Raw genomic sequence first — 44,494 nt, forward strand, 5'->3', positions numbered from 1 at the left:
GTTTGATGACCATTTTTGCGGTAAGGCGTCCAAAAAGCGGTTCTTTTTCGTTTTCGAAGATTTTCATCATCATGGAATAGATGGAGCCGCACGCTATGAAATTGATTTTCGCCTGTTGCTTGTGTCGGTCCCAAATGTCCTGTATCTCGCTGAAAATCGAAGGATTAATGTTCTGAAATTCCTGAAATTCGTCGATGATGAGCGTGAAATGCTCTTTTTCTGAAAACAGCATAAGCTGCTCAAACAAGTCGCGGAAACGTGTGATGGAACCGAAAATGTGAAATCTTAACTTTTGTTCCGCTTCCTGCTGGAAACGCTCACAGAGCAAGGCTTCGCTTTGCCGTGAGACAAAAAGGTAAAGGCATTTTTTCCCTTCCATCGATTTTAGCAGCAGATAAGTCTTGCCAACGCGCCGTCTGCCAACGACAACCGTAAAACAAGCATTTTCAACGGATTGTACCTCAATCTGCTTGAGCGATTCCAATTCTGTTTGTCTGTCGTAGAATTTCATTCCGAATTATTTTAATGGCCATTATTTTAATGGCGGTTAAATTAATTGCAAAAATAGGCATTTTTTATTTCTTGCAAGAACTTTTCAATTATTTTTGCTTTTTCAAAATAATCATCCATGTCGGGTCTTGAAAGTTTAGGTTTGTTAGGCTTGTTTTTGGGCACTTTTCTGGCTGCCACGGTCGTGCCTTTCAGTTCCGATGCCTTGTATGTCGCCATTTTACTGGCCACGAGACAACCTGTCAGTTGCTTGATTATTGGCACTTTGGGAAACTGGTTGGGCGGCATCACCACTTATTGGATTGGGCGCATTGGCCGTTGGGAATGGGTGGAGAAATGGTTCAAGGTGAAGCGCGAGACTTTGGAAAAACACAAGGCCAAAGTCGACAAGTATGGAGTGTGGCTGGCGCTCATCAGCTGGGTGCCTATCGTTGGCGATGTCTTTGTCATCGCTTTGGGTTTCTACAAGGCGCGTCCTGGCTGGACGATGCTGCTCATGCTGATTGGAAAGTTCCTGAGGTTTTGGATTTGGAGTTTGATAATTGGAGCGATTTGAACTGTTGATGGCTTGTTTTTCATCCATCAATCCGTTGGAATGAAAAAATCCCTATTTTTGTGCCATTACAACATTCGATATGAACAGCAGAAGAATCAATAAGGTCCTTGTGGCCAACCGTGGCGAGATTGCGGTGCGTATCATCAAGACATTGCGCAAGTTGCATATCGTTTCGGTGGCCGTTTTCGCCGATAACGATGCCCAGGCTTTGCATCGTCGCATGGCCGATGAAGCCTGTCCCTTGGGCAGTGGCACATTAAAGGACACCTATCTCAACATACAGAAAATCATCGATGCGGCACTCGATGCAGGCGCCGAAGCCATTCATCCCGGCTATGGTTTCCTTTCCGAAAGTCCTGAATTGGCTGAGGCTTGTGCTGCCAACAATTTGATTTTCATTGGCCCCGATGCCGAAACCATGCGGCTGATGGGCAATAAGATTGCGGCAAGGCAATTCGCCATCGAAAACGATATTCCCGTCACTTTCGGCATTACGGGAAGCATTGACGAAATTTTGGCGCAGGCCGATGCCATGCCTTATCCCGTTTTGATTAAGGCGGCGGCTGGCGGCGGCGGCAAGGGAATGCACATCGTCGGCAGCAAGGCAACGCTGAAAGATGAATTGGAACGCGCTTCTCGCGAGGCGGAGAAATATTTCGGAGACGGCACCGTTTTCGTCGAGCAATACATTGAAAATCCGCGACATATCGAAGTGCAGGTCTTGGCTGACCATTTCGGTAATGTCATTCATTTGCACGAGCGCGAATGTACCATCCAGCGCCGTTATCAGAAAATCATCGAGGAATCGCCTTCGCCGACTTTGACGGAGGAAAAGCGCCAACAGATGTTTGAGACGGCAGTCCGACTTTGCAGGAAAGTGGGTTACAAAAATGCGGGGACCATTGAGTTTTTAGTTGATAAGGCCCTGAATTTCTATTTCTTGGAGATGAACACCCGCATTCAGGTGGAGCATCCTGTCACCGAACAACGTACGGGCATCGACATTGTTGAGGAGCAAATCCGTATTGCACGCGGCAAGGAAATGGGTTACACGCAGGAAAACATCACGGCACAAGGCCACGCCATCGAGTTGCGCATTTATGCCGAAAATCCTGAAAACGGATTTTTGCCGACGCCCGGCAAACTGACAGCCTATCACGAACCGCAAATCAGAGGGGCGCGCATCGACAGTAGCATCGATGGAACTTGCACGATTTCAGAAGCCTACGACCCGATGATTGCCAAACTGACCTGTCATGCCAAAGACCGTCAAGGAGCCATCGACACGGCCAAACGTGCCTTGAACGAGTTCATTTTGCAAGGTCTGACCACCAACAAGGCTTATCTTTGGGAAATCATCAAGAATCAGGATTTTGTTGAAAATAAGTTAGATACATCGTTTTGCGAAAGCCATAAGGACGAATTGCTGACGGCCTTGACCGAAAGTCGCAGAGCGATAAATACGAATGATATTGTCGCTTCGTTTTTGCTGTACGATTGCTGCAAGAAGCAGTTCAACAGCGAAACTGAAAACGTTTGGGAACAAATCGGTTACTGGCGTTTTCACATGCAACTCACTGTTGATGTGGAAGGTGAGAAAATTCCGGTCAGCATCAAGAAGGTGCAGGCAGGTTATCTGGAAGGCAGCATCGAAACACAGCCTTTCAAGGTCGAATTTATCCATTTTGAGGATAATCAGTTGAAAATCATGCTGAATGGCCGCACCGAGACGGTTTACTGTTCGGTGAACGATGAAAACAAGACCATTGTCAATTTCCACGGCCTGAATTTCACCTGTTTCCGTTACGACCAGTTGAACGACAATCTCGATTATTCGGGAAAGGACAAAGCCAACGATAAGAATGCCCTAATGTCGCCAATGCCAGGCAAAGTGGTGAAAATCAATGTCAAGGAAGGCGATGAAGTAGCGGAAGGTACCATCATGATTGTGGTGGAAGCCATGAAAATGGAGAACAACATCACTGCCACGGCCAAAGCCAAAGTGAAGCGGATTTTGGTGACCGAAGGCGAAATGGTGGACAATAAAATGCAGTTGATTGAGTTAGAATAAACGGTAAACACTGAATAACTATGAATTTCGATTTGACAGAACAACAATGGGCATTTCGCCAGAAAGTGCGCGATTTTGCCGAAGGCGAAGTGAAACCTGTTGCAAGATATAATGATGAACATCAGCATTTTGATGTCGATTTGACCCTGAAAATGGGTGCCGAAGGCTTGTTGGGCATGACCGTCCCGAAGGAATATGGCGGTCAAGGTCTGGACAACCTCACCTACATCATTGCCGTTGAGGAACTGGCGCGTGTCGATGGCTCGACAGCTGCCACCATTGCTGCCGACAACTCTTTGGGCATAGGCCCCATCAAGGATTACGGCACAGAGGAGCAGAAACGCAAATACCTGCCTCAACTTTGCAAGGACAAACTTTGGGGCTTCGGCCTGACCGAAGAAGATGCCGGCTCCGATTCGCGCGGCACCAAGACCACGGCCATCCGCCAAGGCGATGAATGGCTGCTGAACGGCACCAAGATTTTCATCACCAACAGCGCAACGCCTATCACATTGGGAACCAGCGTGCAAGCCGTTTCGGGAGAAAAAAACGGCAAGCCGGAATTTACGGCCTTGTTGGTCGAAAACGGCGTGGAAGGTTTTACGCAAACGCCTATGGACGACAAAATGATGTGGCGTGCTTCCAACACGGGAAAACTGGTTTTCAACAACGTGCGTTTGCCTAAGGAAGCCATTCTCGGCGAACCCGGCGAAGGTTCTCACATGATGTTGGCTACTTTGGATTCGGGTCGTCTCTCGATTGCCGCCATGGGTTTGGGTTGCGCGCAAGGGGCTTACGAAATGGCTTTGGCTTATTCGCAGAAGCGCGTGCAGTTTGGCAAGCCCGTCTGCAAATTCCAGGCTGTCGGTTTCAAACTTGCCGATATGGCCATGAAGATTGAAGCCGCCCGCGGACTGCTTTACAAGGCTTGTTGGCTGAAAGACCAGCACCGTCCGTTTGGCAAGGAAGCGGCTATGGCGAAATTGTATTGTTCGGAAGTGGCTGCCGAGGTCTGCGACAATGCCGTTCAGGTGATGGGCGGCCACGGCCTGCTGAAGGAATTCGACATGGAACGCTTCTATCGCGACCAGCGTATCCTGCAAATCGGTGAAGGAACATCGGAAATCCTCAGACTGGTGATTTCGAGGGCGATAGGGTGCTGATGTAATGCCATGATACAGGCGTTGTTTCTCATATTCTATCTGCTTTTTCCGGCTTTGGTCATTTATGGTTGCAAGCGGAGTAAGGCTCTGAACAAAGTGGGCGAGATTCTGCTCCTTTATGGCGTTGGCATTCTCGTTGCCAATCTTTTCATTTTTCCTTTAGGCCTAAATGAAGCCATTGCAAGTCTGCAAGACACGCTGACTAGCGTGACGATTTTGTTGGCCATCCCGATGATTTTGTTTGGCTGCGATTTCCGTCATTGGCCTTTGAAAAGTGCAGTGGCGGCATTAATAATAGGTGTAATGGCAGTTTTGGCCACTGATATTGGCGGCTATTTCATTTTCAATCAGGGGAATGGAGACATGAAAGATGTGGCAAGTCTCTTGGTTGGCGTCTACACGGGCGGCACACCGAATCTGGCTTCCATCAAAATGGCGCTTGGCATCGATGAAACGACATATTTTTTGGTCAACACATTCGATATGTTGATTAGTTTCGTTTACTTGGTTTTTCTTATGAGCGTGGGAATCAAGCTGTTCCGTAAATTGCTTTCAAAGAAAAAGGTGCAGAATGAGTCGGCGGAAAATGTTGAATTGAATAGCATCAGCGATGCAACACATACATACGAAGGCATTTTCACCCGTCAGCATTTTGGCAAAACGATGGCGGCTTTTGGCCTGTCGCTTTTGATTGTTGGGGCCAGCATGGGCATCAGTTTTCTGATTGCGCACAAGATTGACAACATGCTCATTTTGATTCTTTCCCTGACCACTTTTTCCATTTTGACATCGTTCATTCCGGGTGTCCGAAAGTTGGAAAAAAGTTATGATGCAGGCATGTATTTAGTGTTGGTTTTCAGCTTGGTAGTGGCTTCCATGGTCGATGTTACCGCCATCGATTACCGCGCAAGTCTTAGCATTATCGCTTACATTGCCTTCGTCATTTTCGGTTCGCTTTTCCTTTCGGTTTTGCTGGCCAAAATCTTCAAAATCGATTCCGACACGATGGTGATTTCATCCGTTGCCTTAATCAATTCGCCGCTTTTCGTCCCGATGATTGCCGAGTCGATGAAAAACAGAAAAGTCATCATTACCGGCATCACGGTGGGTGTCGTCGGTTATGCGATAGGAAATTACTTGGGAATTTTAGTCCACGGCATTTTACCGTAAAGCGATGATTTTATTGCCGTTAAGAATAGGAACGGTTTTCACGCAATTGGTTTCGAGGCAGAATTTCAAATCGTCGTAAAAACCTAAGGCAAAGAGTCTTTTAACGTGGAAACATGCCGTCAATGCGGCAAAAAGATTGCTGGCACTGCTTTGGTACGACCTTTCCAGAAGAATGCCTAAATCGTCACACTCGCATTTCGTTTTCGCCTTGAGCAGATGTATCAACATGCCGGCGCACAAACCGTCATCCAACGAAAAACGGCCTTCGGTTCCAGAGCAAACAATGGAAATATCTTTTTGGTTTTCAATCAAATAATCGGCAACGGCATCCAAATTTCGGAAACAGGCCAAAACGACTTTTTCTGCCTGACGGACATTGTTGATGGCGTTTGTTCCGTTGGTCGTGGTCAGGATGATGTCCTTGCCTTCAACGGTTTTCCTTTTGTATTTCAAAGGGGAATTGTCCAAATCGAAACCTTCGATTTTCACGGAATGTCTTTCGCCGCCTTTCAGTGCCGAGCCTTCCGGCAAAGCCGAAAAAACCTGTTCCGCCTCTTCAACTGTCTTGACAGGAATCACCGATTTTGCTCCATTATCCAAGGCGGTAGTGATGACGGAAGTGGCACGCAAAACATCAATCACAACGGCAATTTGACCGCTGAAATTGAAATCATTGCATTGCTGCGCTGTGCTGATAACGGAGATGTTCATAATAGGGATCACGGGATTTCGAGGTCACGGGGCTACGAGATTTCGAGGCCTTAAAACCTCGCGTTCTCGCAGCCTCGTCGCCTCGCTACCTTTTTATATTCCGAGCGAAATGCCGAGACCTTCGGCTGTCTTGACCAAATCGCTGTCGATTTTCACTAAATTTGGTTGGGCGATGGCTTCTTTCAATGGCACGGCAATCAAGTCCGGATGACGGTAAGCCACCATTTGGCCAAACTGTCCGTTCAAAACCATTTCGAAAGCCTTTACGCCAAATTCGGCGGAAAGCACGCGGTCGTAGGCAATCGGAATGCCGCCACGCTGCAAGTGACCCAAGGTGGTTTCGCGCATGTCGTGCGTGAAGCCGGCGGCTTTCATCTCTTCGATGAAACGACGACCGATGCCACCGAGTTTCTTGTTTTCGTAGCCGACTTCGCTGCTGATTTCATAGACTTGTTGTCCGTCTTTCGGGCGTGCACCTTCCGAAGCCACCACGACGGCAAAGCCACGGTCACGGTCGAAACGGCTTTCTAATCTTTCCTTCACAATGTTGATGTCGTATGGAAATTCAGGAAGCAGACACACTTCGGCACCGCCTGCAATGGCTGAATGTAAGGCGATCCAACCGGCATCGCGCCCCATGACTTCGAGCACGAAAACGCGGTTGTGCGATGCTGCCGTAGTGACCAGTTTATCAACGGCTTCGGTAGCAATTTCGACTGCGGTCTGGAAACCGAAAGTACATTCCGTTGAGGAAAGGTCGTTGTCGATGGTCTTTGGCACGCCGATGATGTTCAAACCCTTTTCGTAGAGTTTCTGTGAAATGCGTTGCGAACCGTCGCCGCCAATGCTGATGACCGCATCGATGCCCATGTATTGCAGTTTGCGAAGCATTTCATCGGAGCGGTCAACTGTCGACCAAGTGCCGTCGGCATTCTTGACAGGCCAGCTGAACGGGCCGCCCTTGTTGGTGGTTTCAATTATGGTGCCGCCACGGAAATGTATTCCGCGCACGGCTTCAGGCGTCAGGCGCACCACTTCGGTTGGCTCCCAAAGGATGCCGTTGTAGGCCTGTATGCTGCCGAGCACTTCCCAGTCTTTTTCCTGAGAGGCTCTTTTCACGATGGCGCGAATGACGGCATTCAAGCCCGGGCAATCGCCACCACCGGTGAGAACGAGTAAGCGTTTCATTGTTTATTATCTTTTTGTGGTAATTAATTATAAAATCTGAACCCAATCATCGGAGAAATGAATTTGTTTCAATGTCTCTTCAATGTCAAGTTTTGGAGGTTGCTTAATTCTGAATTTCACAGCATTTGTGGGAACGTGTGTATGAATGGTAAACTGAGAACCATGAGGCTGCCATGTGAACTTGGGCTCATTTGTTTCAATCTCCACACCTATCAGATTTCCGTTCTTGTTTTCTTCCCAACGGTAAGAACTTGCTACAAATCGATGGTTTTCTTCTTCGAAAAGAGTATATGTAAGCAAATCTTCGCTGCGAACCAAGATGGATGTTCGTAATGGATTATAATAGTCCTGAGCAATGTTAACACGTTCATTCCAAATATTCAATACGGCTCGCCCTGTTGCTTCAATATCTTCATGGGGATTATTTATCCCATACGAATAATCGGGAGAACAACGTCCACTAATCAATCGAATTGAAGCATTGGAACGATGGGGATTTTTTGCTTTGACGGTTTTCATCGACCAAGCCATTTTGTTAAATGTTACATCTGCAATTCCTACTGGTGATTGTAAATGTGTTCCACCTATAGCTTCTGCGAAAACATTTCCCCATTCATCTCCTGGTAAGTCTTTGTAACCTACACATAATAAATAAACGAGTTTTTTACCAATTTTTTTGATAATTTCTTCCGGAATCTCATTGATAGGATAAGGTTCGTGGGTAATCAGGCGTTTAGAATCTCGTAATTTTGGATGTTCCATACTTCAGTTCATATTTAGTATATAATCAATTTTTTGAGCTATTTCTCTTATCATAGGTACAGCAACACTATTCCCCGTCTGACGACGAATTTCTCCATGTGAAACTGCTATTTTATAATTATCAGGGAACCCTTGTAAACGCAATAATTCACGGGAAGAAGGCCTACGCTTTCCATTTACTAGTAAATAGTTATAACTAGCTCCAGTGCGTAGGGCACAAGCGTAATCAAGAATTGAAACATTTCCTGCTTTGTTTTCATGCCAAATTGAAGGATAAAAGACACGTTTGTTTTCCGTTTGTTTTTTGCGTTTGGCAAGAATCATCTCTGAAGCAAATAGCGAAGGGTCAACTTCGTCATCTTTTTCTAATACTTTTTCGAGAGAATGTGGTTTTTTTGTGAAATCAAAACTAAATTTGTCAATTTGACTTTGACTTTGAAACCCGACAATGATAACACGCTCGCGTTTTTGCGGTAATCCAAAATCAAGAGCATTTAGTACTTGCCATTTTACGTGATAACCTAATTCATCAAGAATGCGAAGAATTGTCTTGAAGGTACGTCCGTGGTCGTGTGTGGTCAATTGTTTCACATTTTCCAATAAAATGGCTTGTGGACGATGCCGTTCTAAAATAGTGGCAACTTCGAAAAACATTGTTCCACGAATATCATCAAAACCTTTCATTTTCCCCATAATTGAAAAAGCTTGACATGGAAATCCTGCCAATAAAAGATCAAAATGTTGAGGAATATGTTTCTTAGTTGACTCTTTTGTAATATCGCCAAATGGCATTTCACCAAAGTTGGCGAAATATGTTTGTTGAGCAAATTTATCCCATTCTGAAGAAAACACACATTTGTATCCTAATTCGTTGAATGGAAGTCGAATTCCTCCGATGCCTGCAAACAAATCAATTAATGTGTGTTTACTTCGTTGTGGATTTGGAAAAGGAACATTAAAAAAATCTTCGAATAAATTGTATTGTCCTGGATTCTCGGCAACCATTGAAGCAAAATCTTCAGACAAATCATATTCAAAATCAGAATGTTGACTTTTTTTTCTTTCCAAAAATTCAAGAATTGCAGCTATGATTTCTTCTCTCTGATTTTTTGTAGCTGTATCATTTCCTTCAAGGCTTCCGTTATGCAAATATTGGCTCAATACGGCCATCTGGTTCTCGTATGAAGTTTCTCCATAAAACTTTAAACCAGTTTTTTCATCGATTTCTTCTGGAAAATCAGATAACCGTATTGCCTCTATTTGTTTTTGCTTTGCCATAATTTAATAATTCATTTTGCACTTATAGCAATCTGCAACTCATCCAACTGTTCCTGCGAGATGGCTGACGGCGAACCGCTCATCACATCGCGGCCAGAGTTGTTCTTCGGGAAGGCGATAAAGTCGCGGATGCTGTCGGCGCCACCGAAGAGCGAGCAGAGACGGTCGAAACCGAAGGCCAGACCAGCATGAGGCGGTGCGCCAAACTCGAAGGCACCCATCAGGAAACCGAACTGCTCCTGAGCCTTTTCATCGGTGAAGCCGAGGGTGTGGAACATCTTGTTCTGCAAGGTGCGGTTGTGGATACGGATGGAACCGCCGCCGACTTCAACACCATTCATCACGATGTCGTAGGCATTGGCGCGGATGTCACCCCATTTCGTTGGGTCGTCAAGCAATGCTTCGTCTTCCGGTTTTGGCGCCGTAAATGGGTGGTGCATGGCATAGTAGCGTTGCGTTTCTTCGTCCCATTCGAGCAGCGGGAAGTCGATGACCCACAATGGAGCATATTCGTTAGGATTGCGCAGGCCGAGCTGGTTGCCCATTTCGAGGCGCAAGGCGCAAAGCTGTACGCGGGTCTTCATGGCTTCGCCACAGAGAATCAGCATCAGGTCGCCAGGTTTTGCACCGAATTTTTCGGCGATGAGTTTCAAATCGTCAGGCGTGAAGAATTTATCGACGGACGACTTGAATGTGCCATCGGCATTATATTTAATGTAAACCAAACCACCGGCACCGACTTGTGGGCGCTTGACAAACTCAGTCAGGCCGTCGAGTTGCTTGCGGGTATATTCGGCGCAGCCTTCGGCATTGATGCCGACAACGAGGTCGGCATTGTCGAACAGACTGAAATTCTTTCCTTTAGCCACATCGTTGAGTTCAACGAACTTCATGCCGAAACGGATATCCGGCTTGTCGCTGCCGTAATATTTCATGGCATCGTGCCAAGTCATGCGTGGAAAATCGCCAAATTCGAGGCCTTTCACTTCCTTGAAGAGATGTTTGGCAAGACCTTCGAACATGCTCAGCACATCTTCCTGTTCGACGAACGACATTTCGCAGTCGATTTGCGTAAATTCAGGCTGACGGTCGGCGCGGAGGTCTTCATCGCGGAAACAACGCACGATTTGGAAATAACGGTCCATGCCAGCCACCATCAGCAGTTGCTTGTATTGTTGCGGGCTTTGCGGCAGGGCGTAAAATTCGCCAGGATTCATGCGTGACGGCACCACGAAGTCGCGGGCACCTTCAGGTGTCGACTTGATGAGCATCGGGGTTTCGATTTCCAAGAAATTGCGGTCGCTCAGATAGTTGCGGACCAACATGGCCATGCGGTGGCGCAATTCCAAATTCTTGCGGACCGGATTGCGGCGGATGTCCAGATAACGGTATTTCATGCGGAGATCATCGCCACCGTCGCTGACATCTTCGATGGTGAAAGGAGGTGTCTTGCTGGTATTCAGCAGATTGAAGCCATTGACGCGGATTTCGATTTCGCCCGTAGGCATGTTCGGATTCTTCGATTCGCGCTCGATGACCACCCCTTTTACCTGAAGGACATATTCACGGCCAAAGCTGCGGGCCTGTTCCATCAATTCAGGGCTGCTGACGCCATCCTGCAAGAAAAGTTGCGTGATTCCATAACGGTCGCGGAGGTCGATCCAAACCAAGGAGCCCTTGTCGCGGACACGCTGCACCCAGCCGCATAACGTGACTTCCTTGCCAGCATCGGCAAGACGAAGTTCACCACAAGTATGAGTTCTGTACATAGTGTATCGTTTTTAAAAAATTCTAAACTGCAAAAATAAACAAAATGAGTTTAGTGAGAATTAAAAAATAACCTGTAACGATAATAGCTGTTTTTTTGCTTCGCCAAACACAAATTATCACAAATGAATCAGGAATTATTATAAGCTATAATTAGATGTATATCAATTAATTCACATTAATTTTTTGAATAATTAGTGGCAATTTGTGTTTAAAAGGGAAAGAGTATTGGTGTTTTGGCTTGCCTTAACTTATTATTTTATCATTACTTACCTTGATTAACAAGCCAAAAAAAGCCTATTTTTGCAGAAATCTAAATCCTTCAACTATGAAAAAAGCATTTTCCTTTTTAGCATTTGCCTTGATGGTTTTGGCAATGAACGCCCAGCAACCTCGTATGTCTCTTCAGGAAAGATTGATGCAACATCATCCTTTACTACCTTCCGTAAAGAACGGGACTGACTATTCGCTCAGGTTTGATAGTTTATGCTACGAATTAGACGGGATCAGGCGTGTCGAAAAATATTCATACGATGAGCATGCCAATGTCTCAAGTAAAGTCACGGAAATAAACGAATATGGTTCTCTTGTTGATGGCTATAAGCAAGAGTTTGAATATGATGAGTGTAACCGTTGCATAAAAGAAACGGAGTATCTGTATGATGATTATGATGGTGAATGGGAAAAAGAAGAGAGTGTGGAAAGATCATACGATGTAAACGGAAACCTTTTAATGGAAACTTATATGGATTGGCCCTTTTATGGTGAAAAGCAATTGTGGACTTATGATTTTGAAAACCGAATCTCGGTAAGGGAATTGTGGAAATACGACTCATACGATGACATTTGGTATCCTGATATCAGAAATGAATACACATACGATACGAATGGGAATCTTATTTTGCTATTGACCAAAGATGCGAGAGCAGATGGACAAACATGGGTTGATGCTGGTAAGCTTGAATATGTCTACGATACAAACAGTAATATGTTACAGGAAACCACAAGTATTTGGTATTCAGATCTTAACGAATGGCGGATTTATAGAAGATATGCCTATGGTTATGATGCCAACAATAATTTGATTCAGAAAATTAATTTCGGATCATCTGGGATGACAGGGAAGACCGAATACACTTATAATGAATCCAATATGCCAATCCTGATTGTGAGCTTTAGCACAACCGACCAAGGAAATACATGGATGAATGTGCATAAGGAAGAATATGAATACGACCAGAATGACAGTGTCCTCCTAATGGCCACTTTCTCAGGCGAAGGGAACACATGGAGGAAGGATTATAAATACGAATACGAGAGGAACGGACATGGCTTTGTAACAAGTAAGACCTATTCGTATGCTGATGGCTATCCGGAATTCCATAATTGCACTCGCCGTTTGTATGATTATGACGAGCGTGACCGGCTTGTTTGTGAAACTTTAATGGAATGGGATGAAATCACCGATATTCTTTGCAATGTTTCAAAAACGGTTTGCACATTCGACCAAAACGGAAATGTCACGGAAATTTCCGTTTTCTATGATTGTGATGGAGAATGGGAGCTAGAAGAAAGCGTGACAAACACCTACGATTTGAGTGTCAGTGCAGAAAACATTTTAGGCCTTTATTCAATTTATGATGAGATTTTCATTCAGTCATTATATTATGATTTGTTTGATGATCCGTCTTACGCTGCGGAATGTATGGTTCATAATAAGTGGCTTACCATTTCGTATTTTTATGAAGGAGAGGAAATGTTTATGAATGTGTATTATTCCGACTATTATGATGTCGACGAAAATGAATCAGCATCCTTGAAAGTGTTTTCTTCGGAAGGCATGCTTACCGTTGAAAACGATACCGTTGCCGTCATTCAGGTTTTCGATATGCTTGGCCGCCTCGTGGCGCAGCAAAATCAGGTGGCGCAATGCAAATTCAATTTAAAACCAGGCGTTTATGTTGTAAAAGCGGGTAATGCTTCGGTGAAAGCTGTGGTGAAATAAATAATGAAATCATATACAAATCTCTAAATCAATTTATCATGAAAAAGTTTGCTTTTACTTTGGCCTTGGCTTTAACCTGCCTGCTTTCGGCAGCACAGCAGCCGCACAAAACACTGAAAGAAAGAATGAAACACGGATTGTCAATCGAGCAGATTGAAAAATCCATGCAAAACCGATTGAATTACACGCAAAGGTTCGATAGCCTTGTGGACATTTATGACAATGGAAAAACGGTCATCAGATATGCCTACGATGACCACGCACGTTTGGTTGAGAGAATCAAAGAAACCCATAAAACCATTGAAATCTATGTTGTGAACAGCAATGTTAGAAGTACTTATGTTTATGATGAGAATGACAATTGTCTGCTAAATGTTAAATATGGCTTTGAAGATGACGGATGGAGAGAATACGATAGAACGGAATACTCTTATGATGCCAACGGAAATTGTTTGTCGAAAATCACTTATGATTATGGTATACCATACCAGAAGTTATTATGGACATATGATGAAAACAATTGTTGTCTGACCGAGGAGTTTTGGGAATACATGTCAGATAATTGGAAAACATCATATCGGCATGAGTACGCTTATGATGCTCACGGAAACAAGATATTATATATCCGTCAGGGATCAAATACATTTGATTCATGGAAAAACATTTCCAAAGAGGAATATTCCTACGATGCTAATGATAACATGACTTTGCTAATAAGGTTTCATTGGTATTCCGGCTGGGATGAGGAAAAAAGAATAGCCTATACTTATGATGCAAATAATAATCTGATTACCATGGAAACGGTGGAAGAGTATCCTACAAAGACAGAATACACATACGATGAAGCAAATCGCCTCATTCTTAGTATATCTATGTATGATAATTATGGTTCCTGGGAAAAAATATCCAAAACGGAATACAAATACGACCAAAACGACAGTCTCCTTTTGGAAGCACAATATGGTCCTAGTAATGAGTTGGATTGGGGGAAATACAAAAAGGTTGAATATGTGAGAAACGAAGCTGGCTATGCCACCAGTGAAACCTATGCACGCGGTTCTGTTTCGGGTTTTGACTGGATTTACGGAGACAGGTACAGGTACGAATACGATGATTGTAACCAGATGATTTCATCCGCCTATTTGAAATGGAGCAACACTGCAGGCGATTTCGCCTATATTGAAAAGGAAGCCTATGAATTAGATGAAAATGGAAATGCCAAGGGCTTTTACTTTTATAAATTCCAAAATGATGAATGGGTCTTGAAGAAAAGATATGAAAATACTTTCGACTTGACTACGGATGCTTCCATTATATTGGGCTTACCTTTGATTTATAATGATTTATATGTCAATTTGCCTATATTGAGAAACCCTGTGCAAAACAAGTGGCTTTCTAGCCGATATTTTGATGTTCCATACGAAGGAGAACACAATATTACCTTGTATTATTCCGATTTTTATGATGTCGACGAAAATGAATCAGCATCCTTGAAAGTGTTTTCTTCGGAAGGCACGCTTACCGTTGAAAACGATGGCTTAACCGACATTCAGGTTTTCGACATGCATGGCCGCCTTGTGGCGCAGCAGAACCAAGTGGCGCAATGCAAATTTAATTTGAAGCCAGGCGTTTATGTTGTAAAAGCAGGTAATGCTTCGGTGAAAGCTGTGGTGAAATAATTTACAAAACTATATGCAAGTACTGAAATCAAACATACAAACCAACTCTGCTGAGTTCAAGGAAAGGGAGGCTAATTTTCTGAAACTGATGGCCGATTACCGTCAGGCGATGGGCGAGGCCATGAAAGGCGGCGGTGAGGCTGCCGTGGCCAAACACAAGAAGCGCAACAAGCTTTTGGCGCGCGAACGCATCGATTTGCTCATCGACCCGAACACGCCGTTTCTGGAGCTTTCGCCGATGGCGGCCTACGGAACCTACAACAACGATTTTCCGTCGGCGGGCATCATCACCGGCATTGGTATCATTCAAGGCCGCGAGGCGGTGATTGTTGCCAACGATGCCACGGTGAAAGGCGGAACCTATATGCAATATACGGTGAAGAAACATCTTCGTGCTCAGGAGATTGCTATGGAAAACCATCTGCCTTGCGTGTATATGGTCGATAGCGGCGGTGCCTTCCTGCCCGAGCAGGACACCGTCTTCCCCGATCGCGACCATTTTGGCAGGTTTTTCTACAATCAGGCGCGCATGTCGGCTATGGGCATTCCGCAGATTGCCATCGTGATGGGCATGTGTACGGCGGGCGGCGCCTACGTTCCGGCCATGAGCGATGAGACCATCATCGTCCGCAACCAAGGCACAATTTACCTTGGCGGTCCTCCGCTGGTAAAAGCCGCAACGGGCGAAGTGGTGACGGCTGAGGAATTGGGCGGCGCCGACATGCACACTTCCATTTCGGGTGTCGCCGACCATTTGGCCGAAAACGATGAACATGCCTTGCAGATTTGCCGCAACATTTTCAAGACTTTGGAGAAATCGCATCGCCAAAAACTAGACATGTTGCCCGTCGAGGCACCTTTATATGACCCAGAAGAACTGTACGGCTTGGCACCCGTCGATTTCCACAAGCTCGTCGACCCGCGCGAAATCATTGCACGCATCGTCGATGGCAGCCGTTTCCAGGAGTTCAAGGCGCGTTATGCCACAACCATTGTGTGTGGTTTTGCCCACATCATGGGATTCCCTGTCGGCATCATTGCTAATTTTGGCGTATTATTCTCGGAATCAGCGTTAAAGGCGACGCATTTCATTGAGCTTTGCTGCCAGCGCAACATTCCTTTGGTGTTTTTGCAGAACATCACGGGATTTATGGTCGGCAAGCAGTATGAGCAAGGTGGCATTGCCAAGGACGGTGCCAAGATGGTTCATGCCGTTTCAAATGCCAATGTGCCGAAGTTCACGGTCATTTTCGGTGGCTCATTTGGTGCCGGCAACTACGGTATGGCTGGCCGTGCTTACAGTCCAAGATTGCTTTTCATGTGGCCTAACGCCAAGATTTCGGTGATGGGTGGCGAACAGGCAGCCAATGTGTTGGCTACCGTGAAGGAAGACCAATACAAATACAAAGGATTGGATGTCCCGACTGACGAAATCGCCAAATTGAAACGCGATATTCTGGCCAAATATGATTACGAAGGCTCGGCCTATTACAGCACGGCACGCCTTTGGGATGATGGCATCATCGACCCGGTTGACACGCGCAATGTGTTGGCTTTAGGCATTGCCGCATCGCTCAACAAGCCTTTCCCGATGCAGCAGTTTGGCGTGTTTAGGATGTAAAACATTCCTTTTTCTGCTGTTTGCAAACAGCAAATGTTACAAAAAGGACGACCAAAACGCTCTGGAGCGTCTCTATCCTAATCCGCTGTGATTGTAGAGATGTTGCGTGCAACGACTTTCAACGTGTACAATTCCATGAAACGAAAATAGGACCTATAGGTCAAATTGCTTGGTGCGACGGTGCGTCAAGCTTAATATGGATTAGCTTCGCGGAGGAATCAAAACCCTCAAAAACGCAAAGTCACCATGAACAAAAGCAAGTGTAAGGTATGCGGCTCAGCCCATACAATCAAGTACGGCATCCGCAACGGTATGCAGCTTGACCCGAACATCCAAATCTTATTGCCAGAATCCACCACGCAATTTGACCCATTGAGACTTTGTATGCTCAAAATACCACGCAATTTGACCCATACGCCAAAAATTTGTGCCAAACAAAAGCCAATTCTAAATCGAAACAAATTCTTTGTACATTTGCAGCAATTATAAAACTTAATCACAATGAAATTAGAACTTTCACATCTCGAATCGTTCCGTGGAAAGGACGCGATTCTGTCGGCTGAAACGAAGGTTGCAGCCACCTACAATACAATTTACAACAAGACTGGCGAAGGCAACGATTTTCTCGGTTGGGTCAATCTACCTTCTGAATTGGACGAAACGCTCGTTAGTGATATTGAGCAGACAGCCAAAGACTTACGCGCAAAATCCGACATTTTTGTCGTCATCGGCATCGGTGGTTCCTATCTTGGCGCCCGCGCCGTGATTGAGGCTTTGTCGAATCATTTTGCTCCTTTGACTGACCAAAAGCCGCTGATTGTTTACGCAGGCCACAACATGAGCGAGGATTATCTCAGCGAACTGATGGAGGTTCTCGACAAAAAGGATTATTCCTTGGCTGTGATTTCGAAATCGGGCACGACGACAGAACCTGCCATCGCTTTCCGCATCCTGAAACAACACATTATTAATAAATATGGCGAGAAGGAAGCCGCTTCGCGCATCATCGCCATCACCGACAAGGCAAAAGGTGCTTTGAAACAGCTGGCCAATGTGAAAGGCTACAAGACTTATGTCGTCCCTGATGATGTCGGTGGCCGTTTCTCGGTTCTCACGCCTGTCGGTTTGCTGCCAATCGCAGTGGCTGGCATCGACATCCGCCAATTGATAAAAGGTGCAGCCGAAATGGAAAAGATGTGCAAGGCCAATCCAACCTTGAACGGCGATCCTGTTTCGGAGTATGCCGTGGTGCGTCAGGCCTTGTACGATATGGGCAAGACCAACGAAATCATGGTCAACTATGAGCCGCGTTTAGTGTATTTTTCCGAATGGTGGAAACAGTTGTTTGGCGAGAGCCATGGAAAGAACCATAAAGGTATTTTCCCTGCATCAGTCACATTCTCAACGGATTTGCATTCGATGGGACAATACATCCAAGATGGCTTGCGCAACATTTTTGAAACGGTCATTTCGGTTGAAAACTCCAACCGCGAATTGCGCATCCCGAATGAAACCGAGGATTTGGATCAGTTGAATTACATTGCCGGCAAACGCATTTCCGAAGTCAATCACAAGGCTGAATTGGGAACGATTTTGGCTCATGTTGACGGCGGTGTGCCGAACATCCGCATCATCATTCCTGAGATTTCTGCAAAAGTGCTTGGCGAATTGATTTATTTCTTCGAGATGTCGTGCGCCTTGAGCGGCTACACCTTGGGCGTGAATCCATTCAATCAGCCTGGCGTTGAGGCTTATAAGAAAAACATGTTCGCTTTGTTGGGTAAGAAAGGCTACGAATCGCAGACCGAGGCTTTAAAGAAGCGTTTGGAACTGTAAATGATATGAAAAAGATAGAAATCATGGCGCCGGTGGGCTCGTATGAAGCCCTTTCGACAGCAATACAGGCTGGGGCCGGAAGCGTTTATTTCGGCATCGGCAAACTGAATATGCGTTCGCGCTCGGCGAAGAACTTCAATTTGGATGACTTGAAGCAGATTGCCGAAATTTGCAATGCCAACGGCGTGAAAAGTTACGTGACCATCAACACGGTGATTTTTGACGAGGAAATCGAGGAAATGCACCAGTTGGTTGACGCGGTGAAAGCCAATGGCATTTCGGCCATCATCGCTTCCGACCAAAGCGTCATTCAATATGCGCGGCAGTTGGGCATCGAGGTTCACATGTCAACACAGTGCAACATCACCAACATTGAGGCTGTGAAATACTATTCGCAGTTTGCCGATGTCATGGTGACGGCACGCGAACTGAATGTGAATCAAGTGAAACACATCACTGAACAGATTGAGCAACAGCAGATTCGCGGGCCGAAAGGCGATTTGGTGCGCATCGAGGTTTTTTGTCATGGTGCTTTGTGCATGGCCATTTCGGGCAAATGCTATTTGAGTCTGGACAATTATAATTCGTCGGCTAACCGTGGTGCTTGCCTGCAGCTTTGCCGCCGTGGCTACGAAGTCCGCGACCGCGAAGAAGGCATTGAATTGGCCATCGAAAACGAATATATCATGTCGCCCAAAGACCTTTGCACACTGCCTTTCTTGGACAAGGTTTTGGATGCAGGTGTCGAAGTGCTGAAAATTGAAGGTCGTGGCCGTTCGCCGGAATATACCAAGGTGACGGTGGCGGTTTATCACGAAGCCATCAAGGCTATTGAGGAAGGCACGTTTATGCAGGAAAAAGTCGATGCTTGGATGGAGCGTTTGCGCAGTGTCTATAACCGTGATTTCTGGGATGGCTATTATTTGGGCCGCAAGACTGGAGAATGGACGCAAGTTTATGGTTCACAGGCTACTAAGACGAAACTTTATGTTGGTCAAATCACCAATTATTTCAGCAAGTTGGGCGTTGCCGAAATCCGTATGGAAACTCACGACCTGAATGTCGGTGATGAAATCATGATTATCGGCCCAACGACAGGCGTTTATGAAGATACGATTGAAGAAATTCGTGTCGATCTGAAACCGGTTCAGCAAACCGTGAAAGGTGAGGCTTGCTCATTGCCTGTCAAATCGTTGGTGAGGCGCGGGGATAAGGTTTATAAGGTGGTTTCCACCATGTAGGGCTGTCGCACCGAGGCAGCCGCTTCGAAAATTCGTCGTGCGGAGGCCATAGTATGACAGTCCTACAAACCATTCATTGCTTTACCCAAATAAGCTTGCTGACATCGTAGCCTCGGCGTGTGGCTTCTGCAAGAATGGCTTGCTTTACGTTCTCGTCCAGTTTCGGTGTGCGAGAAAGGATCCAAAGGTACTTTGCGCTTTTGCTGCCTACGAGGGCATACTGATAATCAGGGTCAAGCATCATGACGCGGTAATCAGAATAGAAAGGCCCGAAGAAGGAAACGCGCAGGCGGCCAGGATCTTTGGTTGTCTTGGCTTTCCCTGATGAAGACTTGAATTGGCCGTTTTTCTGACCTGTATTTAAAACATTGATTCGGTTGTCGCAACACAGCACGTAGGTAGCTTTGCAATAGTCAAGGTCACGTTCAAAACGGTGGTCAAAACGGGCAATCTCGTACCATTCGCCAGCATAGCGGTTCAAGTCGATGGTTTTCACGGTGGAGTTGTCGATTTTTTGGGCGTTGCAACCAAAGGCAACGAGGCATAAAGCCATCAGCATCAAAGCTCTGTTTAAGATTTGTGTTTTCATTGTTGATTGGATTTGAATTTCCATAGTAATACGGAGAAATCGCCGAAAAGTTACAAATCAAGAAGATTTTTTTGCAAAAAGCCGTATTTTTGCATAATTCTTTCTACATAAAACCGAAAAAGAGCAATCATGCAAAACTTCAATCTACATACCCATAGCATTTATTCCGACGGCAAATCGCAGCCTCGCGAAATCGTTGAAGAGGCTATCCGTCAGGGATTTAGTGCCATCGGTTTTTCTGAACATAGTCCTTTGCCTTTCGACAATACCTTTTCGGTGAAGGATTATGACATGCCGAAATATGTGGCCGAAATCGCACAATTGAAGGATGAATTTAAGGACAAAATTGAGGTTTATTGTGCTTTGGAGGCCGATTATGTTCCCAACACTTCGGAGACTTTTTCGGTGACACAGGAAAAATATCATCTTGATTATCTGATTGGTGGCGTTCATCTTGTCGGCCAATCGGCCAATCCTGACGAATTATGGTTCATTGATGGTCCGAAATGGGAAATCTATGATGAAGGCTTGCAGAAATTCTTTGATGGCGACATTCGTCGTGGCGTGCGCCGTTTCTTTGAGCAGACGAATGAAATGATTGAAAACGAGCATTTTGACGTTATTGCTCATTTCGACAAAATCAAGATGCACAACCGCGACCGATATTTCCACGAAGATGAGGTTTGGTATCGAAAACTGGCAATGGAAACTTTGGACTTGATTCGCGAAAAGGGCCTTGTGATGGAAATCAACACGCGCGGCATCTACAAGAAGCGTTACAACGGATTTTATCCTTCGCCTTGGCTGATGAAAGAGGCTTGCGCAATGGGTGTTCCGGCCATCATTTCGGCCGATGCGCATCATTTCAGCGAGATTTCCTTGGAATTTGAAGCTGCTGAGGAAGCCTTGAAACAGGCTGGCTATCGTAGCGTTGTTCGATATAAGGATGGAAGATGGATGGAAAAGGAAATTTTGTGAAACAAATGATTCAAAACCACTTGTTTTAATGAAATTAGTTATTTTTGCAGAAAATAATTGGTCATGGCTGTTTTGACAATGTTTTATGGAATTATTATTTCCATGTATTATTATGACAATCGCCAGCATCATTTTCCTCATATCCATGTCAAGTGTCAGGATAAGGAAGCGGTGATTAGAATTCCTGATGGTGAAATAATAGAGGGAGATCTTCCTGTTGGGAAGAACAAACTTTTGCAAGCATGGATGGAGATTCATAAAGAAGAGCTTATGGCTGACTGGGAATTAGCATCTAATGGTACCAATATTTTCCAAATTGACCCTTTAAAATAACAAGTGATGAATCCTCGTGTAAAATCAGTGAAACCAGAAAACAATTACACTTTGCTATTGGAGTTTTCTAATGGTGAAGTAAAGCGTTTTGATGTTTCGCCCTATATAGGAAAAGGTGTTTTTGCGCCTCTTTCCGATGAATCGTTTTTTTGGCGGGTAAGGGTGTTTTTAGGAAGCATACAATGGCCTAATGGGGCTGACCTTTGTCCTGATACATTGTATTTGGATTCTTTAAGTATTTAGTTGCTTGAAAAACTATGGATGTTGCATAAGGAAAATTACAGTATAATTGAAGAAGAAACAAAGTAATAAATTGTAAATCATCATTATATAATTAAATATAGCGAAAGAAAAACAGATAAAAGACACATAATCATTTAGAATAGCTTTTCAAAAACGAATTCTTGAACACCTATTTCCACAAAGTCTCTATTGAGACACCTTATCAAGAAGCCGTTATGAAACGCCAATGTATTTTGGCGTGGAATGACTTGTTGATAAGGTGGGAGTGGAAACCCGGTGTTCGGCAAGTTGAACAAATTCCACGCTTTTTCATGCACATCGGGCAACATATCAAGGAGGTAATGCGGCAACAGGGCGTAACTGCAACGCAGTTGGCCAAAGACATTTGTTGTGCCCGTCCGCATATCCATAGGATTTTCCGTAAAGATAACATCGATGTCGCCTTGCTTGAAAGGATTTCCAGAGCGTTGAATTATGATTTTTTTCGCGACCTTTCGGATGAATTCAATAGGAAAGTGTAACCAATGTGGTTACTGTAACTGAATTGGTTACTTGAAAAAGAGCCTTGAAACGAAAGAAGAAAGTATTTTTGAAGCCAGATCAATTAACAACTAACACTGCGGGCGACAGAATAAAGACTGCCAAAATAGAATGAGAAGAAAACACTTTTGTACGTTGCTTCTATTGTTTATAGTAATCGGACTTACATCATGTTCAAACGATAAAAACAATCCTGAAAAACTTATCATTGGGAAATGGAATTTATAGAAATAGAAGTTAATAATACGGGATTCCTAGAAAATGGAATGCTGCAACATTTTGGAATTGCAAGTAGTGCAGATTGTATTTTCAAAGAAGATGGTAGTTGTACAGTTTGCTTTAGGAACTCCTTATGTGCTGACGGAAAGGCTGACGGAAAGTATACTGTTGAGGATGATGTATTGAGAATAAAAGATGTTGAAGTATCGGTTCCTCTTCATTTGCTTTTTGAGAATGATGCAGATCTACAGGATCTCTGTAATGCCTATGATTTCCATCTTGGCATTGATAAAATCACAAAATCTTCATTGAAAGTTACAGGAACACTTATGATACAAAACCCTTACTATCATAATTATTCAGAAACTTTCTCACTTAAATGTACTATGGAGAGAAAATAGATTAAGATTATTGAAATATGACAAGATACGTAATAAGAGAGGAAGATGATAGCAGTGATGTAATGGTCGGGACATTCATTATCACTATGATTGTCACCGTTATATCCTTTATTGCCGTTGTAGTATTTGCTTTCATAGCAGTAGGTGTTGTTTGGGGAACATTTACAAGTATCAAGAATTATATAAGTGGGGTTGTAGCGGAAGGATCACATTTGGGAAAAACCATTTCTGAAGCATGGAATGGAAATGTTGATTCTATGCAATATTTTTTTGATACGGCACGGGATTATAACCATATTTTGTCCACACTGGTTAAGCCGTTTCTAGTTATGGCTGGAGTTGGTGTCATCCTTGTGGGAACGGTATTGTTGCCAGTTTGGATAATCATACATACTGTATTTCTGCTCTTATTACTTCCTTTTAAAGGGATTAGGAAAAAAGAGGAGAGTCTTCTAAATTGACGGTAGTCTCAATAAAAGTAAACCAGAGCCGCAAAAGGTTCTGGTTTTTCATTTGCCTTTTCATGAAAAATATGCATTTTCACCCTAAAAAAGTGCCGAAAAATATGCAAAAAATCTGCATATTTTTCATAACTTCAAGTAATTCATCACATTATTCTCAATGCGTTTGGCGAGGTCTTCCGAATCGGCGGACGAAGCATTACGCCAAGCGGGTTATCGCAGTGTAGTAAAATTTGTGAATAATCGATGGATTAAAGTAGGGATTCTGTAAAGTTTCGGAAGAGAAGATTGGCTTTCGGAATCTTTTCATTTGGTGATTGAATATGCGTCTTGTTGAATAAAAAGAAATGCCTATCTTTGCATCGTATTTAAATAATTGATTATGCCTGAATTGTTTAGACAATATGGATTTATCTTCATGTTTTTTTCTCACGAACATGAACCCATCCATGTGCATGTTAGAGGCCATAATGGCGATGCTAAGTTTGTTTGGGATGATGAGGGTTTTGTCTTAGAAAGTTCCAACAACATAAAAGCCAATGATTTGAAACGCATTGAGCGTGCCATTCATGAGAATGCAGACATTATTATCAACCGTTGGTATGAAATTTTCGATTCAAAAGATGTTGAAAATCAATAAAATATGGTTTGATGGAGAATGGCTGTACGGTCTTGGCGATGACGGAAACACTTATCGCCAGTCGCTGCTTTGGTACAAGGCATTGGCCAATGCCACTGATGCGGAACGTCAGAAATATGAAATCAGCACGATAGGAATCCATTGGCGAAAGTTGGATGTTGATGTCAGTTTTGAAAGCTTCGCCTATGATGAAGCGGAGCCTTCGGAAATGCAACGCTTTTTTTTGACGCATCAGGAGATTGATGTTGGTAAGTTTGCAGAAGGAGTTGGCATCAATGTGTACTTGCTGAAGAACTATATCAATGGTTTCAAAAAACCTTCTCAGGAACACGAACAGCAGATTTTGCAACAAATTCACCAAATAGGTCAGAAAGGTTTTGTTGCTTCGTTCTAAGAAATTGCTGTAAAAAATATGCTTCAACTATGCGGAATCTGTGTTTTTTAGCACTTTCCGCATAGTTGAAGCATATTCTTGATTGTAGGGTCGCGACGGATCGCGTCTCTGCATTATTTCGTCAGGAAATTCATCACATTGTTTTCAATGCGCTTTGCTAAATCTTCCGAGTCGGCGGCCTTTTCGAATTTGTGGCCGGTCACTTTTTCGTAGAGTTCGATGTAACGGTCGGAAACGCTATCGACGTATTCAGGTGTCATTTCTGGCACTTGCTGACCTTCCTTGCCTTGGAAACCGTTGGCCATCAGCCATTCGCGGACAAATTCCTTTGAAAGCTGAATCTGAGGTTCGCCTTTTGCAAAGCGTTCTTCGTATTGGTCGGCGATGAAATAGCGTGATGAGTCGGGCGTGTGGATTTCGTCCATCAGGTAGATTTGGTCGCCAATCTTGCCGAACTCATATTTTGTATCAACGAGGATAAGTCCTTGTTTTGCAGCGATTTCGGTTCCGCGTTGGAAGAGTTTGCGTGTGATGGCTTCAATTTGTGCGTAGTCGCTTTCGCTAATCAGTCCTTGGGCGATGATTTCTTCGCGTGAAATGTCTTCGTCGTGACCTTCATCAGCCTTTGTGGTAGGCGTGATGATAGGTTCGGCGAAACGCTGGTATTCGCGCATTCCGTCAGGAATCTGCACGCCGCAGATGGTGTGCTGACCGCTCTTGTAGGTGCGCCATGAACTGCCCGTGAGGTAGCCGCGGATAATCATTTCGATTGGGAAAGGTTTGCAGAGCTTGCCCACGGTGACCATCGGGTCGGGTGTGGCGAGTTTCCAGTTCGGCACAATGTCGGTGGTGGCATCGAGGAACATAGAGGCTATCTGATTGAGTACCTGCCCCTTGAAAGGAATGCCTTTGGGCAGAATGACATCGAAAGCGGAGATACGGTCGGTGGCAACCATAACCATATATTCGTCGTTAATGAAATAACAGTCGCGGACTTTGCCGTGATAAACCTTGGTCTGGCCAGGGAAATTGAAATCTGTTCTTGTTAATGCTTTCATGATGATATTGTGAGATTTAAAGATTCAAGATATAATGATTTAAAGATTTAAAATTCAAATATTTAAAGATTTATGATTTACTTTCTTCTTCGCTTGTTGCGGCGTGGTGTCGTTTGTAGGCGTTCACAATGTCGGTGACGAGTTTGTGACGCACCACATCCTTTTCGTCGAGCATGATGAAATCAATGCCTTCCACATCTTTCAGCACTTCCATGGCTTGCGGCAAGCCAGATGGCGTTTTTGGCGGCAGGTCGATTTGCGTGATGTCGCCGGTGACAATGAATTTGGCAGAGCGTCCCATGCGTGTGAGGAACATTTTCAGCTGGCTGCGCGTAGCATTCTGCGCTTCGTCGAGGATGACGAAAGCATGGTCCAAAGTGCGGCCGCGCATGAAAGCCAAAGGCGCAATTTCGATGGTGTGGTCTTCGAGATAGCCTTCCAGTTTTGCCGATGGAATCATGTCGCGCAAGGCATCGTAAAGCGGTTGCAGATAGGGGTCGAGCTTGTCTTTTAAATCGCCGGGAAGGAAACCAAGATGTTCGTCAGCTTCAACGGCTGGGCGCGTCAAGATGATGCGTTTCACTTGACGGGCTTTTAAGGCGCGCACGGCCAAGGCAACGGCGGTGTAAGTCTTTCCCGTTCCGGCGGGACCGATGGCAAATATCAGGTCTTTCTTCTCCGACGACTGCACCATGCGTTTTTGGTTGGCGGTGATGGCTTTGATAGGCGTTCCGCCGCGTCCAAAGACCAAGACATCGCTATCGAAAAGCTGGCGTTGGATTTCCGTATTGCTGTTTGCAAGCATCACTTTTTCAACGTCTTGCTCGCCAATCTTTCCGTTTCTTTCGAGTTGCAGCACCAACATTCCGTAGCGGCTGATGAAATAATCAATCTCGTCTTCTTCGCCCATCACCTTCATGAAATCGCCTCGTGCAATGATTTTCAGCTTCGGGAAAAGCTCCTTCACCTTATTCAAATACTTGTCGTTAGGGCCGTAAAGCTCTTTTGGATCCACATTTTCTATCTGTAAAATCTGTTCTGCCATAATATACAAATTAGCAGTTTGTTTTCGAGTAGCCAAATTTGCGCTACAAAAATAGTAAATTTGATTTGATAAGTAATCATTCCGAAGAAATCTATGAAAAACTGGTTGTTGGTTATCGGTTTACGGTTTTCAGTTTTTCAGTTAGTTACAGTATTTCACCATTCATTCATCACCAAATAACTCGTCATCCGTCCCCATTCTTTGGTATGAACCGAATGAATATGGCTTATGCACCGTTTTTCATCCCTATTTTCGTCACTTTCGTCCCAAAAACTGGTTTTTTGTCCCTGCTTCAAACCGTCAATCACTTTGTTTGTTATGAGTGAAATCCAAGTCCTAATTTTGCGGCAAAATCAACCAAAAGGAAAATGAAGAATATGATTTGCACATTCGGCGATTCCATTATGAAAGGTGTGGTTTCGTCTCAAAAAGATGTTTCGGGAAGACCACTTTATCAGGTTTCCGAACAGAATTTCGTCAACCGTTGCAGACAGCGGTTTGGCATCAACATCAGGAATTATGCCTGTTATGGCAGCACTACCACCCAAGGCATGAAGTACATCAACCGACACGAAAAGGAAGTGAAGGAAGCTGATTACATTCTGTTTGAATATGGCGGCAACGATTGCGATTACGACTGGAAATCAATTGCAGCCTCTCCAAGCGATTTGCATTTGCCAAAAAATCCGTTGGATGTTTTCGTGTGCCAATATCAGGATTTGATAAAGAAAATCAGGAACTTAAACGGAAATCCCGTCATCATGTCGCTGCCTTTGATTGACCCTGACAGGTTTTTCGACCATCTTTCGTTGGGTCTGAATCGCGACAACATTCTCAGTTGGTTGGGTGGCCGCACGATGCATCTTTACCAATGGCACGAAATGTACAACGTCGAGCTTTTCAAGATGGCACGTCGTTTGCGTGTGCCTATCATTGACGTCACTTCGCCGTTTCTTGAATTGCGCAATTACAGCGATTTCCTTTGCGACGACGGCATCCATCCGAATGAAAAAGGTCATGCCCTGATTGCCGAAACCATTGAGAATAATTTTGGCGCAATTTTTGATTAGGTTGATATTTGTATTATTTTTGCAAACACAAAATTTCAAAGAAATGAAGAAAACACTTTTCACATTTTTGGCTCTTTTTTTAGCAGCCTTTACTTTTGCCCAGACAAAGGGCGACAATGCCGTGGCTAACAGCATTTTGGGAGATTATGAATCTGTGCAGGGCAAGGATCATTTCAAGGCTCATGTCACTCAAAACAGCAACGGAACTTTCAAAGCCCAGATTTTCTGGATTGAAAACGACAAAGACGAGAACGGCAACAAACTTCTCGATGCCAACAATCCTGACAAGAGTCTGCGCAATGTTCCGGTCGATCAGATTGTGCTTTTTGACGGATTGCAGTACGATGCCGATGACAAGGAGTGGAATGGCACCAAGATTTACGATCCGCAGCGTGGCATCCGCGCCAAGCTGACCTGCCAATTTCAGCCCGATGGCAAATTGATGCTCAAAGGCTCGGTGATTGGCATCAGCGAAAAAGTCTATTGGACCAAGATCAAATGATTTCATTTTTCCGATTAAGACTTCCGTGTTGTCGGCTGATGGCACGGAAGTTTTTTATGTGATAACGAAAACAAAACAAACTTGATTGCAAATGAAAAATTTTACGATAAGAAACGAACAACCGTCAGATTATAAGGAAGTTGAAAATCTGGTCAGGGAATCTTTTTGGAATGTATATCGTCCTGGGTGTCTGGAGCATTATGTGCTGCATTGCCTCCGCAACGATGCGGCTTTCGTCCCGGAACTTGATTTCGTGATGCTCATTGATGGCAAAATCATGGGACAAATCATCTTCATGCGCACCGAAATTAAGTGCGATGATGGAAAACTGCTACCCATTGTCACTGCCGGACCGCTTGCCATTGCGCCCGAATACAAACGCCAAGGCTATGGCAAGGCTTTTTTGGATTATGCCCTCGCAAAAGCTACCGAAATGGGTTTCGGTGCCATTTGCTTTGAAGGCAACATCGGCTTTTACAAACATTGCGGTTTCACTTATGCTTCCGATTTTGGCATCCGTTATCACGGTTTGCCTGAAGGAGAGGATGCATCGTTTTTTCTCTGCAAGGAACTGAAACAAGGCTATTTAAATGGTATTCAGGGCGAATATGCCACGCCACAAGGCTATTTCGTCGATGAAAACGAATGTAAGGAATTTGACAGGCAATTTCCACCAAAGGAAAAACTGCGTTTGCCGGGACAGATATTTTGAGATTTTTTGCCGTATTGTGACTTAAAAATGCACCTTAAAAATGTATTTTATATTTTATTTTTGCACTTCTATGGTGCAATTTTGTATTTTTGCAACTCAAATAAGCCTGCATTATGGATATAAACCTAGTGAATTACATGCAGAATCAATTGGCAAGTACGCCAGTAAATTTCAAACGGTATATGTTTGAAAACATTGATTGGGAAAGCAGAATGTTCGGCTTGGTTGGCCCGCGTGGCGTTGGAAAAACCGTTCTTTTTCTGCAATACATCAAAGAGAATTGGAGTAAAAAGAAAATGTTTTACGTTTCGGCTGACAATTCCTATTTTTCCAATCACACATTGGTTGATCTTGCTGACGAATTCAGCAAAGAGGCAGGAGAGCACCTATTCATTGATGAAGTCCATAAATATGAAAACTGGTCACGCGAACTGAAACAGATTTATGACACCCATCCTGACATGAAAATCTCTTTTACAGGTTCTTCTGTGCTTGAAATCAACAAAGGCGAGGCTGACTTGAGTAGAAGAGCACCCATTTACAAGATACAAGGATTATCTTTCCGCGAATATCTGGTCATGTTTCATGGCTTGAATGTTCCTGTTTTAGAATTGAAGGATATTATTGAAAACAAACCGTTTGCGATAGAGGGCGTAAGTCATCCCTTGCCGCTTTTCAAAGACTATTTGCAAAAAGGCTATTATCCGTTTGCATCCGACAAGCAGTTTGATGTCATCATGAACCAAACCATCAATCTGACCATGGAGGTGGATATACCACAATATGCCAACATGAATGTGTCTACGGCGCGAAAACTCAAGAAACTATTGGGAATCATTGCCATGAGTGTACCATTCAAGCCCATTATGGATAAAATATCCAAGATGATTGGAGTAAGCCGCAACGATATTGGCGATTATTTCCTATATATGGAAAACGCAGGTATGATTTCGCAAGTCAGAGACGCCACAGGCGGCATTATGGCATTAGGCAAAGTGGAAAAAGTCTATTTGGACAACACCAACATTGCTAATGTCTTAGGTGAACAGGCAACCGATATTGGTAACATCCGCGAAACGTTTTTCTTCAACCAGATGCGAGTGAAAAACAAAGTTTTTGCTTCCAAAACATCAGATTTTGAGATAGATGGCATCACCTTTGAAATCGGTGGAAAAGGGAAGGGAAAGAAACAGATTTTATCTACTCCAAATTCCTATGTGGTGAAAGATGACATTGAGTTTGGCTCAGGGGACATCATTCCTTTGTGGTTGTTTGGGCTGAATTATTAGAAATTTCGCCAAAGGAAAAAACGTGCTCGCCGAGGCAGATATTTTGAGACTTCTTGGCTCTATTTATTCAAAAATATACATTAATTCTGGTGTTTCGGCTTGCCGACGATAAAAACTCTCAACTCCTAACTCCCAACTCCTAACTTTTTCCTACCTTTGCGCCAAATTCAATCTAAACGATATGTTAAGCGAACAGGAACAAATCAGAAGAAATTCTTTAGCCGAATTATATAAGTTAGGCATCAATCCTTATCCGCAGGCTGCTTATCCTGTGACGGTGAGCACTACGGAAATCCTTGAAAAGTTTGACGACAACAATCTTGAGCAGTTTCTGGAAATCAGCATTGCCGGCCGCATTATGAGCCGCCGCATCATGGGTGCTGCTTCGTTCTGCGAACTGCAAGATGCAAAAGGCCGTATCCAGCTGTATATCAAGCGCGATGAAATCTGCCCAGACGAGGACAAGACCATGTACAACACGGTTTTCAAACGTCTTTTGGACATCGGCGACTTCATCGGCGTGAAAGGTTTTGCATTCCGCACACAGATGGGCGAAATCTCCGTTCACGTCAAGGAACTGACTGTTTTGAGCAAATCGCTGCGCCCGCTGCCGATTGTCAAGGAAAAGGATGGCGTTGTTTACGATGCCTTCTCTGATCCTGAATTGCGCTACCGTATGCGTTATGTCGACCTTGTGGTCAACGACAAGGTGAAGGACATTTTCATCACCCGCACCCGCATCATCGACAGCATCCGCCGTTTCTTCAACGAAAGCGGTTATCTCGAAGTAGAAACACCTGTGCTGCAAGCCATTCCGGGCGGCGCAACAGCCCGTCCATTCATTACGCATCACAATGCCTTGGACATTCCGATGTATCTGCGTATTGCCGATGAATTGTATCTGAAACGCCTGATTGTCGGCGGTTTCGATGGCGTGTATGAATTTTCGCGCAACTTCCGCAACGAAGGCATGGACCGCACACACAATCCTGAATTTACCGGCCTTGAAATCTATGTGGCCTACAAGGATTATATTTGGATGATGGATTACACTGAAGCCATGATAGAACGCGCCGTCACCGAAGTGCTTGGCACCGATACCGTGAAAGTCGGCGACAATGAAATCTGCTTCAAGCGTCCGTTCAAGCGCATCACCATGATTGATTCCATCAAAGAAAAGACCGGCATCGATATTACAGGCATGGACGAAGCCCAACTGCGCGATGTGTGCAAACAACTTGATGTTGAAGTTGACGCATCAATGGGCAAAGGCAAGCTGATTGACGAAATCTTTGGCGCCAAGTGCGAAGGCACCTACATACAGCCTACTTTCATCACCGATTATCCTGTCGAAATGTCGCCACTTTGCAAGCGCCACCGCAACAATCCTGAACTGACCGAGCGTTTTGAGCTGATGGTCAACGGAAAGGAACTGGCCAACGCTTACACCGAACTGAACGACCCAATCGACCAACGTGCCCGTTTCGAAGAACAAATGAAACTCTCAGAACGCGGCGACGACGAGGCCATGTTCATCGATCAGGACTTCCTCCGCGCTTTGGAATATGGTATGCCGCCAACCTCAGGCATGGGCATCGGCATCGACCGTTTCGTCATGCTGCTCACGGGCCAAACCACCATTCAAGAAGTGCTTTTGTTCCCGATGATGCGCCCTGAAAAAGTGAAGAAAGTCGCCAACAAGGAAGACTTTATGGCTATCGGCGTTCCCGAAGCATGGGCCGAAGTTTTGGTCAGCAATGGCTACACTTCCGTTGAGGCAATCAAGGAAGAAAAGGCTTCCGCTCTGCGTGAAAAGCTGAATGGCCTCCGTAAGAAAAACAAACTCGACATTCCGGCCTTGCAGTTGGAAGATGTTGAGGCTTGGCAGAAATAAATCCAAATAAAATATTAAATTCTCCCGCTGATCTCGCTGATTTCCGCTGACTTATTTACGGAAATCCACGCTATCAGCGGGCGTCTTTTTGTAAGCTCCTCCGCGCTATTTGCGGGAGACTTTTTGTCGGCCTCTCTGCGTAAGTCTGCGTTATCTGCGGGAGGCATTTTCAGAACTCCATCACTAATTTCAAATTAATGTATCGTGGAGTGAGATAATTAGGAACGCCGTATGACTTGTTGTCGGTGTTTTTTACCCAAGTATATGAAATTGTGTTATTTATGTTCAGCAAATTGAAGACTTCGAAGCTCACAAACATATTCTTGACATAGTTGAGCGGATTGCCTTTTCTGAAGCTGCTGCCTTCATAAATGAGTTGTTTGCTGAAGCCGATGTCGACACGACGGTAAGGATTGAATTTTCCGGCAGGATAATAGAAATCAGAATTGTTTGCATTGACGGGCAAGCCCGTTCCGAAGGTCAAAGTCATATTGACGTGCCAAGTCGGAGCCATTGGAATATAATCCTGGAAGAAAAGAGAAAAACTCAGCAACTGATTGGAAGGGCGGTCGTGCCATCCCAAAGCAATGGTGTCGGCGACGGCAGCATCGGAATGGTTGTAGAATGGCAGCTTTTTCCCTTCACTGTCAACAAGATAATAATCGCCCTGTATGTCTTCTTGCGTCTTCATCAGCGAAAGGCTTGCCCAGCTGTCGATGCCTTTCACAAATTCGCCATTCACCTTTAGGTCGATGCCAGTCGCGTATGCTTTTGCCGATTGGTCGGCGTAATAGCGGATTTTCACGTTGTCGATGTCGTAAGGAATCACATGGGTGAAATACTTGAAATAGGCTTCCGAAGTCAGGATGAAAGGACGGTTCCAGGCGCGGAACTTGAAATCGTTGCCCAAAACAATCTGATAGGAACGTTGCGCTTTTGAATCGGCAAACAAGGTTCCGTCGCGCTTACGGATTTCGCGATAGAATGGCGTTTGATGATAAACGCCTCCCGAAAGCCTGTAAACCAACTCCTTGCCTTCCAAACTCGGACGATAGGCGATGCCCGCACGTGGACTGACATAAACTTTCTTATTATAACCCCAGTAATTGGCACGCAGACCGCCTGTAATGACAAATTCACCGTCGTCATGGTAAGGTATCGTCCATGAGTTTTGGATGAATCCATCCAAATTATTGATGGAAAGCAGATTGTGTGATTTATAAGTTGTGTTTACATCCAAATCCGGCAGCAGATTCAGATTCTGAGGATTACCAATTGAATCATGTGGATGCGGCAAGCTGTAACCAGCCGAGTCAATCATCTGCCATTCATCCACGATATCGTCAACTTCCTGATGCTGGAAACGCAAGCCCCATTTCATCAAGCTGTTGCCAAAAGCGTATGTTCCCTTGTGGTCGAAATTATAGACTTGGGCATAGAAAGCGTTACGGGCGTGTTTGATATGTTTGCCGACATCGTTATAAACCATGACTTCGCCAGAAGTCTCTGAACCCAAACTGAGGTCGCGTTCACCGAGAAAATACCAACCTGTAATGTCGTATGTTTCGGTTTCGTAAGTCGAATAGGCAGAAGCTATCAGCTTGAGATTCAAATTATTATTAGGTTTGTAGGTCAAGGTCATGGCACCGAGGCCCGTTGTGTAGTCATCGGTTTCCTTGCCGTCGAAATTGATTTTCAGGCGCATCGCCTGATTGATGGTTCCAAAATCTGTTTCACCGGATTCGGGCCTTAATGCATATTGGTTCTTTGAGTAATAGCCCAAAAACGACAATTCCCATTTTGCATTGAAATTGTAGTTCAGTAAGGCTTGAGCATCGGCGAAGTTCGGATGATAGGACCCTTTTGTGTCCATCAGGCTCAAGGCAAGCGCCGTGTTTTTGTAGCGTGCTCCGACGAGATAACTGAATTTTTCGTTTTTCGTGGCACCTTCAACATGGGCTTCAGCGCCTAACATACTCAAAGTCAATGAGCCAGCTGTTTCTCTTGGCCTTTTGTAAGTGACATCCAAAACCGATGACATTTTGTCGCCATACTCCACCGAAAATCCGCCGGCGGAAAACTCGATGTTTGAGACCAGACTTGAATTGACAAAGCTCAGCCCTTCCTGCTGCCCCGAACCAACCAGAAAAGGCCTGTAAATCTCAATGCCGTTGACGTAAATCAAGTTTTCATCGAAATTGCCGCCGCGCACCGTATATTGCGAACTCATTTCGTTGTTCGAAGTCACACCCGGCAAGGTTTTTATTAGATTTTCAATGCCGCCGCCCATTGATGGGAGGAGGGTTACTTGTTTTGCATCCAAGCGCGTTAGGCTTGAAGCATCGACAGCGCGGTCACTGATGACGGCATCGGGCAGGTTCTGGGCCGTTGAGGTTAAAATTATGTCAAGTTTGCGTTTTTCGTCTGATTTCAGGTTGATAAATTCCTTTTTCTGTTCGTATCCGATGTAGGAAAAAACAATTTCCCAAGTGCTGTCGCAAGGTAAAGTTAGTTCATAATAGCCTCTCGCATTGGTTGTTACGCCGAATGTTGAGCCAGGCACAGCCACATTTGCCAAATCAATAGGGTTTTTCTGTTCGTCGGTCACTTTGCCGTAAATCATCCCCGTCTGCTTTTGCTGGGCAAAGGCGAAACAAGTTGAAAGCAGCAGTGCTATTAATAATAGGTGTTTACGCATATTGAGATAACTTTGATTTGGCCGGAATATTGTTTCAAACAAAAAAAGCCGCTGCGCAACGCACAGCAGCTATATTTTTTCAGTTCACATTCGGGTTTACCAACGGTTTAAGTTACCCTTTTCGGAGGCGTCCATGATAGCGGCATAAATGCCCTTCTTGTTGATGGTGCGCAGACCAGCTGCGGAAACCTTCAGGACAACCCATTCATCCCATTCCGGAACGTAGAACTTCTTGATTTTCAGATTAGGTTCGAATGTTCTCTTGGTTCTCTTGTTTGAGTGAGAAACGTTGTTACCAGTAATCGTCTTTTTACCTGTAATTTGACAAATTTTTGACATGACTCTATTCCTTTTATAATTAACAATTGCCTTTTTCCAAAAGGGACTGCAAAAGTACGCTTTTTTTCGATACCACAATCCCCTATCTTCAAAAATCACGCAAAAGTAGGAAAATTTTTGAAACGTATTGACTTTGGACAAGAAATTAATGTTGATAGGTCTGTTGAAAAATCGCAAATGACCGTAAATGAGCCGATAAACCATGTTCAGAAAACATTTGTCGGATTATTTGTGACAATTTGCGTTTCGTCTTTTTCCAGCAAGCCGAATTAAATCCTATCTTTGCAGTCCAAAACGACACAATTTAAAATGAAAATTGAAGATTTAAAGGTTGGAAAACTGGTTTATACCATTCAGGCTGACAATGCCGACGGCGAGATTTTGGAAAGTGCCACCGAAGAGAAACCGCGTGTGATGATGTTTGGCGTGGGCCGTATCATGAAGAGTTTTTCCGATGGCTTGCGAGGTTTGGAAGCTGGTGATTCATTTGCCTTTACCATTTCGCCTGATCAGGCTTTCGGCTGGCACGACGACGAAAAAGTGATGGATGCTCCACTTGGCATTTTTATGGAAGACGGAATAATCCGAGAAGATTTGCTCGTGGTCGGCAATGTCATTAAATTGCAAGATAAGGATGGCCATCCTTTCGATGGAAAGATTATGGAAATTTTTGAAGACCATGTCGTTATGGATTTCAATCATCCTTTGGCGGGTCACAGTCTGTTTGTGAAAGGCAAGGTTTTGGAAGTCAGGGAACCCACGATTCAGGAAATGGATGAGGAAGTGGAATATCGGAAAAATCATGGGCATCATTGCCATCATCACGAACACGGCCATTCCTTTGATGGCGGAAACTGCGACTCATGTCATTAAAACATGAAACAAAGTCTTAGAAAACTATATAAAAAGTTCAGGAAACTAATCCTTTATGCTGTTTTTGGAATAGTCAGTACGGGATTGGAGTTTGGCATTTTTAGCATTTTGCTCCAATCAATGTCCTATCAGTGGGCCAATGTCATTGGATTTCATGTTGGCATTATCAGCAGTTTTTTCCTGAATAGAAAATACAATTTCAAAGTCAAGGACAATCCTGTTTCGCGTTTCCTGGTTTTTTATGGCATTCAGCTTATAGGTCTGTTAATCAGTTCATTGGTTCTGATGTTCTTTATTGAGAATTTGGGATGGGACAAGCTTGTTGCCAAGGCTTTGTCAATTCTTATTGTCGCCCTTCTTCTTTTTGAGCTTAATAACCTGATTACATTCAGGAGGAAAAGATAAATTAAGTAACAGTGTGTCAATTCATTCGCTTGCGCATTCAAAATTCCTGTACAATCTGTAAAATATGTAGTTCATTGATAATCAGTACAATCTACGTAATCTGCGGTTTAAAAAACATAGTTTATTCCTTGAAAGACTTCTGTCCGTCAGATTAATTGTTACCTTTGTCGCGCCTTTTGTGAAACAGTTTCCATCAGGCTTTCCGCATGCTAAGTTTTAGACTGAAATTGCAGTTTGGCTTGCGGAATCAAGGATGATTTCAAATTTTGCAAACCAATTCAACACCATGAAATTCACTAAAACAGCAGTATTCATTTCATTTTTTCTTCTTCAAGGTTGCAATGCCTACAGACACAACACGGCAAATGAAATCGGGAAAATAACGGTTACAAGTCCCGATGCCGTCAAGTATCTTCCCGGTTTTCCGGCTTTCGATGACAAGGATGCCTTTTTCAACGATTCAATCATGTATGAACGTGGCTATGCCATGAGAGACAGCGAGCGAGGCAGACAGGCCATCGACGATGCCAGTATTCAGCTCGATTTTTATCACAAAAGGTTTGGTGAGGTTATGGGGGTTAACATAAGCGAAGAAAACACTCCTGCCATAGCTAATTACCTGAAAGCCACCCATTCATTCGCAGGAAAGAGCATAGTGAAAGCCAAAGGCAGTTTTAGCCGTGAGCGTCCGTTCAGCTATTTCGGCGAGTCTTCGAGTATTCCTAAAGATGAAGAAAAATACGGAGCATACACCTCTTATCCTTCGGGACACAGTATCGGGGCTTGGATAATTGCACTATCTTTGACGGCCATCGACGACGAGCACGAATGTGAAATCATCCGCGTGGGCTACGAACTCGGACAGAGCAGAGTCATAACGGGTTTCCATTATCAGAGCGATGTGGAGGCAGGCCGTTTGGCTGCCAGCGTCGTTTTTGCAAAAATAGTTTCGGACGAGGAATACATCAAACTTATGGATCTTGCACGCAAGGAACTGCAAGAATTAAGGAGCAAGTGATTTTCCGATTGAAAAAAATCCTACCTTTGCAGCACTTTTCAGAAATTGTCTAACTCATTAAAAATAAAAAGAAATGGCTTTTAACCTCAGAAACAGAAACTTCCTGAAGCTTTTGGACTTCACACCGGAAGAAATAAAGTTTTTCCTCAAATTGGCTGCCGACCTGAAAGCTGCCAAATATGCTGGAACCGAACAACCACACCTCACTGGCAAGAACATTGCCTTGATTTTCGAAAAGACCTCAACCCGTACACGTTGCGCTTTCGAAGTTGCCGCTAAGGATCAGGGTGCTCACGTCACTTATCTTGGACCTACCGGTTCACAGATTGGCGTTAAGGAATCCATGAAAGACACAGCCCGCGTTTTGGGCCGTATGTTCGATGGCATCGAATACCGTGGTTTTGCTCAGGACATCGTTGAAGAACTGGCTCAGTATGCTGGTGTTCCGGTTTGGAACGGCTTGACCAACGAATTCCACCCGACACAGATTTTGGCTGACTTCCTCACCATGCAGGAACACAGCGATAAACCGCTCAACCAAGTCACTTTCGCTTACTGCGGTGATGCCCGTTTCAACATGGGTAACTCACTGATGGTTGGTGGCGCCAAGATGGGTATGGATGTCCGTATCGTGGCTCCAAAGGAATTGCAGCCAAATCAGGAACTGATTAATACCTGCAAGGAAATCGCTAAGGAAACAGGTGCAAAGGTCACCGTTACCGATAACGTTGCCGAAGGTGTCAAGGGTTGCGACTTCTTGTATACCGACGTTTGGGTATCGATGGGCGAACCTGCTGAAGTATGGAAGCAGCGCATCGACCTGCTCATGCCTTACCAGGTCAACAAGCAGATGATGGAAATGACAGGCAACCCGAACTGCAAGTTCATGCACTGCCTGCCGGCTTACCACAACCTCGAAACTCAGGTTGGCCGCGATGTCAACGCTAAGTTCGGTCTCGACGGCATCGAAGTCACAGAAGAAGTGTTCGAATCAAAGAACAGCATCGTTTTCGACGAAGCCGAAAACCGTATGCATACCATCAAGGCTGTCATGGTGGCTACCTTGGGCGACTAATAAATAGGAATTTTTGAATTTGGTTGCAGGGATTGCCTGACGGCAAGAAATCAAATCAATAATCTGTCAAAAATCATATTTTCTTGATAGTCCTTTGTGAAAGAAAACAAAGATTTTTGAAAGATTTTAAATGAGGATTTTAATAAGATTTCTTCGGCGAAGCCGAATCCTGAAAAATCAATAAATTCAATATGACATCTTAATTTGGAATTGCCCTGCCTGTGCGGGGCAATTCCTTTAAAAACAGGCATCATGTTATCACTTTTCACAGGTTCGGGCGTCGGCCCTACGGTCTTCTATCTGGCAGTCTCCATCGTGTTGGGTCTGCTGCTGGGCAAACTGAAAGTCGCTCACGTTTCGCTGGGCATCACCTGGGTGCTTTTCATAGGCATCATTCTGAGTGCCTTGGGCATTTCGCTCAATGGCGAAATGTTGCACATCATCAAGGAGTTCGGTTTGATACTCTTTGTCGTTGCCGTTGGCTTTCAGGTCGGACCAAACTTCTTTGCTTCTTTCAAAAAAGGCGGCTTGAAACTCAATCTTTGTGCCATTGCCATTGTCGCTTTGGGCGTTTTGACCACGGTGTTGATTAGCCGTTTCAGCGGCGAGCCTCTGGAAGTGATGGCTGGCGTTTACACGGGCGCCATTACCAACACGCCGGGCATGTCGGCGGCGCAGCAGACGGTCGGCGAACTGGGCATTTGCAGTCCCGAGACGATAGCCAACGGCTATGCCGTGGCTTATCCTTTAGGTGTTGTCGGCCTCATAGTCAGTTGCCTGATTATCCGTGCCGTGTGCAAGGTGAAACTGGATAACGAACCTATGTCGGATGCCAATCAGGAAGATGTGCGGGCACCGAAAAGCGAGACTACGAAAGCCGCTGCACAACGCCATAAGATTTTGCTGATACCTATTTTCCTGACCATTGGTTTGGGCATCGTATTAGGCTCGATTCCTGTCCCGATTGGCATGTCGGCACCGGTCAAGTTGGGTTTGGCAGGCGGCCCATTGGTGATGGCCATTCTGGTCAGTTGGATTGGCGTGAAAAAAGGTTGGCTCGACACCGATTTCACTGGCAGCCACGGTATCTGGATGTTGCGTGAAGTGGGTATTGCCCTGTTCCTGGCGGCTGTCGGTTTGGGTGCCGGCGGCAGTTTCATCGACACCATCAAGGCGGGCGGCTATATGTGGATTCTGTATGGCGTCATCATTACCATGGTGCCAACTTTGCTGGTCGGCATCTTCGCACGCCTGGTGCTGAAAGTCAATTATTACACTTTGATGGGCGTGATTGGCGGCGCCACCACCGACCCGCCGACTTTGGCCTTTGCCAATACTGTTGCCGCCGAACAGCAGAAAGCCACAGGCAGAACCGAGGAAAACCAGTTGCCGAACATGGGCTATGCCACGGTTTATCCTTTGACGATGTTCCTGCGTATCTTCACGGCACAGTTGCTGGTGCTTTTGGCAGTGTAAGGGAAATAAATCTTACATGAATCATTAGCAAATCTAAACTTGAAAAAATCTGATTTACAACATTTTACTAAAGAAAATACGAAAAGAATCTATAAAAAGATGTTACAGGAGTTATGATAATCATTTGCCTATGAACAACAGTTTCCTCAGAGGCTATCGCTATCTCTACAAAGTGACTTGGTTTAAGTTTATCTTAATCATGTTGGCGGCGTTAGCGACAATGGTTTTCCTTTGTAAGATTCCAACATTTTTTCTGGAGGCTAAAAGGAGTAATCCTAATAGTTATGGTTGGATTTATCCTATTTTTGCTTGTTTTATCTCACCCTTAATTGAAACAGCTTGTATTCAGTACTTGTTGTATAAGATTTTTGCTTTTTTCATTGCCAAGAAAAAAAGATTGTTTCCTGCTTATGTTTTAGGCAGTTCCATTATATTTGGATTATTTCATCTTTTGGGAGCCGATGCAAATATAGGATGGTACATTTATAGGTTCTGCACAGGCATGGCTGGGGGATTGGTATTCTCCACGACAATGTATTTTATGACTCGACGGAAACAGTATCCGTTTTGGTCAACAGTCGCGGTTCATGCAATTGCAAATACATTGTTAATTTGTCTGTCTTTAATTGAGATTCTTTTGCAAGGATAAGATTATTTTAGGCATCTATATACATTTAGGCCCAAACAGTGGAGAGATTATAAACATCAAACCAATGTGGATTCCCGCCCGTAGAGCGGGAATCTCAAGCTGCTAATTCAGCTTGATTTATACCGTTATCGATGTAAGATAAACCGTCATGGGTTAAAAAGTATTTTATTCCCCAAATAAATAACAAAAACCTGAGAAAAAATCGCATCGTCCCCTTGCGTGGGTTTCCAAAATATATTATTTTTGCACCTCGATGATTGCAAACCAAAAACCGTCTCATTCATTATGAATCCTTTGTTATGAATGTTTTCGGGTATGGTGCAGCCTTTCATCACGTTCAAATAATAACCCGGAAACCTGCATGAATCAGTGTGACGACAATAATTATGGCAAATCTCCTGCAATGACGCTTTGTGACATGGCAAAAAGTGCCGCGCAAGGCGGATTGTCCGTTTGTGACATGGCAAAAAGTGCCGCGCAAGGCGGATTGTCCGTTTCTGCCTTGTCAAAAAGTGCCGCGCAAAGCGGATTGTCCGTTTGTAACATGGCAAAAAGTGCCGCGCAAGGTGGATTGTCCGTTTGTGCCATGGCAAAAAGTGTTGCGCAAGGCGGATTGTCCGTTTCTGCCACGACAAAAAGTGTCGCGCAAAGCGGATTATCCGTTTCTGCCACGCAACATTGCACCATGCAGTTTTTCGCATCAAAAAGAACAACTCGGGGAAGCCACACGCTTCAAGCCGGAGCCGTGCCTGTCCCCGCCCTTCTGCCGAGGCAAAGCCATTTTGAAGGTTCCCAATGCATCCATCCAAAAACAACAGCACACATCATTAAAACTATTACCCATTCTATGAAAGAAAGAAGAGAAGAAAGAAGGGAAAGACATTATGGATGCGGATGGCCAGCCAATTACTCCAAAATGAAGAATCTTACTTTGGCCTCGAACTGCCACACTTCGGAAGTGTCGGCGGTTGCCACTCGCCTTGTGGCGCTTTATAAAGGCATGGAGTTCGCAGAGGACTCATATCTCACCAACGCCATGACCGGCTTCATCAGCCTGTCGGAGCGTATCACCGCGGCTGTCGACCGTAGCGTCCTCGCCGCCTACGACACTGAGGACCGTAACCGTTCGCAGTGCCTGCGTCAGTTTCATCATCTTCTGGTCGGCTCGCAAAGCTCGCAGGATGCCGTGGTGCGCGACAGCGCCAACGCCATCAGTGCGGTTTTCAAGCCCTGCGGACTTGCCGTCCTGCACAAGGGCCTCGATGAGAAGACCGGTCACATCAACGCACTGCTTGACGACCTCGACGAGACGGCCATGCAGCAGCATGTGGCCAACATTTCGGGTATGCCCGACTGCATTGCACAGCTGCGCGAAGCGCAAGCCGCTTTCGAGGCAAAACGCGCCGACTACCAGTCGCGCCGCGGCTTCCTGCACAGCAGCGCTTCGGCCACCGAACTGAAAGGCCTGATCCGCGAGCAGCTGAACACCGTGCTGATTCCATACTTCCAGGTCATGGACGGCGTGAAGGGAGGCAACTATGCGGAATTCAACACGACGCTGCGCGAAGTGATTGCCTCGGCCAACGCCACGGCAAACCAGCGCAGAGGCCGCAGACAAGCCCCAGCCCCTGATGAAACGCAAGCCGAACCCCGTCAAACCGTTGAAGAAGGAGGTCTTTCGGCTTAAACGTTACTTTGTTTTCTCTGCTTAGACAGATTGCCCGAAAGACAAACTCTTAAGCAGTAAGGCAGCCCCAACCGCAAACGGCCATCCGCCATCCATAACGGGGCTGCCTGTTTTATTGTGTGATAATTAAAGGCAATAATATACAATTTGACCTTTTTAAAACCAAAACATACAAAACCCGCAAAACCTTTCTCAATCCACCTTTGAATCTCGCAACCACTCGATTCATGCCCGGCAGAGCATCGGAGATGCGGAACCCGATGACCCCCGATTAGGGGGAATCGGACAGGAAAGAAAAAAGAGATTAATGATAAATTTGTTAGAGATTTGTTTCCAAAAAACAACTTGGGGTCTAAAAGAATATTATTGCCTTCATTTTTTACTTGCAAAATCAAAATTTCGTATATTTGGAGCCGAAAAGAGAAATGAAAATTGGAAGCGGGGCAGCCCGCCACAAAAGTACAAATGCTTTAAAGAGAACAACCATTAATTTTGACGACTATGAAAAGTAAGATTATCTTTTTATTACTAATATTAAATTCTGTTCTTTTGCCAGCCCAAATCCGCATAGATTGGCAGCAATGCTACGGGAGTATGGGAAACGATGATGCAAGGGGTATCATTGAGAAAGAAGGTGGGTACTGGGTCATTGGTAAAGCAAAGGAACCGAGCGGTATGGTTACATGTGAAAATGAAACAGGAAATGCTTGGCTGATTGAAATTTCAAGTGAAGGTGATTTGGTGGAAGAACATTGCATAAACATGGGGGCAAGTGAGAAGGGAGGACTTTTCAAGAGTCTGAGAGACGATTTCTATGCTATCGGCATGGCTCCTGATACTTTTAGTGAAAAAGCACAACTAAACGTGACAAAGATTAATCCTGATGGAGAAGTTGTATGGACAAGAAATTTTGGTGACAAGAACAAAGCATTTTGGCATCTTCCTAATGGAACAACCACTGCTGATGGGGGTATCATCGTCGGCATTGACACACAATGGGCTGGTGGTGACATTAGCAATTACTACGGAATTGATGATGTGTGGGTGATAAAGGTCGACAGCCTCGGCAATCTTGAATGGGAAACCACTTTGGGAACGAATGGTGATGAAATTGCCGGAAGATATACATTGTCAAGAGACGGCGGCTACTATGTTTCGATGTGCGGTCGGCCAGGAAACAACGGTTCAATAACGGCTTGCACGCCTCAGACGACCGACATGTACGACGGCCTTCTCGTGAAATTGGACGGCAACGGGCAGGTGCTATGGAACCGCTGCTATGCAGGAAGCGAGGACGACCAAATCTATCAGGCTCTCGAACTGGATGACGGGTTACTGTTGCTCTGCGATACGCAATCGGATGACCGTGATGCCGAAGGTGCGGGGTATCATTTAGGTTATCCTCATGGCGATGAGTTTTACGGAAAGACCTGCGACATCTGGCTGATAAAGACAGATTTTGATGGCAACATCATCTGGAGCAAGTGCTATGGCGGCACGGGACACGAGTTTCCGCTCAAGGTGTTTCAGAACGAGGATGGCGGCTTCACCGTGTTTGGCACAACACAATCGCTTGACGGCGATGTGGCAAGCACAAGCAACATGCACCCGCATCAACCTGAAGTTGGCCAGAAGATATGGGTGTTCCGCATAGATGCAGGGGGAAATATGCTTTGGGAAAGGGCCATAGGACACTATGGAAATACGCCGATTTATTTAGGAGATGTCATAAAACACGATGATGTCACTTATACATTGGCTGCCACTTCTCCGGGGTCTTCTTCAACTAACACTCTTTATAATGGAGATTTGAACTGCTCAAATAGTGAGTTTTGCGGATATAATAACTACTGGGTCCTCCACATCACCGACATCTTCAACTACGACGACCCGACAGGCATAGAGGAACAGCCAAAGGTGGTGCCGCTGCAAATGAAGGTACATCCTAATCCTGCCACCACTTGGGCGGCCATAGAATATACGCTGCCCAACGGCAATGCCAAAGCGGAGCTTTCCGTTTTCAATGCCATGGGCATAAAAGTGAAGCAGGTTGAATTGGATGGGAATCAAGGGCAAAAGGTTCTTGATTTGCGCGGTTTGGCACCTGGGGTGTATTTCTTTACCCTTTATTGCGACGGCATAAAGAAGTTGGAAAAACTGGTGGTGGTGCGCTAATGATTAGTCAAGTCGTATCCTCGCATCCCCGCGACCTCGAAATCCAAATTGAAATTTAATTATGCTCACTTACTTACAAACTTTTTATTAATTTTGCAGCCTGAGAAAACATCACGTTATGAAATACCCGATCGGAACCCAGACGTTCAGCAAAATCATCGAAGAGGGCATGG

Annotated in this window: 41 protein-coding genes and 1 pseudogene (1 of these 42 running past the window's edge); 31 read left to right on the plus strand and 11 right to left on the minus strand. The window is 44.8% G+C overall.

Annotated features, from left to right (window positions below; genetic code table 11):
• Positions 1–511 carry the 5' portion of an ATP-binding protein gene (locus AC06MN_RS15030; RefSeq protein WP_475673191.1) on the minus strand. Its footprint begins 800 nt before the window's first position, so 511 of the gene's 1,311 nt are visible here — the first part of the coding sequence; its start codon is at positions 509–511; its stop codon lies beyond the left edge, outside the window.
• A 117-nt stretch (positions 512–628) separates the two neighbouring features.
• On the opposite strand from AC06MN_RS15030, the gene AC06MN_RS15035 reads away from it, so the two are divergent.
• The 4 genes from AC06MN_RS15035 to AC06MN_RS15050 all read left to right on the plus strand — a co-directional run bounded on the left by AC06MN_RS15035 (position 629) and on the right by AC06MN_RS15050 (position 5,470).
• Positions 629–1,066, plus strand: coding sequence for a YqaA family protein (locus AC06MN_RS15035; RefSeq protein ID WP_475673192.1), 438 nt, complete (start codon positions 629–631; stop codon positions 1,064–1,066).
• 79 nt (positions 1,067–1,145) lie between these two features.
• Entirely contained in the window at positions 1,146–3,137 is a 1,992-nt protein-coding gene (locus AC06MN_RS15040; protein ID WP_475673193.1) for an acetyl/propionyl/methylcrotonyl-CoA carboxylase subunit alpha, read from the plus strand.
• Positions 3,138–3,157: 20 nt separating this feature from the next.
• Positions 3,158–4,300 carry an acyl-CoA dehydrogenase family protein gene (locus tag AC06MN_RS15045; RefSeq protein WP_475673194.1) on the plus strand — a complete coding sequence of 381 codons (1,143 nt, stop codon included), beginning with the start codon at positions 3,158–3,160 and terminating at the stop codon, positions 4,298–4,300.
• Between the two features lie 9 nt (positions 4,301–4,309).
• Positions 4,310–5,470 carry a DUF819 family protein gene (locus tag AC06MN_RS15050; RefSeq protein ID WP_475673195.1) on the plus strand — a complete coding sequence of 387 codons (1,161 nt, stop codon included), beginning with the start codon at positions 4,310–4,312 and terminating at the stop codon, positions 5,468–5,470.
• Here the strand turns inward: AC06MN_RS15050 and AC06MN_RS15055 are convergent.
• From AC06MN_RS15055 to aspS, 5 genes are all read right to left on the minus strand, one after another.
• Positions 5,462–6,181, minus strand: coding sequence for a 2-phosphosulfolactate phosphatase (locus tag AC06MN_RS15055; protein ID WP_475673196.1), 720 nt, complete (start codon positions 6,179–6,181; stop codon positions 5,462–5,464). The two genes, AC06MN_RS15050 and AC06MN_RS15055, sit on opposite strands and share 9 nt — an antisense overlap.
• Positions 6,182–6,274: 93 nt before the next feature.
• Complete coding sequence (locus AC06MN_RS15060; protein ID WP_475673197.1) at positions 6,275–7,369, minus strand: 6-phosphofructokinase; 1,095 nt, start codon at positions 7,367–7,369, stop codon at positions 6,275–6,277.
• Positions 7,370–7,396: 27 nt separating this feature from the next.
• Positions 7,397–8,131: a hypothetical protein gene (locus AC06MN_RS15065; RefSeq protein ID WP_475673198.1), complete on the minus strand. Its 735-nt coding sequence runs from the start codon at positions 8,129–8,131 to the stop codon at positions 7,397–7,399.
• Positions 8,132–8,134: 3 nt separating this feature from the next.
• Positions 8,135–9,409, minus strand: coding sequence for a DNA cytosine methyltransferase (locus AC06MN_RS15070; RefSeq protein ID WP_475673199.1), 1,275 nt, complete (start codon positions 9,407–9,409; stop codon positions 8,135–8,137).
• An 11-nt stretch (positions 9,410–9,420) separates the two neighbouring features.
• Positions 9,421–11,178, minus strand: coding sequence for an aspartate--tRNA ligase (gene aspS, locus AC06MN_RS15075; RefSeq protein ID WP_475673200.1), 1,758 nt, complete (start codon positions 11,176–11,178; stop codon positions 9,421–9,423).
• Between the two features lie 326 nt (positions 11,179–11,504).
• Between aspS and AC06MN_RS15080 the strand changes: the two genes are divergently transcribed.
• The 5 genes and pseudogenes from AC06MN_RS15080 to AC06MN_RS15100 all read left to right on the plus strand — a co-directional run bounded on the left by AC06MN_RS15080 (position 11,505) and on the right by AC06MN_RS15100 (position 19,558).
• Positions 11,505–13,181: a T9SS type A sorting domain-containing protein gene (locus AC06MN_RS15080; RefSeq protein WP_475673201.1), complete on the plus strand. Its 1,677-nt coding sequence runs from the start codon at positions 11,505–11,507 to the stop codon at positions 13,179–13,181.
• 38 nt (positions 13,182–13,219) lie between these two features.
• On the plus strand, positions 13,220–14,860 hold the full coding sequence (locus AC06MN_RS15085; protein ID WP_475673202.1) for a hypothetical protein: 1,641 nt from the start codon (positions 13,220–13,222) through the stop codon (positions 14,858–14,860).
• Positions 14,861–14,870: 10 nt separating this feature from the next.
• A pseudogene (locus AC06MN_RS15090) lies at positions 14,871–16,481 on the plus strand (carboxyl transferase domain-containing protein); the annotation flags it as partial.
• 501 nt (positions 16,482–16,982) lie between these two features.
• A complete protein-coding gene (locus tag AC06MN_RS15095; RefSeq protein ID WP_475673203.1) occupies positions 16,983–18,317 on the plus strand; it encodes a glucose-6-phosphate isomerase in 1,335 nt (444 codons plus the stop codon).
• Positions 18,318–18,322: 5 nt separating this feature from the next.
• The gene (locus tag AC06MN_RS15100; RefSeq protein ID WP_475673204.1) at positions 18,323–19,558 is read left to right on the plus strand and encodes a peptidase U32 family protein; all 1,236 of its coding nucleotides are present in this window, start codon (positions 18,323–18,325) and stop codon (positions 19,556–19,558) included.
• 73 nt (positions 19,559–19,631) lie between these two features.
• Here the strand turns inward: AC06MN_RS15100 and AC06MN_RS15105 are convergent, their stop codons facing one another.
• Complete coding sequence (locus tag AC06MN_RS15105; RefSeq protein ID WP_475673205.1) at positions 19,632–20,147, minus strand: lipocalin family protein; 516 nt, start codon at positions 20,145–20,147, stop codon at positions 19,632–19,634.
• A gap of 129 nt (positions 20,148–20,276) precedes the next feature.
• Between AC06MN_RS15105 and AC06MN_RS15110 the strand changes: the two genes are divergently transcribed.
• The 8 genes from AC06MN_RS15110 to AC06MN_RS15145 all read left to right on the plus strand — a co-directional run bounded on the left by AC06MN_RS15110 (position 20,277) and on the right by AC06MN_RS15145 (position 24,356).
• Positions 20,277–21,125 carry a histidinol-phosphatase gene (locus AC06MN_RS15110; RefSeq protein ID WP_475673206.1) on the plus strand — a complete coding sequence of 283 codons (849 nt, stop codon included), beginning with the start codon at positions 20,277–20,279 and terminating at the stop codon, positions 21,123–21,125.
• A gap of 63 nt (positions 21,126–21,188) precedes the next feature.
• Positions 21,189–21,458, plus strand: a complete 270-nt coding sequence (locus AC06MN_RS15115; RefSeq protein WP_475673207.1) for a DUF4160 domain-containing protein — start codon at positions 21,189–21,191, stop codon at positions 21,456–21,458.
• Positions 21,459–21,464: 6 nt separating this feature from the next.
• A complete protein-coding gene (locus AC06MN_RS15120; RefSeq protein ID WP_475673208.1) occupies positions 21,465–21,701 on the plus strand; it encodes a DUF2442 domain-containing protein in 237 nt (78 codons plus the stop codon).
• Between the two features lie 161 nt (positions 21,702–21,862).
• On the plus strand, positions 21,863–22,222 hold the full coding sequence (locus AC06MN_RS15125) for a helix-turn-helix domain-containing protein (RefSeq protein WP_475673209.1): 360 nt from the start codon (positions 21,863–21,865) through the stop codon (positions 22,220–22,222).
• Between the two features lie 234 nt (positions 22,223–22,456).
• Entirely contained in the window at positions 22,457–22,861 is a 405-nt protein-coding gene (locus tag AC06MN_RS15130) for a hypothetical protein (RefSeq protein ID WP_475673210.1), read from the plus strand.
• A 17-nt stretch (positions 22,862–22,878) separates the two neighbouring features.
• On the plus strand, positions 22,879–23,322 hold the full coding sequence (locus AC06MN_RS15135) for a hypothetical protein (RefSeq protein ID WP_475673211.1): 444 nt from the start codon (positions 22,879–22,881) through the stop codon (positions 23,320–23,322).
• Between the two features lie 382 nt (positions 23,323–23,704).
• A complete protein-coding gene (locus AC06MN_RS15140; protein ID WP_475673212.1) occupies positions 23,705–23,962 on the plus strand; it encodes a DUF4160 domain-containing protein in 258 nt (85 codons plus the stop codon).
• Positions 23,946–24,356, plus strand: a complete 411-nt coding sequence (locus AC06MN_RS15145) for a DUF2442 domain-containing protein (RefSeq protein ID WP_475673213.1) — start codon at positions 23,946–23,948, stop codon at positions 24,354–24,356. The genes AC06MN_RS15140 and AC06MN_RS15145 overlap by 17 nt, the downstream gene beginning before the upstream one ends.
• 113 nt (positions 24,357–24,469) lie before the next feature.
• Here AC06MN_RS15145 and AC06MN_RS15150 read toward each other — a convergent pair whose 3' ends face one another.
• Both AC06MN_RS15150 and AC06MN_RS15155 read right to left on the minus strand, forming a co-directional pair.
• On the minus strand, positions 24,470–25,414 hold the full coding sequence (locus tag AC06MN_RS15150; protein ID WP_475673214.1) for a phosphoribosylaminoimidazolesuccinocarboxamide synthase: 945 nt from the start codon (positions 25,412–25,414) through the stop codon (positions 24,470–24,472).
• 70 nt (positions 25,415–25,484) lie between these two features.
• A complete protein-coding gene (locus AC06MN_RS15155) occupies positions 25,485–26,459 on the minus strand; it encodes a PhoH family protein (protein WP_475673215.1) in 975 nt (324 codons plus the stop codon).
• Positions 26,460–26,827: 368 nt separating this feature from the next.
• Here AC06MN_RS15155 and AC06MN_RS15160 point away from each other — a divergent pair, with 368 nt between their 5' ends.
• The 5 genes from AC06MN_RS15160 (at position 26,828) to lysS (ending at position 31,926) form a co-directional block, all read left to right on the plus strand.
• Positions 26,828–27,529, plus strand: coding sequence for an SGNH/GDSL hydrolase family protein (locus AC06MN_RS15160; protein WP_475673216.1), 702 nt, complete (start codon positions 26,828–26,830; stop codon positions 27,527–27,529).
• A gap of 43 nt (positions 27,530–27,572) precedes the next feature.
• On the plus strand, positions 27,573–28,031 hold the full coding sequence (locus AC06MN_RS15165) for a DUF2147 domain-containing protein (RefSeq protein ID WP_475673217.1): 459 nt from the start codon (positions 27,573–27,575) through the stop codon (positions 28,029–28,031).
• A 91-nt stretch (positions 28,032–28,122) separates the two neighbouring features.
• Entirely contained in the window at positions 28,123–28,743 is a 621-nt protein-coding gene (locus AC06MN_RS15170) for a GNAT family N-acetyltransferase (protein ID WP_475673218.1), read from the plus strand.
• A 113-nt stretch (positions 28,744–28,856) separates the two neighbouring features.
• Complete coding sequence (locus AC06MN_RS15175; protein WP_475673219.1) at positions 28,857–30,032, plus strand: ATP-binding protein; 1,176 nt, start codon at positions 28,857–28,859, stop codon at positions 30,030–30,032.
• Between the two features lie 181 nt (positions 30,033–30,213).
• Positions 30,214–31,926 carry a lysine--tRNA ligase gene (lysS, locus tag AC06MN_RS15180; protein ID WP_475673220.1) on the plus strand — a complete coding sequence of 571 codons (1,713 nt, stop codon included), beginning with the start codon at positions 30,214–30,216 and terminating at the stop codon, positions 31,924–31,926.
• Positions 31,927–32,095: 169 nt separating this feature from the next.
• Here lysS and AC06MN_RS15185 read toward each other — a convergent pair whose 3' ends face one another.
• Positions 32,096–34,624, minus strand: a complete 2,529-nt coding sequence (locus AC06MN_RS15185) for a TonB-dependent receptor (RefSeq protein ID WP_475673221.1) — start codon at positions 34,622–34,624, stop codon at positions 32,096–32,098.
• Positions 34,625–34,720: 96 nt separating this feature from the next.
• Positions 34,721–34,963 (minus strand): 50S ribosomal protein L28, encoded by a 243-nt coding sequence (gene rpmB, locus AC06MN_RS15190; protein WP_475673222.1) that lies wholly within the window; start codon positions 34,961–34,963, stop codon positions 34,721–34,723.
• 309 nt (positions 34,964–35,272) lie between these two features.
• Here rpmB and AC06MN_RS15195 point away from each other — a divergent pair, with 309 nt between their 5' ends.
• From AC06MN_RS15195 to AC06MN_RS15235, 9 genes are all read left to right on the plus strand, one after another.
• Entirely contained in the window at positions 35,273–35,836 is a 564-nt protein-coding gene (locus AC06MN_RS15195) for an FKBP-type peptidyl-prolyl cis-trans isomerase (protein ID WP_475673223.1), read from the plus strand.
• Positions 35,837–35,839: 3 nt separating this feature from the next.
• Positions 35,840–36,241: a GtrA family protein gene (locus AC06MN_RS15200; protein WP_475673224.1), complete on the plus strand. Its 402-nt coding sequence runs from the start codon at positions 35,840–35,842 to the stop codon at positions 36,239–36,241.
• Positions 36,242–36,527: 286 nt separating this feature from the next.
• Positions 36,528–37,259, plus strand: coding sequence for an acid phosphatase (locus AC06MN_RS15205; protein WP_475673225.1), 732 nt, complete (start codon positions 36,528–36,530; stop codon positions 37,257–37,259).
• A 73-nt stretch (positions 37,260–37,332) separates the two neighbouring features.
• Complete coding sequence (locus tag AC06MN_RS15210; RefSeq protein WP_475673226.1) at positions 37,333–38,334, plus strand: ornithine carbamoyltransferase; 1,002 nt, start codon at positions 37,333–37,335, stop codon at positions 38,332–38,334.
• A 252-nt stretch (positions 38,335–38,586) separates the two neighbouring features.
• Positions 38,587–39,810, plus strand: coding sequence for an aspartate-alanine antiporter-like transporter (locus AC06MN_RS15215; RefSeq protein WP_475673227.1), 1,224 nt, complete (start codon positions 38,587–38,589; stop codon positions 39,808–39,810).
• Between the two features lie 130 nt (positions 39,811–39,940).
• The gene (locus AC06MN_RS15220) at positions 39,941–40,459 is read left to right on the plus strand and encodes a CPBP family glutamic-type intramembrane protease (protein ID WP_475673228.1); all 519 of its coding nucleotides are present in this window, start codon (positions 39,941–39,943) and stop codon (positions 40,457–40,459) included.
• A gap of 413 nt (positions 40,460–40,872) precedes the next feature.
• Entirely contained in the window at positions 40,873–41,310 is a 438-nt protein-coding gene (locus tag AC06MN_RS15225; RefSeq protein WP_475673229.1) for a hypothetical protein, read from the plus strand.
• A complete protein-coding gene (locus AC06MN_RS15230; RefSeq protein WP_475673230.1) occupies positions 41,307–42,146 on the plus strand; it encodes a DUF6261 family protein in 840 nt (279 codons plus the stop codon). The genes AC06MN_RS15225 and AC06MN_RS15230 overlap by 4 nt, the downstream gene beginning before the upstream one ends.
• A gap of 549 nt (positions 42,147–42,695) precedes the next feature.
• Complete coding sequence (locus tag AC06MN_RS15235; RefSeq protein WP_475673231.1) at positions 42,696–44,321, plus strand: T9SS type A sorting domain-containing protein; 1,626 nt, start codon at positions 42,696–42,698, stop codon at positions 44,319–44,321.
• Positions 44,322–44,494: the final 173 nt, after the last annotated feature.

This window comes from Candidatus Limimorpha sp. (assembly GCF_056203535.1).

Coding starts and splice junctions, on each gene's coding strand:
- rpmB (WP_475673222.1), bottom strand. CDS start 34,963: ATGTCAAAAATTTGTCAAATTACAGGTAAAAAGACGATTACTGGTAAC.
- AC06MN_RS15115 (WP_475673207.1), top strand. CDS start 21,189: ATGGCTGTTTTGACAATGTTTTATGGAATTATTATTTCCATGTATTAT.
- AC06MN_RS15105 (WP_475673205.1), bottom strand. CDS start 20,147: ATGAAAACACAAATCTTAAACAGAGCTTTGATGCTGATGGCTTTATGC.
- AC06MN_RS15215 (WP_475673227.1), top strand. CDS start 38,587: ATGTTATCACTTTTCACAGGTTCGGGCGTCGGCCCTACGGTCTTCTAT.
- AC06MN_RS15165 (WP_475673217.1), top strand. CDS start 27,573: ATGAAGAAAACACTTTTCACATTTTTGGCTCTTTTTTTAGCAGCCTTT.
- AC06MN_RS15195 (WP_475673223.1), top strand. CDS start 35,273: ATGAAAATTGAAGATTTAAAGGTTGGAAAACTGGTTTATACCATTCAG.
- AC06MN_RS15080 (WP_475673201.1), top strand. CDS start 11,505: ATGAAAAAAGCATTTTCCTTTTTAGCATTTGCCTTGATGGTTTTGGCA.
- AC06MN_RS15205 (WP_475673225.1), top strand. CDS start 36,528: ATGAAATTCACTAAAACAGCAGTATTCATTTCATTTTTTCTTCTTCAA.
- AC06MN_RS15120 (WP_475673208.1), top strand. CDS start 21,465: ATGAATCCTCGTGTAAAATCAGTGAAACCAGAAAACAATTACACTTTG.
- AC06MN_RS15045 (WP_475673194.1), top strand. CDS start 3,158: ATGAATTTCGATTTGACAGAACAACAATGGGCATTTCGCCAGAAAGTG.
- AC06MN_RS15035 (WP_475673192.1), top strand. CDS start 629: ATGTCGGGTCTTGAAAGTTTAGGTTTGTTAGGCTTGTTTTTGGGCACT.
- AC06MN_RS15145 (WP_475673213.1), top strand. CDS start 23,946: ATGTTGAAAATCAATAAAATATGGTTTGATGGAGAATGGCTGTACGGT.
- lysS (WP_475673220.1), top strand. CDS start 30,214: ATGTTAAGCGAACAGGAACAAATCAGAAGAAATTCTTTAGCCGAATTA.
- AC06MN_RS15050 (WP_475673195.1), top strand. CDS start 4,310: ATGATACAGGCGTTGTTTCTCATATTCTATCTGCTTTTTCCGGCTTTG.
- AC06MN_RS15135 (WP_475673211.1), top strand. CDS start 22,879: ATGACAAGATACGTAATAAGAGAGGAAGATGATAGCAGTGATGTAATG.
- AC06MN_RS15055 (WP_475673196.1), bottom strand. CDS start 6,181: ATGAACATCTCCGTTATCAGCACAGCGCAGCAATGCAATGATTTCAAT.
- AC06MN_RS15065 (WP_475673198.1), bottom strand. CDS start 8,131: ATGGAACATCCAAAATTACGAGATTCTAAACGCCTGATTACCCACGAA.
- AC06MN_RS15185 (WP_475673221.1), bottom strand. CDS start 34,624: ATGCGTAAACACCTATTATTAATAGCACTGCTGCTTTCAACTTGTTTC.
- AC06MN_RS15140 (WP_475673212.1), top strand. CDS start 23,705: ATGCCTGAATTGTTTAGACAATATGGATTTATCTTCATGTTTTTTTCT.
- AC06MN_RS15150 (WP_475673214.1), bottom strand. CDS start 25,414: ATGAAAGCATTAACAAGAACAGATTTCAATTTCCCTGGCCAGACCAAG.
- AC06MN_RS15210 (WP_475673226.1), top strand. CDS start 37,333: ATGGCTTTTAACCTCAGAAACAGAAACTTCCTGAAGCTTTTGGACTTC.
- AC06MN_RS15130 (WP_475673210.1), top strand. CDS start 22,457: ATGGAATTTATAGAAATAGAAGTTAATAATACGGGATTCCTAGAAAAT.
- AC06MN_RS15110 (WP_475673206.1), top strand. CDS start 20,277: ATGCAAAACTTCAATCTACATACCCATAGCATTTATTCCGACGGCAAA.
- AC06MN_RS15095 (WP_475673203.1), top strand. CDS start 16,983: ATGAAATTAGAACTTTCACATCTCGAATCGTTCCGTGGAAAGGACGCG.
- AC06MN_RS15230 (WP_475673230.1), top strand. CDS start 41,307: ATGAAAGAAAGAAGAGAAGAAAGAAGGGAAAGACATTATGGATGCGGA.
- aspS (WP_475673200.1), bottom strand. CDS start 11,178: ATGTACAGAACTCATACTTGTGGTGAACTTCGTCTTGCCGATGCTGGC.
- AC06MN_RS15100 (WP_475673204.1), top strand. CDS start 18,323: ATGAAAAAGATAGAAATCATGGCGCCGGTGGGCTCGTATGAAGCCCTT.
- AC06MN_RS15085 (WP_475673202.1), top strand. CDS start 13,220: ATGAAAAAGTTTGCTTTTACTTTGGCCTTGGCTTTAACCTGCCTGCTT.
- AC06MN_RS15060 (WP_475673197.1), bottom strand. CDS start 7,369: ATGAAACGCTTACTCGTTCTCACCGGTGGTGGCGATTGCCCGGGCTTG.
- AC06MN_RS15040 (WP_475673193.1), top strand. CDS start 1,146: ATGAACAGCAGAAGAATCAATAAGGTCCTTGTGGCCAACCGTGGCGAG.
- AC06MN_RS15220 (WP_475673228.1), top strand. CDS start 39,941: ATGAACAACAGTTTCCTCAGAGGCTATCGCTATCTCTACAAAGTGACT.
- AC06MN_RS15175 (WP_475673219.1), top strand. CDS start 28,857: ATGGATATAAACCTAGTGAATTACATGCAGAATCAATTGGCAAGTACG.
- AC06MN_RS15070 (WP_475673199.1), bottom strand. CDS start 9,409: ATGGCAAAGCAAAAACAAATAGAGGCAATACGGTTATCTGATTTTCCA.
- AC06MN_RS15155 (WP_475673215.1), bottom strand. CDS start 26,459: ATGGCAGAACAGATTTTACAGATAGAAAATGTGGATCCAAAAGAGCTT.
- AC06MN_RS15200 (WP_475673224.1), top strand. CDS start 35,840: ATGAAACAAAGTCTTAGAAAACTATATAAAAAGTTCAGGAAACTAATC.
- AC06MN_RS15160 (WP_475673216.1), top strand. CDS start 26,828: ATGAAGAATATGATTTGCACATTCGGCGATTCCATTATGAAAGGTGTG.
- AC06MN_RS15170 (WP_475673218.1), top strand. CDS start 28,123: ATGAAAAATTTTACGATAAGAAACGAACAACCGTCAGATTATAAGGAA.